Genomic DNA, 55,271 nt, shown 5'->3' with positions numbered 1-55,271 from the left:
TGGAGACGCGGACGTTTCCCGGCGGCGTGGTCCTGACCAGGTACGAGACGAGGCGTTGAGCTCGATCGCTGATGTGTTCGCCGCTGCTGCTGACCACGTCGACGAGAACCAGGACGACGGAGGCGACGGGCCGGCGCAGCTTGGCGTAGCAGGCTCGTAGCTCGCCGTTCTGCCGGATTCTGAACCCGGCAGAACGCACCGGTTCTCCCGCAACTACTCGCGCAGGCGAGGAAGGACCGCCGCGCGTCGGCCGAGCTGCTCGCTGCGGCCGCCGCGGCCGGCCATCGCGCCGGCATCAGCGTTGCCGGTGATACCTGGACTGTCCGACGGGCCCGGCCCACCGGACAGGTTCGCATCGACTGCGCAGACCACAAGTCGCGCAACCTCAGCTACGAAGAGGACGCAGCCTTCTGGTCATGGGCCCTGATCGAGACATTTCGACTCACCGGAATCCGCTGCGAGGAGCTACTCGAACTGACCCATGTCTCGATCGTTCCCTACCGGATCCCTTCAACAGAAGAAGAAATCCCCCCTCCTGCACATCGCACCCAGCAAGACCGACGAAGAACGCCTCCTCGTCGCAGGCCCCGAACTCGTGCACGTCCTGTCCGAAGTCATCCACCGCGTTCGTGGCGGCCACCAAGACATTCCGCTGACGCCACGCTGGGACCCGCACGACCACGATGGGGTCCTGCACTGCCGCACCTGTTCGCCAAGTACTGGGGCCCCGACTCCGGCCAATCTCAGCTGGCACCGTCTGGACATTGCTACGCAGGTGCGCGGAACGCGCCAACATCATCATCGACGGAGAACAAGTCCACTTCACCACCCACGACTTCCGCCGCGTCTTTGCGACCGACGCCCTGGCCAGCGGCCTGCCACCCCACATCGTGCAGGTCCTGCTCGGTCACAAGAGCATCGCCACCACGCAGGGATACGCGGCGGTCTATCCCCAAGACGTGATCGGCCATCACCGCACCTGGATCGGCCAGCGACGGCTCACGCGGCCCAGCGAGGAATACCGTCGCCCGACCCCCGCGGAGTGGGAAGAGTTCGAAGGCCACTTCGTGAAGCGCAAGGTCAGCCTCGGCAGCTGCGGCCGCGCCTACGGCACCAACTGCCACCACGAACACGCCTGCCTGCGCTGCACGTTGCTCAGGCCCGACCCGGACCAGATCGACCGGCTTCGCGAGATCATCAACAACCTCCACGCCCGCATCACCGAAGCCGAACAGAACAACTGGCTAGGCGAGGTCGAAGGACTAAAGGTCAGCCTCGCCGGTGCGGAGGAAAAGCTCGAGGAAATGGAACGCCTGACCGCCGACGACAGCCCAGTGCTGCTCGGCCTCCCCACGATCAAGAATGACTGACATGTCCGGCTTCAGTCGGGATCGTAGCGGCTGACGGCATGGCGAAGGCTGAGTCCGCACGGGACCGGCCTTGGCCGTGCTCAGGCGAGGAGCAGGAGGACGGCGATGACGGCCATGACCGCTGCGGTGGCGAAGTGGACGCCGTAAGCGGCCGCGCGGGGTCCGTTGGAGCGCAGGACGATCAGGCCGTCGAAGACGGGCATCACGGTGGCGGCGAGCATGACCCAGCCGGCGAGCGAGGTGGTGCCGAGCGCGGTCACGACCAGGAGCATGAGTCCGGTGCCGACGTCGCGTCCACCTTTCACCGTGAGCCAGTTGTCGAGGACCGGGCCCGGGGCGGTGCCGGGGATGCCGAAGGTGGCGAAGAACTGGGGCTTGAGCATGCCGGTGGTGCCCATGGCGACGACGGCGAGTCCGATGAGCGCGGCGAGGGCGGTGGCGATGATGGCGAGCATGGGGGTGGTTCCTTTCGGAGGGACGTGCTATGAAGTCTAGCAATGCTAGGGTCACGTTCAACGATAGGTTATCGGCGACCAGAAATCTATCAGTGCTAGAATCATGTGGTGACTGCCACTGAACGCCGTGAACGGCAACGCGCCGAACGACGCCGGCTGATCATCACCGCCGCCCGCGAACTCGCCGAAGCCGAAGGCTGGGAGACCGTGACCACCCGCAGGCTCGCCGACAAGGTCGAGTACAGCCAACCGGTCCTCTACGGCCACTTCGCGAACATGGAGGCCATCCGCGACGCCGTCGCCATCGAGGGCATCGGCGAGATGGCCGAGCTCCTTCGGGAGGCGCGCCTCGCCGCCCCCGAGCACGAGGCCATCCGCGCGGTCTGCACCGCGTACCTGGAGTTCGCCGCCGCGCACCCGGCCGCGTATCAGGCCATGTTCTCCTTGCCGACCAACGTGAAATGGGCCAGAGCCGAGACCCCGGCCCCGCTGCGCGCCGCGTTCAACGAGATCGTGAGCGCGTTCGGCCCGGTCAACGACAGGAACGCGGCCCTCGCCGAGCTGGTCTGGGGTTCGCTCCACGGCATGGCGGTGCTGCTGCGCAGCGGCCGGATCCCGCAGTCCGCGCAGGAGCAGCGCCTCGACCTGCTCGTCGCGCTCTTCGCCAACGCCCCCGCGTAGGGCCGTTCGTATACTGGCGGGCAGGGCATCCCGCATCAGCGAACTGGTCCTCGACTGCGAAGACCCCGAACGGCTCGCCGCGTTCTGGAGCGCCGTCCTCGACTACATCGAACTCGGCCGAGAACCCGCCGGCGGCATCGAGATCGGCCCCGCTTCCGGGTTCGGCGGGCTCCAGCCGACGCTCCCCCTCAGCCCCAGCACCGATCCGAAGCCCGGGACGCTCCCGCTCCACATCGACGTCAACGCGACCGACCGCGACCAGGACGCCGAACTGGAGCGGCTGCTCGCCCTGGGCGCCAGGCCCGCCGACGTCGGCCAGACCGGCGACGAGAACTGGCACGTCCTTCAAGACCCGGAGGGCATCACCCGACCAGCGCCTCCTGAATCAACCAAGTCGAACGCGCGTTCGGACTCCTCACCGAGAAGCTCCTCAAGCGCGGCGTCCACATCAGCGTCCAAGCACTCGAACGCGACCTGCGGGCCTGGGCCAAGACCTGGAACGCCGACCCGAAGCCGTTCGCCTGGACCAAAACCGCCGAGGAGATCCTCGACTCCCTCAAACGCTTTTGCGAACGAACTTCAGGGACACGACACTAGTCGATGGATGCTAACGCCCATTGTCATGGAGCCGATGAGCAACAGGACCTCTGCCCGTCGAGACGTCGCCACTGCAAACTGCTTAGTCCGGATAAGGGCGCCAGTTCTGTGCCAGCGACTCCAACCGGCGACGCCGGATCGACCATCGCAAATTGCGGATATCGACGCCGTCGACCGCCAGCACACCGAACGCCACGAAGGAGCCGGCTCTTTCACAACCAGGCGCCGACGCACCGTCGCCGCCGTGTTCACCATCCGGCGCTGGAGCGCATCGAAATCCACCCGCTCACCAGTCCACACCACCAACTCACCGTCCAGCACACAATCCACCCGCAACTGGGCCTCAAGAGCGCCAACGCCATCGGGGAACTTGTCGGTGAACTCCTTGCCGTTCCGAGACCACAATCGAACCTTGCCGTCCCTCGCCACCGCGCCCGCGCGGGCTAGCCATCCCACTTCACTTCGTAACGTGACCCGCGCCCGGCAGAGCGTTCGGTGCCGGGATCTGGTCGACCGAGCGGGCCAGCGCAACCTCGACCGGCCCGGCCAGCTCAGCCGGGACCCGCACCCCAGCGGGCTGGATACGCCGCGGCGCCGGCATCACCCGCTACCCCCCCGCGCGTTCGACCGAACGGCGGCCACACCACGACCTCGCCACGGCACCAGCATGCGCCCGCTTGTCCGCTCATGTCGCCGTACGGCGACCGGTTCGGCGGCGCCAGCGAGATCCCCTCAGAGCGCGCCTTCGACCGGATCGAGTCCTGGCTCCGCCCGAGCTTGATGCTCGTCACGCCGACCGGCGTGTTGCCGCGCGAGACCTGCTGAACCTCTTCGGCGGTCCAGGCCCGGCGATTGTTGCGTTTGGTTGGTGCCTCGGGCAGCTCAGATTCCCCCCGTCGTCGCTGGTCGCCCGAGCGTTACCCAATCGGCGGGCCAAGTCACCTGGGTTGCCCCGCCGAATCGCTAGCACGGTCGGTCACCGATGCTGTGAGGGCCGCGACTGTCATTGTGGTCTGGCAGGCTGGCGGTATGTGCGGACGCTATGCACCCAGTCGAAGCCGCGAGAACCTGCTTGAGACGTTCAAGATCGAGGAGGCGCTGGCCGACGAAGAGAGGGCGCCGGGCTACAACGTCGCACCGACCAAGACCAGCCCAACCGTGCTGGCCCGGCCGCCGCGCGGCGGAGACGAGGACACCGAGCCGGTCCGGCAACTGCGGAACCTGAAATGAGGTCTGGTGCCGTCCTGGGCCAAGGACCCCAAGATCGGCAACCGGATTCTCTGCAATAGTCAAGCTGTCGCAGGAGAGGTCAGGTTTCGGTCACTGCGTAGTGCAGGCGAACGGAGCCGCCGGTGTCGGTGTGCACCGAGAGCAACTGCAATCGAGTCGACCGAGCGGCCCGCCGTCGGCCCGCGGCCGTACGGTCAGGGCACCGGCACCGCAGGCGAGCCGCTCCGTGAGAGCGAGCAACTACGTGTGGTCAGAGCCGCGGAGCAACGGTCTAGAGAGTAGGTTGCAGGCGGCGAGAGGAGAGGATCAGGTGACCAGGATGAGGACGTCGACCGCTTTCGGGATCGACATCGGCGGCAGCGGGATCAAAGGCGCCGTCGTCGACCTGGAGACGGGCGACCTAGCCGCGGAGCGGGTGAAGTACCTGACGCCCAACCCGTCCACCCCGGAGCCCGTCGCCGCGGTCGTGGCCCGGCTGGTCAAGGAGGCCGAGTGGACCGGTGAGCTGGGCGCGACGTTCCCGGCCGTGATCAAGAACGGCGTGGCCAAGACCGCCGCGAACGTCGACAAGAGCTGGATCGGGACCGACGTCGAGACGCTCTTCACCGATATCACCCACTGCGACGTGACCGTGCTCAACGACGCCGACGCGGCCGGCATCGCCGAGGCCCGGTTCGGCGCGGCCAAAGGCGTCGACGGCGTGGTCATCCTGCTCACCTTCGGCACCGGTATCGGCAGCGCGCTGCTGCTCGACGGCCAGCTCGTGCCCAACACCGAGCTCGGTCACCTCGAGCTGGACGGGTACGACGCGGAGGAGAAGGCCTCCTCGGCAGCGAAGGACAACGAGGACCTGTCGTACAAACAGTGGGCCAAGCGAGTGCAGCGATACCTTCGGCACGTGGAGAACCTATTCACCCCCGACCTGTTCGTGGTCGGCGGCGGGGTCAGCAAGCACGCCGACAAGTGGGTGCCGCTGCTCGAGATCTCCACCCCGGTGAAGCCGGCTCAGCTGCTCAACAACGCCGGCATCGTCGGCGCGGCGATGGCCGCGCACGAGAAGTTCACCGACTAGGCCGGGCTACAACCTGAGCTCGGCGACGACGGGCAGCAGGTGCGGGAGCTTAGGGCGTTCCGCCGAGCACGCCGCGACCGGGCCGTGTTTCGGTGGCCCCCGCAGCGCGCGGCAGCACACCGCCTTGAGCTGCACGGCCACAACTGGCAGGGACGGGACTTCATGGGCCGGGAGTAGCAGCACGCAACCTGGCTGGAAGTGATTTCCGGCCGGGTCAGCGCCAGTTCAGGTACCGGTCTCGAGTACGGCGAGGTCGCGCACCGCATAACGGTGATGCTCGGTCTCACGTCAAGTAGCGGGGCGGAAAATGTCGTGACGCGGTTTCACGACACCAGCTGCAGACAACTCGAACTGCTGAGAGCTCCAACTCGGCTGTCAACGTACGCGCCTGTGTCCGCAGCCAGGGACACAGGCCGGACGGTCGTCCCGCGGTCAGCCGTCGGCGGGAATCTGCGGGCGGAAGTCGACCTCGCAGGTGTAGTAGCGCATCGACAGGGCGGCGCGCTGGACGTCGATGGATCCCTCGCCGATGGCGAGGACATGGTTGAGCCACTGGTGGGGTTCGTGGTCGGTCAGGAAGGTCAGGACGTGCAGGCCCGAGCCGTCGGTGAGGTTCGATAGGCCGGTCAGCCGGAACAGCACGAAGCCGCCGGCGCCGACATCGACCGTCCCGCGGGCGTTGGGGTGGGCATACCCTCCCTGGACCCTGGGGTTGTTGGACCACTTGGCGGTGCCGGTGAGCCGCCCCGTGAAGGCCGCGGTCCCCTGCCCGTACAGCAGGCCGTCACCTGCCGCTGACGGCTCGACCGTCTGGACTAGGTCGTAGCGCCACTCGACATCACAGAGATGCTCGAGCTTCATGGTCCACCTCCCGGCCAGGCCTCCTGACGACGTTCCTCCTTCGATGCACGGTGTGCAACCACCAGTGCCCGCGTGCGCCGCGTCGCTATCCTCCTCGCAAAGGGATGCCCTGGAGGCGGCCATGAGGGTCCTGGTGGTCGTGAGGGTCCCCCCTGGCCGGGGCCGGTGACTCGTCCCGGTTCGCCCACATCGCGAGGTACGCGCCGATGTCATCCACTGCTGCGCGGTGAGTTGGCGGCCGGCGCCGGGCTCTTCGACGGGTCGGGGGCCCGATGGCGCCCTAGCAGTAGTCGGCGGTGAGCGTCGGCCATCGGTCGACGGCCCACGCCAGCCAGGTCGTCCAACGTTCGGGCGGACAAGGACTGTCCGCGTCGGCGAGCTCGGCGGCGTCGGGTGCCTGGAACTGGGTACGCCAGCCGGCAACGTCGGCCTCGGGCATCGGGAAGGTCTGCGGCGTGGTGGCCTGGCGATACGCGATACGGGCGAGTTGGACGTCCAGGTCGACGGGCAGATAGACCACCTGGCACGGCATTCCGGCTTGGCTGGCCAGCCAGCGCAGTGCCGACCGCTCGTCTCGGCTCCAGAGCCCGAAGTCGAGGACCACGCTGGTCCCCAGCCGCAGTGACCGCAGCGCCATCGTAATCAGCCAGCCTTCCAAGAGGTCACGCTTGCCGTCGGCCCTCAGCGAGGTGCCGAGCAAGGAAAGGTGCCACTCATCCGGAGTCAACCGCAGCGCATCGTGTGACCTTGCCAGCTCTTGAGCCCGGGTGGTCTTGCCGGCGCCGGGAAGCCCGACCATCAAGAACAGCGTGGCGCCAGACATCGTTAGGTCTCCTCCAACATGACGGCGTCAGAAATCCGGCGGATTGCCATGCAGGCGCAGCATGGCCCTTCCGGACGATGTGAGCGTAGTGCCTGGCGTTCGCGGCCAACCAACGTCGGCTGAGGCCGAAGGCGCCCCTGACACTGACCGGCGACGACCTGCCCTCGATCCACCTGACCAGCTGACGCCGCAGGCTTCCTCCGAGGCCAGCCGGACTGGCCCGGGACCTGGATCGACCGCGCCGGCCGCGACCGCACGCCAAGTGTCCTCGGCCACGAACTGTCCGGTGTAGTCGTCGAGCTCGGCTACGGCACCACGGGTCTCACGGTCGGTCAGCGGGTCTTCGGGCTGACTGCCTGGCAAGCGCTGTTCAACCACGCCCAGCTGCGAGCAGGCCAAACCGTCCTCATCCACGGCGCCGGCGGCTCCGTCGCTCGGTCGCCGTACAACTGGCCCGCGAGGCCGGTACCCACATCATCGGCACCGGCCGGGCCTCCGACCGGGACCTGGCCGGCGCCCAGGGCGCCCACGAGTTCCTCGACCTGGACAGCGACCAACTCGAGGACGCCGGCGAGGTCGACGTGGTGTTCGACGTCATCGGCGGCGAGATCCGCGACCGCTCCACCACGCTGGTGCGCCCGGCGGCATTCTGGTCACTGTCGCCGATCCGCCGACCATCCAGCCCCGCGGCGGCCGGGCAGTCTTCTTCGTCGTCGAGCCCAACCGCGAACAGTCGGCTCAGTTGGCCGCTCGCCTCCGCGATGGGCGGCTCACACCGCTTGTCACGGCCGTCCGCGACCTGGCTGCCGCCCCCGCCGCGTTCGTAGAGCACACGCGCGGCAGGATCATCATCACGATGAAATGACCGGGTTTGTCGGGACGCCCGGGATAGAGGACCGAGCACCCATCCGGTACGCCCGCACGCTTCAGCGAATCCGCGGACGTGATCCACGGCATCCGCAGCATCCCGCGCCGCCACTACTCCGAGCAGCAGGCTCGTACCGTCGCTCAAGCTCGTGGCCTGTTCGCAGAGACCGCGTGTCGTGCCCGGTCAAGATTGAAGAGCCACATTATTGGCGTGCGATCAGTCAGATGCATCGATAGGGTTCTGTGCTGGTATGGACCTACAGGAGATCGGTGCGCAGGTGATTGGGCCACGGCCGACTGGGCGCACGCGACGCACGACATATGGTTATTCGGGCGGTGACACCTACCCATGGGCATGAGAAACTACCTGATTGACGGCGGTTCCGGCACCGGCAAAACCACGGTCTGCGACGAATTGCAGCGACGGGGCTATCAGGCTATTCATGGTGACAGGGAACTCCGCAGCGACCCGAAGCCGGGCGAATCCGCCAGTGGCAGTGCACCCGACTGCCACCTACCGCCCATTTGGGACGTAGCGAAGGTCAAGGCCTTGCTCGCCAACCAGGACGAGGCGGTAACGTTTTTCTGCGGAGGCTCTAGGAATTCTTCGGAGTTCATCGACCTTCTTGATGGCGTTTTTGTCCTTGAAGTCGCCGACCTTGACACTGTGATGCGCCGGATTGATGAGCGCGTACTCGTTGACCCCAGCGACTGGGGCGGCAGGCAAGAGGAGCGAGAAATCATCATGCACTTGCACCACACGAAGCAAGGCATTGCTCAGGGATGGGCAATCGACGCCACCGCACCGCTCGAATTCGTCGTTGACGAAATCCTTCGCAGCATTCACTGACACACGGGCCAGCATCGATCACATCGCTGGCAAGGCTCCGGGTGTTACCGGAATTGCAGGAAATTGCAACTTTCGCGCTGAGCCGTTGATATCTGCCGTACTCCGGCGCCGCCCGGCGAGGCACGCCTGTGACTACCGGCCTCGAGGCGGGCTGCCCCTACATGCCGGGCTCGCCGCGCGGCTGCCAGCGCCATGAGGGCAATGGCCAGGCCCATCCGTGCATCCCCGAGTCCATACAGGAAGTCCTCCAAGGAGTTCCGGAGGCGGTGTCGGATCCGGCCGAAGGTGTTCGTAGAAGGGGTGAGCGGCCGCCCACGAGGGCGCCACAAATCGCAGGAGATGAAACCATGTTCGGGACACCGTTGACGCCAGACTTGATCAAGGCAGAGACGGCGTACCGGCTGGAGCGGACCAAGCGTGCGTTCCGGCCCGCGCGCCGCCGGGAGCGCCCGGAGCAGGCCGGCCCCGCCCGGCCCCAACCGCAACGGTCAGGAGTGGGTGGCGGCGCTAAAGGGTGGCCAGCACGCTTCTTGCCTCGTTGACACGGTCCAATTCGCGCTGCAGGAGAACGCGGCGATCACCGGCTGCCTCCCTCTGCTCGGTCACTGCCCGCGCGGCCAGGACAGCCAGTTCCAGCGTCATCCAGTCGGCGCACGCGTCGAGGACCGCCTGGCCGTCTCGCCGCCATACGTCGGCTTCGGCCTCGAGTTCGGCCAGGTGGGACCGGCTGGTGGCCAGGCTGCTCCGGTATTCCGCCGACAGGATGGCGTAGACCCGTTCGGGGACCTCGCCGGCGTTGTGGGCGCAGTCGAGTCGATCCAGGTAGGTCTGGTGGGCGAGCGCGCGCTGCTGGGCAGTGGCGAGCCGGCGGCCGAGTTCCGGCAAGGTCACACCGGCCGCCACCCTCAGGCCGACGATCCTGACCTCGGTGGGCGGGATCTCGCCGAGGCAGGCACGGATCTCGGCGACCTCGAGCTCGAGCAGGACCTCGAGCAACGCGACCTCCTGTGCGAGCCGCTCGGTCTGGCTGGGCAGCCGCTTGACGCTGTCGCGGATGTCGACGAAGGGCTGCAGCACCCACTCGCGCAGATCACTCGACTTCTCGACTGTCCGGCTCTGCACGTCCTTGATCCGCTTCTGCAGGGAACCGGACAAACTGGACGACCTGTCCGAACGGTCGGCGTCAGGTAGTCCTTGCTCGCCAGTGAGGTTCATCTTCAGGATCGTGTCCACGAGCCGGCCCAGCTGCGCCACACGGCCCAGGACCTGCTTCCAGGCCTGCGTCCGCCAGCGGGTCTCCCGAAGGATCGTCTGGTCCTCGCGGGCTTCGTCCGGATCCAGCTGGCTCGCCGCTGCGGTGTGGTACCGCTGCGAAAGCGCGGCCACGGTTTCCAGCTGGGACAGGTAGGCGTCGAACTGCGCTGACGAGCTGGCGACGAGATCGGTCCAGGTCGTGAGCGAGACCCCGGTTTGCTGTTTGACGTACTGACTGGTGATGCCCTGGGCGGCGCGCATCGCGCCGACGATGGGCAAGCCGATGATGCCGAATCCACCCCATTGCTGGGTCGTTCCGCCGCTCTGGGTGACCACTTGGAGTGCGCTGCCCAAGGCGTCCAGGGTCTGGGAGATGCTCCGGCACTCCGCGCCGACCGAGGCGACCGTGCGATCCAGCGCGGTGAAGGTCGTGCGAACGTCCTGGAGCGTTGGTGCGGTGAGGGCCTCGATGCGCTCTATGCCCTCGGCGAGCGCGTGGTCGTCGATCATTGTCGTTCTCCCTGCGGGGGCTACCACGTGTAACTGCCCATCTATCGGAGCAACACAGGACGCCCGCTGATACACAACCGCCCGCAAGGATCCAGGGGTCTGGGGGCTCAGGAATCGAGCTGGTCGAGATCGTCGGGAGTGAGGTCGGGTCGCAAGCGGACGAGTGGCGGACCTGGCCGCCTACGTGGCGGCGATCGGCCCGAGCCCGCCACCGATCAAAAGCTCCCGGGTGGCTGGCTGAGCAGGGTGTTCAGACCCGTCGGTTGCGCATGCGAACGTTCGGACATCGTGCTTTGGTGATGCAACCGGATCCTTCCGCCAGGACTCGTGCAGGAAAAGGGTCCGATCTGGGGAGTGGTGATGGCTGACGGCGACACGGTGCGCGAGCTGTACGAGGGGTGTTACCGGCGGCTGGTCGGGCAACTGTTCGCGATCTGCGGCAACCTGGGCGAGGCCGAGGATGCCGTTCAGGAGGCGTTCGTCCGGGCGGTCGAGAAACCCCGACGGTTCGCCCAGCTCGACAACCCGGAGGCGTGGCTGCGCGCAGTCGCGCTGAACGCCGTACGCCGGCGCTACCGCCGCGCGACCCGATTCCACGGGTTGCTCTCCCGCGCAGGTGTCCCCGAGACCACGACGACCGGGCTGTCCGCGGACCGGGTCGCTCTGGTCGGGGCCTTGCGGCAGCTCCCCTACGAACAGCGCGAGGCGATTGTGCTGCACCACATCGTCGATCTGCCGGTACGTGAGATCGCCGTACAGCTGGGTGTTCCGGAGGGGACGATCAAGGCTCGCCTCTCCCGGGGCAGGGCCGGCCTGGCCCCGCTGGTCCACGAGTTCGCCGACGACGCCGAGGAGGTCAACCATGTCTGAGCTGAAAGAACTGTCCTGGGAGGTCCAGAAGACCGTCCAGCCGTTGCCCTTCGAGGCTCTGGAGCGCCGTGGCGTTCGCCGCCGGCACCGTCGGCAGGCGCTGACCGGCGCGGGAGTCGTTGCGACGGTGACGATCGCAGTACTGGCTGCCGTTCTGCCGCTCGGGAACGCGACCGGTACCGAGAAGCCGCCGACCGCCGGCACCCCGGCGTCGGCTCCGGTCGACCAGGCGGCCGAGAAGCTGATCCACGACAAGAAGTCGGGCGCTGTCGGCATCGCGTTCGCCACGCCGACCCGGTGGGCCTCGGTCTGGATGTCACCTCAGCCGGGATACACCTGGAACTACGCCGCGGTGCTGAGCCGTGACGGCGTGCGGACCACCGCGCCGGTGCGCAAGAACCAGTACGACGTGCTGCGGGTCGGTGACGAGGTGCTGGCACTGTCGATGCCGACGAGCATGAAGGGCAGCGATCCGACCTGGGCCCAGGCGGTGATGGTCGGCCTGACGGATCAGGGCCGGATCGAGAAGAAGCTGCGCTGGGCTCCGCCGACCACCGAGTTCGGCGACGGCGACGTGCTGCTGGCGTCCGGCACCCTACGGGCGCTGAATCCGGAGACCGGCACTCTGCGGGAGGTGAAGATCCCCGGGATCGACAACGCCTACCAGCCCCAACGCGACACCACCGGACGGTGGTGGCTGGTCGGCGCCAAGAACAGCGGCGTCGGCAACATCTACTGGACCGATGACCGCGGCAAGACCTGGGACCATTCCGTCATCAGCCCGGGCCGGATGGGCGGCCGGCTGGGAGTCAGCCCCGACGGCAAGACGATCGTGGCGATCCCAGGCAGCAAGCCCGGCACGACAGGTGACCTGGTGCCGCTGCAGTTGTCCACCGACCGGGGCGAACACTGGACGACAGTGGCCACCCGGAACCCGACGTACCTGTCGTCTCCCGTTGCTTTCGACAACGGGACGGGGCTCGCGCTCTATCAGGGCAAGAAGCGCGAACTCCTCCGACCCGGTGCCGGTGCGGCGTTCACACCGCCGGCCGACCTGGGCGGGCTGACAAGTATCGGCGGGTTCGTCTACGGGATGCAGTACAACGGCAACCACGCCATCACCAGCACCGATCACGGCAAGACCTGGAAGTACTTCGAGCCTCGCTAGTGCCACGGCCACCCTTCTGGGTCGGCAACGCATCACCAGTTGCGCTGCGTCGCGCCGCACGGGCCGCCGATGGGTGGTTCCCTTCGCTGATTCCGGCCGCCGAGGTGGCGGCCGGTGCGGCCCGCCTGGCGGACCTGGCCGACACCCCACGAGTGATCGCCGTGGGCGCGACGGGTGCCCTCGGCAACGAGGTCGCCTCGCAGCGGCAGATCGAGGAATCCATTCGTGCGAACTACGGCTACCCAGCGACCGGCGTACCGATCACTGGCGGTCCGCGCCAGGCCGCCGAGCGCCTGGCAGAGTTCCACCAGGCCGGCGCCGATCATCTTGTGATGGGCTTCAGCGACAGCGACTGGAGAACCCAATGCGACCTGCTCGCCGACGCGGCAACACTCCTCTGAACCAGACGAGACCACATTGTGGCTCAGCTCAGCTCAGCTCCGGGAGTTCCGGGCCGGCTACAACCGGCGATATCCAACGCGGTGGGCCAACAGCCGCCTGTCGACGCCGTCATACCCCACCTGACTGAACTCTTCAGTGCGCCGGTCGTTTGGTTACGCCGTACACTGTGGTTACGATGTAACCATCCGACTGAGAGAGAGTCATGAACATGAGCACCACCCACCGCCGATTCGCAACAGTGGCCCACGCTTTCGCTGACCTGATGAACGGCCATGACCCGGATGCGGTCGACGGCTTCGTCGCGGCTGACTACATCAACCACAACGCGTTCGTCGACGATGGACGCGAAGCGAACCGGGCGTTCTGGACGCTGTGGTTCGCGGCATTCCCGGACACGGAGGTCAGCCTCGACGATGTCCTGGTCGACGGGGACCGCGTTGCCGGTCGATTCACCTACCACGCCACGTTCCAGGGGTCCTTCATGGGCATACCCCCGACGGGACGCCGTGTGGTGATGCACTCCATCGACATCTGGCGCGTCGTCGACGGCATGGCCGTGGAGCACTGGGACCAGCTGGACGGACAGGCATTCTTCGCCCAACTCAGCGGTACCGCCGACAAGGCCGGCGTCCAGTGACGGTCGACGCGTCAGGTGATCCCACGCCGACACCGGCGCGACAGCGCCGGGAGCGGGAACGCGCCGCAGCCCGTGAGTCGATCCTGTCCGCCGCCCGCGAGCTGGCACGGCGCGAGGGCTGGGACGCGGTCACCATGCGACGCCTGGCCGAGGAGATCGAGTACTCGGCGAACTTCGCCTACCGCTACTTCACCGGCCGCGACGACATCCTGCTCGCTCTGGTCCGCGACGGATTCGTTCGTCTGCGCGACGCGATGGACGCCGCGGGCCGGCTGCCGACCTCCGCGTCCACCGACCGCGCATCCGACCCGGAGGCGTCCGCCGTTCGGCGGGCCGGACATGCCTACCTCGACTTCGCCCTGACCGAACCCGACTTGTACCAGCTCATGTACGGCCTGGGCGGCGTACGGGTGCCCGTCACCGACACGTGGACCGACGGACAGGCCGTCGGTGATGTCCTGACCGGACTGCTCACCGACGCCGGAGACCCGCAGCCCGAGCGGCACGTCCTGCAGCTGTGGGCAACAGCCCACGGGCTGATCGCGCTGCGGGTCGTCGGCCGCGTCGACGTCGACCCCGATGCACTACACGCCCTGCTGGACGACGCGCTGACCGACTGCCTCACCCGTGCCCTCCCCGCACCAACGCCGCGTCGGCGCGCCGCACGATCGACCAGAAAGAACCAGCCGTGAGCACCCTAGCCACCGCCGCCGCGCTCGTCGCCATCGCGACCACCGGCATCATCTACGGCACGGACATCTTCGCCGCGCTCGTCCTGCGCCCCGCTGCCGTCGGTGCCGCCGACGCCTCCGTGGCCGACCTGCTCGGCCGGGTCCACGAGTACGGCGACCGCCGTCTGCCGGCCCCCGGCGCGATCGCACTCATCGCCACCGCGCTCGTCACCGCAACCAGCCACAACGCCGCACGCATAGGCAGCGCGATCGCACTGGCCGCGCTGCTGGCCTGGCTCGCGATCTACAGCCGCATCAGCGCGCCGATCAACAAGCAGCTCCGCGCGGCCGCGGCCAACCACACCGTTCCACCCGACACCCGGGCCCTGCAACAACGCTGGGACAGCGTCATCTGGACCCGGGCCGCCCTCCAATCCCTCGCCCTGGCCGGATTGCTCACGGCCGTCCTCACTCGATAGCCGTACATCACACTGCGCAGCTTCGGCGGCCGTGGACGATCGCGGGTCGGCTTCGTTGTCCGCGAGCGGCACGCAAAACATGTGGCCTGCACGCGCGGCGACATGCCCGGCAGGTATCCGGGCTGGTGGGTGTACACGGTTCGTCGCGATGCTCGTCGCAGGCATGCCCCGGCTCGGACCGGCACAGGCGATTCTGCCGCTGGCAGAAGTCTGAGGTCGGCGCCCCGGTCATTCCGTTAGATTCGGTGATAACAAATCACTCAATCGTGTTAGGAATGATGCATCCATGACGTCGCTGTCGAGGAAGTTCAGTGCGGTCGCGACCGCGCTGATGACATGTGTCGCAATGTTCGCTGTCGCGCCCACAGCGTCTGCTGCGCCTGCTGCGTCGTCATCGGCGACGGCGACCACCTACTGCAAGGGCGCCGGGACGTGGGACCACGTCTGGACCACCACAGACTCCGCAAACGGGGGCACGGTGTGCATCGAGGAATACCGCGACATTGTCTATCTGTGCGACACGGCAGCCGATGGACTGGCACCCAGGATGAACGTCGCCACCCAGAGCTCGTCCGGTCAATACAACACCCGCTACACCCTGACCGCCTCGGGCGGGAACGGAACATGCGTCCATGCCCAGGAGTCGGATGGCGGCTCCCACGACCTCCCATACGATGCCTGGATCTATATCGACATCTGGCTGGGCCCGCTCCCGGGGTCTTACCACTACGGGAAAGAGTTCTACATCAACGGCTGACCCGCACACCGACGACCGTGATCCTGGCGCGGTGATTCGTTTCGCGCCGGCCGGTGACTACGTCGAGGTCTGCGATCTCGAGCAACGTGGCTGGGGTGCGCAGGTCATCGTCGCGCCAGGGTGTTGTCGGTTACTCGATGCGGGCGAACGGGAGCGGCAACTCGGTCACGACCACCGCCTCGGACGCGCATAACCTGTACGAGGAGACCCAGGGAGGGCAATGGCGGAGCGCGAGGTGCAGGCGGTCGTCTTCGACCTTGACGGTGTTCTGGTGGACTCCGAACAGCAGTGGGACGAGGTTCGGCGCGGGGTCGCCGTCGAAGCCGGCCGGGCTTGGCCGGACGGCGCGACCCGTGCATTGCAGGGTATGAGCACGCCAGAGTGGGCGGCCTACCTCACCGACGTGATCGGAGTACCTGGCCGGCCGCAAGACGTGGCGGCCCAAGTCATCGACCGCATGGCGAGCCGATACCGGTCACGGCTGCCGCTGCTGCCAGGCGCCGTACAGGTCGTGCAGCGACTGGCGCTCCACTGGCCGTTAGGACTGGCGTCGTCGTCACCGCGGCAGCTGATCGACGCGGTCCTCGAGTCTGCGAACTTGGCCAGCAAGTTCCGTGTCACCGTGTCCACCGAGGAGGTCCGGGCCGGCAAGCCGTCGCCTGCGGTCTACGAGGAGGTGGTACGGCGGTTGGGCGTGGACGCACAGCAGGCGGTCGCAATCGAGGACTCGAGCAACGGACTGCGGTCGGCTGCCCAGGCGGGGTTGCGCGTCATCGCAGTTCCCACCAAGGCCTTTCCGCCCGACAAGGATGCCCTCAGCCTCGCATCCGTGGTCGTGCACGCACTTGACGACATCACCCCGCCACTGGTGACGTCGCTGTCCGATCGAAGCTAGCTGCCCACCAATGCGACGTCGCCCAGTCCCGCGGCCTCGTCCGCGCGCAGGAGAGGCGCGGTACTGCCGGCCGAATATCGGCACCGGTAGTCCGCGCGCCCGCTGCGCGACAAGGGCATGCCGTAGTTCACTGGAGTGACACAGAATCTGGGTTCATTCATCGTTCACGTCGCGTTCCCGGGAGCCGAGGGTGACGGCTGAGTTCGTGGTCGACGAGGCGGTCGCGCCGTCGTGCGTCGACGTGCTGACCGACGCGTTGCCGGTGCGCGTCGACGTCCACTACACCGAGCGCAGAGTCTGGTTCGACACACATGACTGGCGGCTGTTCCGGGCAGGGCTGCTGCTCGAGCAGCACGCGCGGAACCGCGAGTCGTGGCTGGTGCTGAGCGACCTCGAAGGGCAGCGGATCTCCCGACAGCCGACCGGCCGTACAGCGGTCACCGCGCACTCCCTTCCGGACGGTTCGACGCGAGACCGCGTCCTCGAACTGATCGGTGTGCGCGCGCTGCTGCCGCGCGTCGTCGCGAGCGGTCCTGTTCAGGTGCTCTCGGTGCTCGGCCCCGAGGAGAAGACCGTCGCCCGGATCGTCGTCGAAGGTCCGACAACGGTCCGGGACGGCGCCCCCGTCGGCGTGCGGGCCACGGTCGAGTCTCTCCGCGGCTACGACAAGGACGCGGCAAAGGTGTGCCGGACGCTGGACGCCATCCCCGGGTTCGGGCCGGCCAAGGAGCCGCTCTTCGAGTCGGTCCTCCGGGCCGCCGGTCTCCATCCGCGCAGCTTCCGGTCGAAGCCCGACCTGGAGTTCACCTCGCGGATCCCGGCCACCCAGGCGTTCGCCGGCACGCTCACGCAACTACGAGAGATCGTCCTCGACAACGTCGAGGGCACGCTTCGCCAACTGGACACCGAGTTCCTCCACAATCTGCGTGTCACGGTGCGCCGTGCCCGAGCCGTGCTGAAGTTCGCGCACGGAACGATCGACGAGGACATCCGGGCGAGGTACGTCGTGGAGCTCAAGTGGCTCGCCGACCAGACCTCGTTGAGCCGTGATCTCGACGTGTACCTGCTCGGCTTCGACGAGCTGATCAACCACGTGTCCGCATCGAGCGAGCTCGAACCGTTCCGCGAGCAGCTCACGCGGCACTGCACGAGGGCGCACGCCGTACTCAACCGCGCACTGCGGTCCGAACGATTCGCCGCGCTGCTCGATGGATGGCGACGTGAGCTGACGGTCCCGGGGTCTGTCGAGCGCCCGGTGATCGAGGTCGCCGACGAGCTGCTGAGCCGCGCCTGGAAGCGCGTCGCCAAGCGCGGCGACGCCATCACCGACGCCTCTCCGGCCGAAGCCGTGCACGACCTCCGCAAGCGCTGCAAGGAGCTGCGCTACCTGCTCGAGTTCTTCGGCAGCTTGTACGGCGCCGACGTCCGAAGCGAGGCCGTGAGTGAGCTCAAGCTCCTGCAGGACATCCTCGGCGAGTTCCAGGACGCGGAGGCCCAACGCATCAGCGTCCACCAGTACGCCGTCGAACTCGCCGAGGCCGGGACGCCCCCGGCGACGCTGATGGCGATGGGTCGCCTCGAGCACCACCTGCGCCTTCGTCAGGACGCCGCGCGTGCCGAGGTGGCGGACAGCTGGCATCGGTTCAACCGGAAACACAACCAGCGTCTCTACGCAAGGATGGTGACCAGCCGATGAGGATCGTCGCGTCGTACAGCATCAAGGGCGGTGTCGGGAAGACGACCGCGGCGGCGAACGTGGCCTGGCTGGCGGCCGAGAGCGGACACCGGGTCCTGTTGTGGGACCTGGATCCGCAGGGCGGTGCGACGTACCTGTTCCGGATCCGGCCCAAGGTCAAGGGCGGCGGCGAGGCGCTCGTCTCCGGCAAGCGTGACCTCCGCGACGCCGTCAAAGCGAGTGACTTCGACAACCTCGACCTGCTGCCGTCCGACTTCTCCTACCGCAACCTCGACCTGCTGCTGGACGCGCAGAAGAAGCCGACCCGCCGCCTCGGCCGGCTCCTCGACAGCATGGCCGACGAGTACGACGCCGTCGTACTGGACTGTGCGCCGAGCGTGTCGCTCGTGTCCGAGGGCATCGTGCGCGCCGCGGACCTGGTCCTCGCTCCGCTGGTGCCCGCTCCCCTGTCGGTGCGCACGCTCGACCAGTTGCGGTCGTTCATCGCCGAGGCCAAGGGGCCTGCGCCCGACCTGCTCGCGTTCCTGTCCATGGTCGACCGCCGTCGCCGGCTGCACCGCGACCTGTCCGAGCAACTCCCGAAGGAACACCAGGACGTTGCGAGCACCGTGATTCCGATGGCCTCGGTCGTCGAGCAGATGGGCGTACGCCGCGCCCCGGTGGTGGCCTGGGCCCGCACCTCCCCGGCGTCGGTCGCCTACCGCAGCCTGTGGGACGAAGCCCGGCTCCATGCGAAGTTATGAGCCCCTTTGAAGTCGAGCACGCTCTCCCTCGGTGAATCCCAGCTTCGCCGCGAGGCGCATCGAGCCAACGTTGGGTGGGCGGGCCTTCTCACGCCGGCGCCTCGTCGAAGGCTGGCCGAGCGCCGTCCGGACCCCAACGACCGGCGCGCGTCGCTCGTCGTACTCACCGAGGCCGGGCTCGTGATCCGGCCGATGTCCCGCAAAGCCGGAGGCAGTGTCGAGCGCACCTGGGCCGACCAGCTCGGCGAGGACCGACTGGAGGTTCTCCGGGCGGCGCTGATCGAACTGGTCGGGTACGACGCAGAGATCTAACTGAGTAAGCCAGCACCTCGGGCTCCGACTACTCCGCTCCGGGTGGGCTATCCATGGTGCGGCGAGCGGCGCCGGGTGGCGGCAGCGGGCTCCGGTGCAGGGCTTCGTCGCCGACGAGACGCGCAGTGGCGGTACCAGCCGTATGCGAGCAGGGCGCAGATGGCGCCGTTGATCATCCCCGCGCTGACGTCTGTGACGTGATGCATCCCGCGGTAGAGCCGCGAGAACCCGACGAGCAATGGCATCGCGAGGCAGAGAATCACCGTCGTCCATCGCAGCCACGCGCGTTCGATGCGCAGCGCGAGCAGCGCGAAGGCGAAGTACAGGCCGGTCGACGCACCTTCGTGCCCACTGGGGTAACTCGCGGTCGGTGGTGACGCGTCGAGCTTCTCCACCTGCGGACGATCGCGATCCACGACTTTGGCCGCGATCAGGAAGTTCAGTCCCTGCATGGCGATCGCGACCGGTGCGACGAGCGCCAGGGGCAGGTCCCGGGTCCGCCACAGCAACAGGGACGACACCACGATGCAGACCGCGATCACCCCCGCGGTGTTGCCGATCTGCGACCACACCGCGGTGATCGTGTTCCAGGTTCCGGTCCGGTCGGCGGCAAGATCCTTGTTGACCGCCTCCTCGGCGTGGGAGATCCCGTCGAGTGGTCCCTTCAGTGCGAGCCCGAAGCCGATGATGATGCCACCGAGGGCTACGCCGGGTGCGACGGTCCTGGTGAGGAGGTCGACGCCGTCTTGCCGATGAATCCGATCCATGAAGCGAACATAATGCCCAGACCGAGTACGTGCCCGGCGAAAATGTCGGACGGGAAATGCGCGCCGATGAAGAGCCGGTCCAGACCGACGATCACAGGCACCACGATCGCGAGCGCGACGGCGATGCGGCGCTGGGTGGCGGACAGCAGCGGCCAGAGCAGGAAGACCAGGACGCCGGCCGCCAAGGTGATGTTCAGGGCGTGGCCGGAGGGGAACGAGTAGCCCTGCGCATGCGGCACCGAATCGCTGACGACCGGCCGGGCGCGTTGGGCGATGGGCTTGGCTATGCCGCCGATTCCCCAGCCGACCATCATCGTGACGAAGGCCCACAACGCCCGCCCCTTGAGCTTCTTGGACCTCCAGGTCCAGACCACCACCACGGTCGCCACGAGGTAGACGAAGATCGGCTGGCTGACGGCCTGGATCACGGTCAGCGCCGGTATCAGCCCATGTCGAACGCTGAACCCGGTGGCCGCCCGGATGGCCGCCTCGTCGGCTTTGATCAGCGGATCGAACTGCTGTCGCACCGCCAGCCCGAGGAGCACCACAGGCAGCGCGAACACCAGCATCGCCAAGACACCACGGAGCAACCGCCAACTCCGCGTCCGGACGACCGCAATCGCACCTGCCCGCCGCGTCGTCATAACCAACCTGTACCCACCAAGTTCGCACTCTGACTGCAAGTCGACTCGCGCAGGTCCCAGGGTTCGGGGCCACTCAGTCGAGACAGAACTCGTTGCCCTCGATGTCCTGCATGTTCTGGCACGACTCGTTGACGCCATCGGCAAGCAGCAGTTGCCCGCGTACTGCGCCGAGCGCGACCAGTCGTACGCATTCGGCCTCGAGAACGGCCAGGCGCTCGTCACCCACGAGCCCGGTGCCCACCCGCACGTCCAGATGCACCCGGTTCTTGACGACCTTGCCTTCGGGAACGCGCTGGAAGAACAGTCGCGGGCCCACACCGGTGGGATCAATGCATGCGAATGCGGAACCCTGCCGCTCCAGCGGCTGCGCGCGATCGAAATCGTCCCACGTCGCAAACCCCTCGGGTGGCGGCGGTACGACGTACCCCAGCACCTCGCACCAGAAACGAGCGACCCGCTCAGGTTCTGCACAGTCGAACGTGACTTGGAACTGCTTGACCGACACCATCGGTCCACCATAGAGGCGGGGGTCTTTCGTCGTCTCCACGGGACCGGGGATATTTCGTCGCGCCGGCTGCCGGTGGCTCGTAGCATGCGGCGGGCGGTTCGGCGCGAGACGGCGACGATGAATGGACATCAAGCTGACGGAGTGGCAGGACGGCTGGGACGGCGACCCGTCCGCGTGGGACAAGCGCGTCTTCCGTCCCCCCGGCGGGCACTCGGCCGGGCAACGTGCACGTCCTTATCACCGGCCGCCCGAACGAGCGGTACGCGCTGCTCTTCGGAGTCCCCCAACGCGGACCGAGGCTGCCGCGAGGCGTGGGCGCGCTTCAAGCACCGGCTGTCGCTGGCGGTGAACGACTTCAACTCGTACGGCCAGATCAAGGACCCGGCGAGCGACGTACTGATGGCAGCCGCCGAGCGGTGGGCCGCCGAAACCGGTTGGCATCCTCCGCACGCCGGCTAGCGCCGTTCAGCTCGCCTTCACATCCGTTGGTCGCAGGTTCGAGCGCTGCCGGGCGCCTTTGTCAGGCGGCTGGGGTGGCGTGGGCCGGGTCGCTCGGGTGGGTGGTGAGGGGGACCAGGTCGGTCTGCAGCCACTCAGCCAGTGGGAGGGTGTCGAGGACCTTCTGGAGCTCCTCGGCGTCGTCGGACTGCCAGAGGCCGAGGGCTTGTCCGGATGGAAGACGCCAGAGGCGAACGAGATTGCCCTCGGCAGCGAGTCTGCGCGTACTGCTCGCCTCGGCCTCCAGCCTGGCCTGGGAGTCCGCGCCCTCCGGGATCGTCAGGGTGAAGGCTGTGAAGTACTCGGTCCAGTCCAGGTGGAGCGGAGTCGGGGACGCCGGGTCGTTCGAGTGCGGTGTGAGCGGTGTGACCTCGTCGTGGCGCCAGATCCGCAATGGCATGGACGCCAGCACTTCCTCCAACTGGACCTCGTCCGCCGCCTCGAAGAGGCCGAGAGTGCGCCACTCGCCAGGCTGGAGCGGTGGACGCCACAGACGGAGCAGGTGACCAGCGGCGATCAGCTCGCCGGACCGGACGGACTCACGGGCGCGGACCTCGTCGACCTCTGCTTCCGAGACTCCGGCGGGGACCTGCGTGGTCATCGTGACCAGGTACTGCATGTCGGCCTCCTGAGCGTTCGCCGCGACGGATCGATTCTCCACCTCTCAGCAAATTCCTAGGCAGTTCTCAGCCGTTCTGCGACTCGTTCGCGGAACGGTGTGCGTCTCACGTGCGTTGACGAACGAAAGTACCGACGAGAGGACGCTGATGCTGGGGATCGCTCACAGGGTGCAGGAGCTGCAGTACCCCGCGCAGGCTTTGGTGGTGCTGGCCGGGATCCCGGGAGCTGGCAAGACCACTCTGCTCCGGCGCCTCTACCCGGTGGGCGGTGAGTACGACGGCGTGCGCGTCGTCGACTCCGAGCGGCTCCGGGCCCGCTGGATGCCGGTGCTCGGTGTCCTCCCCTATGCGTGGTGGAGGCCACTGCTCCATCTCACGTACTACGTGCTCGTCCTGACGGCGATGGGTCGACACAAGGGCCCCATGGTGGTGCACGACTGCGCCACGCGGCCGTGGGTTCGGCAGGTGATCGGATGGCGGGCCAAACGGGCCGGACTGCCTGTGCACCTCGTGCTGCTCGACGTACCGGGTGACGTGGCGCGCGACGGCCAGTGGACCCGTGGCCGGGTGGTACGCGCAGGGAGTATGGCCACCCACTGCCGCCGGTGGCCCGACCTGCTCGAGCAGGCGACGGCGAACCCCGGCCGGGTCGTCCCTGGTGCCGCGTCCGCCACGATCCTCACCCGGGGCCAGGCCAACCAGTTGACGAGGATCGCCTTCGACGACTGACCAGCGGTTGCTCGTAACTCTGCCCGGGCAAATACTCCTGAGTGTCAGCTGGTGGCGGCACGTCACCGGCCTGACGGTTCGAGGGACCCCGCCCAAAGGTCCCGTTCACTCCTCAGGAGGAACCTGTGAGGAACGAACGCACGTCCGTCCGCCGCCGCCTGGCCCGGACCGCCCAGCTCCTGACCGCCGTCGGCGTGGTCGCCGCGTCGCTGTACGCCGTACCGGCCGCCGATGCGAAGCAGCCCTCTCCGGCAGCCAGGCTCGCCGCCGCGAGTGCCGCAGTGGAGCGATCAGCTGTGAAAGGCATTGCCTGGTACACCGACTCGGCGTCCGGCAAAGTCGTAGTCACCGCGGATAGCACAGTCTCCGCATCCGACGTCGCTGCGCTGAAGCACGATGCCGTTCAGGTCAACCGCACGAGGGGCGTCTTCACGCCACTACTCGCGGCGGGTGATGCGATCTACGGCGGTCAGTACCGCTGCTCGCTCGGCTTCAACGTGTCGAAGGGCGGTACCTACTACTTCCTCACCGCCGGCCACTGCGGGAAGGTGGCGAACACCTGGTACACCAACTCGAACCACTCCACGCTGATCGGCCCGACGATCAACTACAGCTTCCCCGGCAACGACTATGCGCTGGTGCGGTACGACAACGCGTCGCTGAGCCACCCGGGCGGCTACACCGCGGCCAACGCGGTCGTCGGTGAGACCGTCACTCGCAAGGGCTCGACTACTGGAACCCACAGCGGCAAGGTCACCGCGCTCAACGTCACCGTCCGGTACTCCGGCGGCGGCAGGGTCGGCGGACTGATACAGACGACCGTCTGCGCGGAGCCCGGCGATTCCGGCGGCCCGCTGTACGACGGCACGAAGGCGCTCGGCCTCACGTCCGGCGGCAGCGGCGACTGCAGCAGCGGAGGTACGACGTTCTTCCAGCCCGTGACCGAAGCAGCGAGCGCGTACGGCGTGACCGTCTACTGATCCGGCCGATGATCCGGCCGTGCCCACTGAGGCGCGGCCGGGTCAGTCGCTCTCCGCGTCCGCCTTCGTCTTGTGCACAGTGCCGTGCGGGTGCTCGGGCGGAGCGTAGATCGTGAACAGCTTGAGCTCGCCGTCACCTGTGTTCACGACGTTGTGCCAGACGTCGGCCGGGACGACCACGCCGGAGCCGCGCTCGAGATCACGCGTCTCGGTGATCTTGTCCTTGGCGGGACCCATCGCGACCCGGGCGTGTCCCTGCTCGACGCGGACGAACTGCTCGACCCGGTCGTGACTCTCGATGCCGATCTCCTCGCCAGGTCGAAGGCTAATCACCACCAGTTGCATGTCCTTCCCCGTGTACAGCACCTCGCGGAAGTAGGTGTTGCCCTCCGCCGTCCCGCCGACGTCGCCGACCCATCCGGTCATGATCCGCCCCCTTCGTTGTCCTCCGATCGTGCGCCGCGGCGAGCGGCTCGGGCAGGGACTTTCGGCCCGTTCTCCCAGTGCGAACCGAAACTGTCCGTCGCGGGTGATTGAGTCGGGGGACGAGATGGGGAGGAGTGCGGATGAAGGTTCGGGTTGGGCGTGAGGTGCTGGCCGAGGCGGTCGGGTGGGTGGCCAAGGGGCTGCCGAGCCGGCCGAGTGTGCCGATTCTGGCCGGGATGGTCGTCGAGGCGGCGGACGGTCAGGTGACGTTGTCCGGGTTCGACTACGAGAGCTCCGGGCAGGTCACTGTGCCGGCGGAGGTGGCCGACGAGGGGCGAGTGCTGGTGTCTGGCCGGCTGCTGTCGGACATCTGCCGGAGCATGCCCAGGGACACGGTGGATCTGAGCGGGGAAGCGGCCCAGGTCGAGGTCAGCAGCGGGACCTCCCGCTTCGTGCTGCACACCTTGCCGCTGGACGAGTATCCGGCGCTGCCTGAGCTGCCCGCGGCGAGCGGCGTGGTCGATGGGGACGTGTTCGCCCGGGCCGTGGCGCAGGTGGTCAGTGCGGCCGGCCGGGATGACACGCTGCCGGTGTTCACCGGGATCCGGCTGGAGATCCGCGGGGCGACCATCTCCCTGCTCGCGACCGACCGCTATCGCCTCGCCGTACGGACGTTCCCGTGGGAGCCGGTCGATCCGGACCGCGAGGCCAACGCGCTGGTCCCGGCGAAGCTGCTCTCCGACGTGGCCAAGGGGATGGCCGGTCACGACCTCACGCTCGCGCTCGGTTCGACCCGCACAGGGGACGGGTTGATCGGGTTCGCGGGCGGCGGCCGGCGGGCGACGAGCCGGCTGATCGACGGCGACTTCCCGAAGGTCCGCAGTCTGATCCCCGCGGAGGGTGCGATCGCCAGCACGGTGACCGTGGACACGGCGGCGCTCCTCGAAGCAGTCAAACGGGTCGCACTGGTGGCTGAACGGACAGCGCCGGTGCGGATCACGTTCGCGGATGGCATGGCGGCACTGGACGCGGGCAGCGGCGAGGAGGCGCAGGCCTCGGAGTCGGTCGAGGCGACGCTCACCGGTGAGCCGGTGGTGGCCGGATTCAACGCGGGCTACCTGCTCGACGGGCTCGCGTCGCTCGGCGCGCCGATCGCGCACTTTGCCTTCACCCAGCCGACCAAACCGGCGAACCTCACCGGCCTCCGCTCCCCCGACGAGACTCCGTCCGCGGACTCGGCGTACATCCTGATGCCCATGCGACTACCAAGCTGACGTCAAACTGCCCCGGGCTCCGACCAAGATCACGTAGGCAGGAAGTAGTCCGTCAGAGCCCTCGCGATCGTTTCCGGCGAGAGTGTGTGGAAGGTTCCGTCGTACCCCTCCGCCTTGCCGTGCGGCAGCGCGGCCGCGGTCTGCTTGGCGGACTCCTGCATCCACGCCGGGCTGGCGTTGCTGTACAGCGCCAGCGTCGGCACGTCGATCGACGCCAGCAGCTCGAGCGGTACGGCGCTGTCCCGCAACTGCAGGGCGTCGTACACGAGCGTGTGCGCGATGGCCTCCATCCCGGCCCACATCGGCGTCTCCCGGATCTGGTCGACCACCTGCTTCGGCTGTCCGACCGCCTCGACCATGAACAGCTCGGCCGCGCCACCGGGGTTCCCTGCCGCGACGAACTCCTGCAACCGCTCGACGTACCGCTCCGGCGGCTCCGGTGCTCCTTCGACCCGGAACGGCGGCTCCATCACCGCCAGCTTCTCGAACGGCAGTCCGGCCTGGAACAGCACCATCGACCCGGACGAGTACGCGGAGGCGAACCGGGCCCCGGTCGCCGAGCGCACCGCATCGAGGTCCTCCCACTCACGCTCGACCGCGTACGGCAGCGTGTCGCCGGAGTCGCCGCGACCACGCCGGTCGTAGTTCACCACGGTGAACGCCGACGCCAGCGCCTCGGCATCGGCCGCGTACCGCGAGCGCTCGGTGAAACCGCCGGCCACGAGCACGAGGCCCGGCCCGCTCCCATAGGTGTCGTACGCGATCTCGGTGCCGTCCTTCGAGGTGACCTTCTCCATCACCACACACCCTTCTCTCGGGATTCCTGCCTATCCGTCGAACGGGATTCACGGGAAACAGACATCCTGTGATCCACATCACACGACACTACCGACACGGTCGAGCACAATCGGCACCCCGTCCGGCTCACCACAGCTGGATTAGGTATACAGCCGACTGCACACCGCCGCGGCAGCCTGGCCGGCAGCACACCTGGCACTCGGTAGACTGTCTACCAAGTGCCGTGCTGTTCTCCAGTTGTGTCGGGAAGGACCTCATGACCACCACCAGCCCGGGCCCAGGGGCGGGGCCGGAACCGGCCGGTGTGCGGCACGTCAAGCGGCCGACGCCGTTGCGCGAGTCCGTGTACGAGGCCCTGACCGAGATGATCATCGACGGTACGCTCGAGCGCGGCCGGCACCTGGTCGAGGTCGAGCTGGCCGGCATGCTGGGCGTCTCCCGGCAGCCGGTGCGCGAGGCCCTGCAGCGGCTCAGCAACGAGGGCTGGGTGGATCTGCGGCCGGGCTTCGGCGCGATGGTGCACGTGCCCGCCGAGGACGAGGTCGACCAGCTGCTCGCGGCCCGCGCGGCGCTGGAGTCGGAGTCGGCGCGGCTCGCGGCCCGGCACGCGACCAAGGACGACGTGGCGAAGCTCCGTGAGCTCTGCAAGGTCGGCACGGCGTACCAGGAGGCCGGCGACATCGACGCCACAGTGCGGACGAACGGCGAACTGCACAGCCTGATCACGCAGATGTCCGGCAACCGTTTCCTGGTCGACTTCGCGGCCCAGGTGGATCGCCGCGTCCGCTGGTACTACACGCCGGTCGCACCCGTCCGCGGCGCCGCCTCCTGGCGCGAACACAACCGCCTGGTGAAGGCGATCAGCGAGGGCGACGAGGACAAGTCGGCCCAGATCATGCGCGAGCACACCGAACACACCCGCAAGGCCTACCACGACCTCCAGACGGCGTCCGAGCCGATCGAAACACCCGACGAGGCCGCTCCCCGCAAACGCCGCCGTACGGCGAACTGACCCATCCGACGCCGTACCTCACGCCACCTTCACGACAACCGTTGAATCGGGAACGGCCGCAGGACGCCGAATCACCCGTCTGGGAGGATGCCGCTCGCCCGGACGGCGGATGAGGATGACCTGTGACCGCAGGTTGATCTCCCGGGCATCGAAGGAGGCCGGCATGACACTGACGCCGACGGGTTCGCAGGCGCCGGCCGCGGACGTGCTGGTGATCTTCGGGATCACCGGTGATCTGGCCAAGGTGATGACGTTCCGCTCGCTGTACCAACTGGAGGCGCGCGGTCTGCTCGACTGCCCGATCGTCGGAGTGGCGGCCGACGACTGGACCCTCGACCAACTGGTCGACCGGGCCAGGACGTCGATCGAGGGCACCGGCGTCATCGTCGACAAGGCCATCTTCGACCGCTTCGCGGACCGGCTGTCGTACGTCGGTGGCGACTTCACCGACGCGTCCGTCTACGAGCGGGTCGGCCAGGCGATCAAGGGCGCCAAGACACCGGTCTTCTATCTCGAGATCCCGCCCTTCCTGTTCGGCCGGGTGGTGCAGGGACTGTCCGAGGCCGGGCTGACAACGGGGGCCCGGGTGGTGGTCGAGAAGCCGTTCGGCCACGACCAGCAGTCGGCTCACGACCTGGCCGACCAACTGCACCAGTACATCGATGAATCGCAGCTGTACCGGATCGACCACTACCTCGGGAAGATGGGGCTGGAGGAGATCCTGTACCTGCGGTTCGCGAACGCCGTGCTCGAGCCGCTGTGGAGCCGCAACTACCTGGACTGTGTCCAGATCACCATGGCGGAGAGCTTCGGTGTCGAGGATCGCGGCCACTTCTACGACCCCGTCGGGGCGGTGCGCGATGTGGTCGTCAATCACCTGATGCAGGTGGTCGCAGCGGCCGCGATGGAACCACCGTCGCGCGGCGATCCGATCACACTGAAGGACTCGCAGGTCGCCTTGTTCCGCGCGATCGAGGAGGCCGATCCGGCCAACTACGTCCGCGGCCAGTACGACGGCTACCTCGCCATCGACGGGGTCGCGAAGGGTTCCACCACTGAGACGTACGCCGCGCTGCGGCTCGACATCGAGAACTGGCGCTGGGCCGGTGTGCCGTTCTTCATCCGCACCGGGAAACGGCTGCCGGTGACCCAGACCGAGCTCCGGCTGGTCTTCAAACGGCCGCCGCGGCTGGGCTTCGGACCCCGCGGGCACATCGCCGAGCCGAACCAGCTGGTGATCAAGCTCGACCCGACGACCGGGGTCCGGATCCGGGTGGACGCGCACCGTGCGGACACGAGCCGGATCGCGCCGATCGAGCTGGACATGGAGTTCGCGCAGGAGGGCGGCGAGGGCCCCACGCCGTACGAGGTGCTGCTGCATGCGGCGATGACCGGGCAGAGTACCCGGTTCACGCGCCAGGACGCCGTCGAGGAGCAGTGGCGGGTGATGCAACCGTTGGCCGACGCACCGACGCCGATCCACACCTATCAGCCCGGGACCTGGGGGCCGGCCGCGGCCGACGAAGTACCGGCCGGGTTTGGCGGTTGGCGGAAGCCCTGGATTCCGAGCTGACGCCGGGGTCCGAGCGGGACCCCTGGCGCGTTCAGCCTGCTGGCGTATTGTCGGCCGTGTGCAGGGGCCGGACACTGGTTCGGGTGCAGCCTCCGTTCCCGTTGCACCACCGACAGTGACCTCCGGGTTTGACGGCGTGGGGTCAGGAGTCCGTGGTGGGCGTGAGCGCCTGGTCGCGCGGACCGCAGTTATCAGTCGCTTGATGGAATCGCACGAGCCGGTGGTCGCCGTGGTGGCGCCACCCGGCTACGGCAAGACGACCGTGCTGGCCCAATGGATCGAGCGGTTCGGGTCGCGGGTGGCCCGGGTGTCGTGCGAACGCTCCGACAACGACCCGGTCACCTTGTGGACGGGCATCCTCGACGCCCTCGACCAGATCGAGCCGGTCGGCGGGGACGCGCGCGCTGTACTCGCTGCATCCGGTGGCGGCGTGGACGTCGTACCCCGGCTGGTCGAGTCGATCAGCGCGTTGCGCTCGCCCGTGCTGGTCGTGCTCGACCACGTCGAGGAGATCACCAGCCCCGACTGCTCGACGTCGATCGCCGAGTTCGCGTTCCGGGTACCGGCCGGCTGGCGGCTCGCCGTCGCGTCGCGGGATGCCGTGCCGCTCCCCCTGTCCCGGTTGCGGGTCGACCGCCGGATCGTCGAGATCGGCGTCGACAACCTCGCGATGGACAACGCCGAAGCGGCCGCGCTACTGCGCCTGGCCGACGCCGAGGTGTCCCCCGCCGAGGTCGACGAACTGGTACGGCGTACCGAGGGCTGGCCGGCTGGTCTGTACCTGGCCGCCCTGGCGATCCAGTCCGGCTCGCCGGCGGCCGGCTTCAGCTTCAGCGGCGACGACCGCCTGGTCGACGACTACCTTCGGTCCGAGCTGCTGGCCCGGCTCTCTCCCGCCCAGGCGGACTTCCTCGTCCGTACGTCGATTCTCGACCGGATGAGCGGGCCGCTGTGCGACGCCGTCGTGGGTGGGAAGCAGTCGGCCCGGATGCTCGAGGATCTCGAACGCCATAACCTGCTGGTCGTCCCCCTCGACCGACGCGGCGAGTGGTACCGGTATCACCATCTACTGCGCGAGTTCCTGCAGGCCGAGCTCCGGCGCGGCGATCCCGACCTCGGCAGCGAGCTCCATACCCGCGCCGCCGACTGGTACGAGGCGAACGGGATGGCCGAAGCCGCCATCGATCACGCCGACGCGGCCGGTGACGCCGAACGGGTCGCGCGGCTCGTCCTCGAGCTGATGCAACCGGTCTGGGCAAGCGGCCGGGTCGACACCGTGCGCGGCTGGATGGAACTCCTCGACGGCCGCCCACGGGCACCGCACCACGCCGCGATCGCAGCGCACGGCGCGTTGATCTTCGCCCTGCTCGGCCGGCCGCACGAGGCTGAGCGCTGGGCCGGTGTCGCCGAGAGTCTCCCCGTCGGCGGCACGTTGCCGGACGGCACCACCGTCGCGGCGACCCTGGCGTACCTGCGGGCCAACCTGTGCCGGCAGGGACCCGCGGCGATGCGTGCGGACAGCGTCCTCGCCCTCGACGGACTCAGTCCGGCCAGCCCGTTCCGCGCGACGATGCTGCAGTCGGAGGCGATGTCCTGGTTGCTCGAGGGAGACCTCGAGCGCGCCGACGCCGGGTTCAACCACGCGTACGACGTGGCGACCGGCTTCGGCATCACCCCACTGGCGGCCCTGGTCCTGGCCGAGCAATCCCTGATCGCGGCCGAACGGGGCGAGCGAGCCGCCGCCGACGCGATGATCAAGCGTGCCGTCGAACTCGTCGACACCGGACACTTCGAGGCGTACTGGACCAGTGCCCTGGTCTACGCGGTCGCCGCGCACGCTGCCGCCCACCGCGGGGAGATGCGCGAGTCCCGCCAGTTCGTCCTCCGTGCCGCCGAGCTACGACCGCTGCTGACCTACGCCCTGCCGAGCGTGTCGGTCCAGACCCTGCTCGAACTCGCCCGGACATATATGGCCCTCGTCGACCCCTCCGGCGCGCGTGCCGTCCTCGAACAGGCCCACAACATCCTGCGCCGCCGGCCCGACCTCGGCACCCTGCCGGCGGCCGTCGGGCAACTGCACACCCGTGTCGACCAGATCACCGTGTCCGCGGCCGCCGGGATCTCCTCGCTGACGACGGCCGAACTGCGACTGGTCCGATTGCTGCCGACCCACCTGTCGTTCCCGCAGATCGCCGAGCGGCTGTACGTCTCCCGGCACACCGTCAAGTCGCAGGTGCAGTCGGTCTATCGCAAGCTCGGTGCCTCCTCTCGCGGACAGGCGGTCGAGATCATGGCCGGGATCGGCATGCCTCGCTGAGGTCTAGCCAAGGCGCTCCAGCAGGTGGTCACCGACCCGCAGCGCGTTCGCCATCGCGGTCAGCGCCGGGTTCACCGCGCCGATGCTCGGGAAGAAGCTGGTGTCGACGACGTAGAGGTTGTCGAGCTCGTGCGCCTTGCAGTCGCTGTCCAGCACCGAGGTCGCCGCGTCGTGCCCGAACCGGACAGTGCCGGCCTGGTGTGCGCACCCGGCGACCGGGATGTCGTTCTTCATGTAGATGCTGCGCGGGATCAGGTGGTGCGGGTGCATGCCCAGCTTGCTCAGGTTCTTCTTGACCCGCTTGTACAACTGCTCCATGGGCTCGCCGTTGTTCGGCGTGTGCGCCAGCACCACGTTGCCGTCGCGGTCGAGCGTCACCCGGTTCTCCGGATCCGGCAGGTCCTCGGCCGACAGCCAGAAGTCGACGGCATGCTCGGCGACGTCGCGCAGCGCGAACGTCGGCGCCAGCAGGGTCTCGACCGGCTTCTCACCGCGGTACATCGGTGCCGACGACTTGCCCACCATCTGCAGGTTGCCCATGGGGTAGTCGAAGTCGGCGTCGCCGAAGTAGTAGTCGTTCATCCCGAGCGTCTTCTGGAACCGGGTGTCGTTCTTCTCGGTCGAGATCGCCAGGAAGGCACGGCTGTTGTGGAAGATGAAGTTGCGCCCGACCTGGTCGGACCCGTTCGCTAGCCCGTGCGGATGCCGGTCATCGGCACTCGCGAGCAGGATCTTGGCCGAGTTCACCGCACCGGCCGACAGTACGACGATGTCGCCGGCGAACCGTTGCTCCTCGCCGTCCACCTCGGCGACGACCGCCGTCACGGTACGGCCGGTCGCGTCGGTCTCGAGGCGCCGTACGAGGGTATTCCGCAGCAGCGTCACGTTGTCGTGCTCGATTGCGGGCCGGACGGCGATGACGTCCGCGTCCGCCTTCGCGTGGACCAGGCACGGGAACCCGTCGCAGGTCGCGCACCGGATGCACGCGCTGAACGCGGGCCGGCTCTCGTCGAGCATCACCCCGCACGGTGCGTGGAAGGGGTGCAGCCCGACCGCGGCCATGTCGTCGAACAGCTTCTGGATCCGCGGCTCGTGCGAGACCGGTGGATACGGGTACGGCGCCGACGCGGGCGGGTCTGTCGGATCCTCGCCCCGGGCACCGTGGACCTGGTAGAGCTGTTCGGCCTGGGTGTAGTACGGCTCCATCACGTCGTACGCGATCGGCCAGGCCGGCGAGATTCCCCCGTGGTGCTTGAGCTCGGCGAAGTCGCGCTCGCGCAGCCGGTACAGCGCGGCGCCGTAGAACTTGGTCGCGCCACCGACGAAGTAGTGCACCTGCGGCTGGAACGGTTTGCCTTCGCGGTCGTACCACTGGTCCGGCGAGACGTAACGGTTGTCGACGAACACGGCCTCGGCGTCCCAGTTCTCGGCCTCGCGCGGGAGCCAGTCACCCCGCTCCAGCATCAGGATCCGCCGTCCCGACGGCGCGAGCCTGTGCAGGAGGGTGCCGCCACCCGCTCCCGATCCGACGATGACGACGTCGTACTGCTCGGCCATGCTGTCCTCCTCAGTTGCCGTCGCCCGGCCTCGCCGAGTCGACGCGGATGTGCGGGACGTCGGCGGAGTCGTCACCCCAGGCGATCCGATGCGCCGTCGCGGACCACTCGACGGTTGCCGCGTGGTCGCGGTCGAAGTAGTCCCAGCCCCAGGCCAGGAACGCGTCGGTCTTGCTGTGCGCACCGCTCAGGAGTAGCGCGTGCACCCCGAGCCAGGCCGCGAAGGCGACCGGGCCCTCCACCTGGTGCCGATGCTTGCCGACCTCGGCGACGGCCGCGTTCCGGCCGATCATCGCCATGATCCCCTTGTCCTTGTAGCGGAACGGCTCGGCCTTCTCGCCGTGGAGCTCACGCAGGATGTTGGCGGCGGCCCACGCACCGGACTGCTGCGCGACCGAGCCCAGCTGCGGCAGGATCGTGCCGTCCTTCGCCGGGATGTTCGCAACGTCACCGACCGCGTAGACGTGCGGCAGCCCGTCCACCGTCAGGTCCGGCAGTACGTCGATCCGGCCGCCACGACCGGTGGTCAGCCCCGCCACGTTCCCCACCACCGAAGCGGCCGACTCGCCGCCGCCCCAGATGACCGTCCGAGTCCGGATCGATGAACCGTCGTCCAACTCGACCCGGTCCGCGTGCACAGCGGCGACTCCCGTCCCCAGTCGCGGCTCGGCGCCCTGTTTGGTGAGCCGCTTGTGCGCGTACTTGTGCGACTTGCGGGAGAACGGTGCGAGCAGTGCGCTGCCGCGGTCGACCAGAGTGATCGTCCCAGGCTTGGGTATCCGTTCCGTGGCGACCAGCGCGGTCATCAGCTCGGTGAGCGCGCCGGCGATTTCGACCCCGGTCGGACCGCCGCCGACCACGACGACATCGAGGGCGCCCTCGTCCTCCGGCTCCGCTGCGGAACCCGCGTGGAGCGTGGACTGCAAGTGCCGCCGCAACCGCTCCGCGTCGGCGACGGAATACAGGGGAAACGCGTGCTCGGCAGCGCCTGGAACCCCGAAGAACTCCGGTCGCGCGCCGGCCGCGACAACCAGGTGCGTGCCTGTGATCCGATCGCCGTCGGACAGCGTCACAGTGAGGTTCCCGGCGTCGATCTCCGCGACATCGGCGGTGCGGATCTGGACCGTCGGGTAGTCGCGGAAGATGGTCCGGTGCGGCCGGGCGATGTCCTCGGCCGGCAGCTGCGACGTGGCGACCTGGTAGAGCAGCGGCTGGAACTGGTGGTAGTCGTTGCGGTCGACCAGTGTGACCCGGACCCCTCCGTCCCCGAGGCCGTGTGCGCACGCGACCCCGGCCAGCCCGCCACCGAGTACGACGACGTGCGGGCTCTCCATCTGCGTGGTCACAGCGACAACTCCTCCCGGAAGTCGGCCAGGATGATGCGGCCGGCCGCCCCGATCAGGGCGAGGTGTGAGAACGCCTGCGGGAAGTTGCCCAGGTGCCGGGCCCGGTCCACCTCGTACTCCTCGGCGTACAGCCCGAGCTTCGACTCGATCCGTAGCAGCCGCTCCAACTGACTCCGGGCCCGGTCGATCTCACCGACCATCGCGAGCGCCGAGACCAGCCAGAACGAGCAGATCAGGAACGTGCCCTCCTTACCGGACAGACCGTCGTCGGTCTCGTCGGTCTTGTAGCGCAGCACGAACCCGTTCTCGGTGAGCTCCTTGTCGATCGCCTCGACGGTCGCCCGCATCCGTTCGTCGCCGGCCGGCAGGAAGCCGAACAACGGAGCCAGCAGGGTCGACGCGTCCAGCGCGTCGGTCTCGTAGTGCTGTCGCAGCACGCCGCGGTCGCTCACCCCGTGCTCGAGGATGTCGTCGCGGATCTCCTCGGCCGTCTTCGTCCACAGGTCGGCGAGGTCCTCCTCGTCGCGAATCCGGGCCAGTCTGGCCGCGCGGTCCAGGGCCACCCAGCCCATCAGCTTCGAGGAGACGTAGTGCTGGGGATTGCCGCGCGCCTCCCAGATTCCCTGGTCCGGATCGCGCCAGTTCGCGATCGCGCACTCTGCCTGCGATTGGACCAGCGGCCAGAGCCGGCGCGGCAGTCGCTTGCTCCGGACGGTGTGCAGCAGCACCGAGTCCAGCACCGCCCCAAACACGTCGTTCTGCCGTTGGTTGTAGGCGCCGTTGCCGATCCGCACCGGCTTGGCGCCCTCGTAGCCGGTGAGGTCGTCGCGGGTCGACTCGGCCAGGTCGCGGCGGCCGTCGACGCCGTACATGATCTGCAGCCCACCGTCCGAGTTCGGCTCCAGGTCGGCGACGAATTGCATGAACTCGTTGGCCTCCCAGTCCAGGTTCAGGTAGTGCAGCGCCTGCAGGGTGAACGTGCTGTCCCGCATCCAGGTGTAGCGGTAGTCCCAGTTGCGTTCGCCACCCGGCGTCTCCGGCAACGACGTGGTGAGCGCGGCGATCGTCGCTCCGGTCGGCATGTAGGTCAGGCCCTTGATGGTCAGTGCCGAGCGTTCCAGCGGATGCCGGTACCGGTGGTCGGGGATCCGGGCCCTCGCCAGCCAGTTGCGCCAGAACCTGATGGTCGCGTCGATCCGTGCCTGCGCGTCGGCCAGGTCCGCCGGCGATGCGAGGCCCTCGGCCCACGAGAGCGCGCAGTACGCCTTCTCTCCCTTGGAGACGACGTGCCGGGCGCGGGCGGAGCCACCCTCGATACCGATCAGCATGTCGGTGCTGAGCCGGAAGGTCTGGCCGGCCCCGGTCGCGTCCGCGGCGTGCGCGTCCTCGCCGACCATCGTCCATTCGGCCGGGACCCGGCCGTAGTCGAAGGCGGGCTCACAGACGAGTTCGACCTCGACCGAGCCCTCGAGGCACTCGATGGTCCGGATCAGCATGTGGTCGGCGTCGTCGTCGGCCGGCGGCCGGGTGTGCGGGGTGACAGTGTCGGGGCCTTTCGACGGACCCATCGTCAGCGCGTCGTGGACGAGCAGCCAGCCGGCCGGGGTGTGCCAGGTGGTCGTCATGACGTTGGTGCCCGGAACATACACCCGGGCGGTCGGCTGGTTGATCCCGTACGGACCGAACCGGAACGACCCGGCACCGCGGTCCAGCAGGTTGCCGAACGCGCTCGGCGCGTCGAACGCGGGCACGCAGAGCCAGTCGACCGATCCGTCCGGGGCGACCAGGGCACCGGTGTGGCAGTTCGACAGGAACGCGTAGTCCGCGATCGGCGGGAACGGTGAGGTCGAGGGCATGGCGGGGGCTCCTTCACAGTGGCGGGCCTACCTCCACCATCGGCCGGTCGCCCCTGACGGCAATCACCCGCCAGTGATGATTGTGCGGTCACCGGCGTCCTCGGTCTCCTCCTCGCGGAGCAGCGCACGCTGCTCGAGCACGTAGAGCAGGACGAAACCAGGCACCACGATCGCCAGTGCCAGTCCGACCGCCACGAGCAACGTCACCAAGGTGCCCTCGGGTGCGGCGGCCGCCGAGACGGTCAAGCTCTCCGGCAGGATGTACGGCCACTGGGCAATGCCCCAACTGACGATGATCAAGGCAACCGCCAGGATGGCGAGAACCCGCGCACCGCGAGCGGCGTACCGCATCAACAACACCAGGGCACCGAATCCGCAGACCACACTGAGGATCGCGGTCGGGAGTGCTCTCGACGTCAGGCCGTCGAAGACGTGCGGTGCATCGGCGTTCAGGACGAACAGGCCGGCCACCGCGACCACTGCCGCGGCGACGGCGCTCACCACGGCCCGCCGGCGGAAGTACTCGGCCATCGAGAACTGGCGGAAATGCCTCGCGTCCCACACGAGGTACACCGCCGCCAGGTACGCCGCCACCACCACCCCGAGCACCCCGGTCACCACCGACGTCGGATTCAGCCAGCTGTCGACCGGGTCGCCGGCCTTCCCACCCGACGGCACGTGCCCCGATGCGATGCCACCCGCGATCGCACCCATGCAGAACGGGACGAGGACCGACGACAACGCGAACGCCCCGCCGAAGACCCGCCGGAACCGCAGCGTCACCACCACCTTGCGGAAAGCGAAACTCGCACCGCGCAGGACGATCCCGAGCGCGGCCAGGGTGAGCGGGACGAACAAGGTCAGCGCGATCGACTCGTACGCCGCCGGGAACGCGGTCCAGGTGACGACGAAGATGAAGATCAGCCAGACGTGGTTCGCCTCCCACACCGGACCGATCGACCGCTCGATCACCGCGCGCGGTTCCGCGCCGCGCTCGGGTCCGCCCGCGGTCAGGTCCCAGAACCCGGCGCCGAAGTCGGCTCCGCCGAACACGGCGTACGCCACCAGGGCGAGCATCAGCACGACTGCGATCGCCGTACTCACGGTGCCCGCTCCTCGACCGCCTCGGTCTCCTTCCCGACCTGCTCCCGGCCCTCCTCCACGGCAGCCGCCGGCGCGGGCCCGTACGGCGTGTCGCTGTCGATGAAACCGCCCGACCGGCGGAAGCGCCGGCTCATTCCCCGCAGCACCAGGATCGTCGTGACGCCGAGCGCGGCGTAGAGCATGAAGACGGCGATGAACGTGATCCAGACGCCGGTGTTGGCGGTGGCCGCCTCCTCCACCTTCATCTGGTTGTAGACGATCCACGGTTGCCGGCCGACCTCGGTGACGATCCAGCCCGCCTCCATCGCGATCACCGCGAGCACGCCGGTGCACGCAGCGGCGCGCAGGAACCACCTGCTCTTGGGCATCCGCCGGCGGAAGAGCCACGTCAGCCCGTACCAGACCGACAGGAGGAACAGAACTGTGCCCAGTCCGACCATGACGTCCCACGCCAAGTGGACGACGTCCGTGTCCGAGATCGTCGGCCGATCCCCGACCGGAACACTGTCCAGGCCTTGGACGACGGTCGCCGTGCCGGTGCTCGGATCGGACAGCCAGGACGCCAGTCCCGGGATCGGGATCCCACCGGAGATGGTGCCGTCCGAGTTCAGCTTGCCCAGCAGGATCTCGGGTACGTCGGAACCCGTCGTCGGCACGAGCTCGATCGCGGCGAACTTCTCCGGCTGGTGGTTGTACACCCACCGGGCCAGCGCATCGCCGACTCCCATCTGGATCGGCGTCATGATCGCGGCGACCGTGAACGCGATGGTGAACCCGATCCGGTGGTACCGGTCGTTGCGGCCCCGCAGCATCCCGGTCGCGTAGACCGACGCGACCAGGAACCCGCCGACCAGGTACGCCGCGATGACCATGTGCGCGGCCTGCAACGGCATCGCGTCGTTGAAGATCACCTCGAGCGGTTCGACCTTGGTGATCTCACCGTTCGCGTTCATCGTGAAGCCGGCCGGCGCGTTCATCCACGCGTTCGCCGCAACCACCGAGATCGAGCCGAAGACGCCGGCCAGCACGATCGGTACGCCGGTCCAGAAGTGCGTCCACGGTTTCAGCCGGCGCCAGCCGAAGATGTAGATCGCGACGAAGATCGCCTCGGTGAAGAAGAACAGCCCCTCGAACGCGAACGGGATCCCGAACGCGTCGCCATAGATGCCCATGAACCGCGGCCAGAGCAGGCCGAACTCGAAACTCAGCACGGTCCCGGTCACCGCTCCGACGGCGAACGTCACAGCCATGTACTTCGACCACCGTTGCGCCAGCACCAGCGCGTCGTGGTCATCACGCTTGATCCCGCGGTAGTTGGCGATCAGCGTCATGAACGCCCACGACACCCCGAGCGGCACCAGGATGATGTGGAAGGCGAGTGTGAACGCCATCTGCGCCCGCGCCCACGGAACCGGGTTCACGGCGGCCGCGACGGCCACACTGCTGACGGTCTCCCCCACGATCATTTCGTCAGACCAGGTCGAGGTCCCACGCCCGGCGGACTGCCTCGTTGCGGCTCGACACGGAGAGTTTCCGCAGGATGTTCCGGACGTGCGACTTCACGGTGTTGGCCGAGATGAACAGCTCGGCGGCGATCTCGCTGGTGGTGCGCAACTGCGCGAGCCATCGCAGGACGTCGAGCTCCCGCTCCGAAAGTTCCTCGACGATCGGAGCCGGGGCGTCCGCCGGACCCGCGGCCGTTGTCAGGTCCGGGCGCAGCCAGCCGGCCAGCGAACGCAGCGCCGCATCGTCGCGGATGATCGCCCGCAGCCGCGCGGGCGTGTGCGTGAACGGGCGGCGGATCCGTTCACCGCGAGCGAGCAACAGCGCCTCGACGATGCCTGACCGGCCACTACCGGCGTTGCCGTCGAGCCATTCGGCCCGCGCGAGATCCAGGAGGTCCTGCACCCGCTGCGATGCGGTCATCGTCCGGCGGTAGGTCACGTCGTCCCGCCCGGCCTGGTCCAGACCGACTCCCGCCGCCTCGGCCTCGACGTACCCGCGCAGCCAGCCGTCCGGCGGTGCCGAGTTCCTCAGCGCACACCGCGCACCGACCCGGTCGCCCCGGTCCCGCATCAGCCGTACGCGCAACAGCGAGGACACCGAGCTCAGCAGGTTGTCGTCCTGCGTCTCGCGGAGCCGGCGAGCGCGATCGAGGGAGTGCTGGGCCCGGGTGAGCTCCTGACGTTCGAGCGCCACCCACGCGTGCGCCAGATGTGTTGCGGCGGGACGCTCCGCCGCGGCGACGGACTCCGTGGCGAGTCGCTCGGCCGTGTCCGCGAGCACTTGTCCGCGGGACAGATGCCCACGGCAGGCCTCGGCGAGCGCCAGCGTGGCTAGGCATCGCAGCCGGAGATCCTCGCAGTCACCCGTAGCAGCCGTCCGGACCGCGTCGGCGAGCACAGTGCATGCGACATCGAGGTCGCCGCCGCGGAGGTACGCCGTACCCTCCGCACTCAGGACCAGCGCCTTCAGTACTGCGTTCCCGTGCGCGGCCAGTTCGTCCCGCCCTGCGCGAGCGGCGAGCAAGGTCTGGTCGATGCTGCCTGACTTGTCGTGCAGCAGGGTGGTCACGACAGCGGACGACACGGCCCAGCCGCTGCTGACAGGCGGGTCCACCGCGCAGCGCGCAAGGCTTGCCCTGGCCGCGGCGACATCGTCGTCGGCGACGGCGATCGCGGCGCGAACGAGCTGGACGTCAGCGGAGTCCGCGTCGGGCATGGCCGACAGACTGCGGGCCAGCTCCGAGCCCACCCGGGTCGGCAGCAGCAGGTCACCAACGCCCAGGCCGTTGACGACGAAGCCGGCGGCGCGTGCCCAGTCACCCCTCTCGGCGGAATGCCTGACTGCCTCGAGCGTTCGGCCGTTCGCGCCGTACCAGTCCGCGGCCCGCCGCTGCAGGTCGCCGATCGCGGAGGGCAGCGTGCGGTCCAGCCTGGCGCGGAGGAACTCACGGAAGAGCGGGTGGATCCGGTAGTGATCGGCGCGGCCGTGCGCCGGTTGGACGAAGGTGTTGCCGATCGCCATCCGGTGCAGCACCTCGTCGGCGTCCGGGCGATCCGCGAGCGCGGCACCGAGCTCCGGGGTGACGTCGTCGACCAGGCTGATCCTGAGCAGGAAGTCTCGATCGTCCCCGCCGAGATCACCGAACACCTCCGCGGCCAGGTAGTCGGTCGCGAACCCCAGCGGCAGGGTCCGGTGGTCGCCGGCGCGGAGTGCGAGCGCTGCCAACCGTACGCCGGCCGCCCAGCCCTCGGTCCGGTCGAGCACGTCCCAGGTCGCTGCCTCCGGCTCCGTGATGTCATGGGCGCCGAGCAACTCCTCGACTTCCGCGCCGGTGAAGGCGAGGTCGTCGTACCGGATCTCTGCGAGCGTCCCGTCCAGTCTGTAGCGGTGCAACGGCAGCGGCGGATCCACCCGGGTCGTCATCACTACCCGGAGCCGGTCCCCGGTCGTGTCGAGCAGCCGGACCAACTGCTCCAAGACCGACTGGCGCCATACCCGTTCGGCGCCATCGAGAACGAGGACAATCGGTTCGGCCTCTGCGGTCCCGGCGGCGAGCGCGCTGCGCACATCCGGGATGAATGTGTCGTCACAGCCGGCCAACGAGAGCCAGGCCACCGGTGTCTCTGGGTGACTCCTCGCCCACGCCGCGAGGAGTACCGTCTTGCCGGACCCGGCCGGTGCGCTCACCAGTGTCAGCGGAACCTCCTGGACGGCCTGCGAGATGCGGTCGAGCAACCGCGACCGCTGGACGACGCGGAAGGGAGGCGCCGGCGGCTCGTTCCAGCTAGGCGGGATGGCCGGCTCGATCACAGATCTCAGCGCGGGTCTGACCGGCGTGTGCTGTCCGATGCGCTCCGCCCACGAATCCACCCTCATGCCCCCGGCCCCCTCCGCACAGCCTGCTTCGCACCGTCCGGCCAGGCCGGACCGTGCGACTGGTCCCTTCTTTTCGACTGTGTGCTTCGCAGCCGACACCCGGCATCGCCCTAATAGGGTGAAACAGGCAGACGAGCGCCGCGGTGACGCGGGGGCGTGCTCCGTCAACGAACTCGGGCGGCTACGGCTGAGGTCAGATCGCCTCGACGACGGCGTCGAGGAACTGCATCGGGCGCACCAGGTCGTCGTACTCGATCGGTGGCCGGCGGGTCTCGGCCATCTCCAGGAATACACGCAGGCCGGGTTCGACGTACGACTTGCCGAGGGTGAGCTCGCGGGCCGCGAGACCGTGCCGACCGACGACCATGCCGTGGAACGGGACCTGGCCGTCCGGTCCCGGCCGCACCAACTGGACCGCGACCCGGACCCCACCGACGTCGGCGGTGGCGATGATCGTGTCGGCGACCTTTTCCACGCGTACGTCGCCAATCGCACCGGGCGCGAGCCTGAGGGCGACGTCGACCGGGTGGATGCCATAGAAGTAGATGCCGCCGTACTGACTGTCCGGATCCGCCGGTCCGGTGGTGATCACCGTCTGCGGAGCGCCGAGCGTCGCCGCCTGCCCGGCGAGCGCGTCCGTGTCCGGCACCCAGCGGACGGCAGACGACGAGGTCAACGGCGCGTCGTGTTCGCGCGCCGCGGCAACGATCGCCCGGGCGTCGGCCTCTGTGCACGCAAGCGGCTTGTCCACGAACACCGGCAGGCCTTCGGCGAGGAACGGTACGGCGTGCTCCCGGTGCAGACCGCCGTGCCGGTCGGTGATGATCACCGCGTCGACCAGGCCGAGCAGGTCCGCGGGCGCGTCGACGAGCCGCTCGAGCTGCCCGGTGGCGCGGAGCTTCTCGTTCCGTGCGCTCGCACCGCCGCTGATGGCAACGACGCGGGTGTCCCCGGCTCGGCGCTCCACGTTCAGGTACTCGATGATGTGGTCGACGTGGGAGTTCTCCGTACCGATGATGCCGATGCGCACGTCACTCTCTCCCGGTGAGCCGGACCGGGGCACCGGTCCGGGCGGATTCGTAGATTCCGAGCACCAGTTCGAGCGCACGCCGGGCGTCCCGGGTGCCGATCGCCGGCGGGCGGCCGTCGCGCACCGCCGCGATGAAATCGAGGTACTGGTCGCGATGGGCGTCGGCGACCGACCGCGAGACGCTCGCCTCGCCCGCTGGCTCCTCGGCGAGGTTCGGCTGGCGCCCGCTCGCCTGGTCCGTGGGTTCATCGTCGGCGGTGTCGAAGGCAACGAGGTCGTCCTGCTCGATCACGGCGCTGCCGCGGTCGCCGTACACGGACAGCCGAACCGGCCGGCCCGGGTACGCCGCAGTCGTCGCCAGGATCGATCCGATCGCCCCACTGCGGAACCGCACGGTCGCGGCCACGGTGTCCTCGACGTCGATCCGCTCATGCGCGAGCAGCTCGCTGTACGCCTGCACCTCGACGGGCTCGCCCAGCATCCACAGCAGCAGGTCGACCACATGGATGCCCTGGTTCATCAGGGCTCCGCCGCCGTCGAGCTCGACCGTGCCGCGCCAGCCGCCGGAGTCGTAGTACTCCTGCGAGCGCCAGAAGGGCGACTCGGCGATGCCCGCGGTGATCCGGCCCAGCCGGCCCGCGGCGACCGCCTGGTGGACGAAGGCGGGCGCGGGCTGGAACCGGCGCTGGCTGATCACCGCCACGGTCAGCCCGGTCCGCTGCTCCACGTCGATCAGCCGGTCGGCCGCTGCCAGCGTCACGTCGATCGGTTTCTCCACGATGACGTGTTTGCCGGCCTCGAGCGCGGTGATGGCGGCATCGGCGTGCAGCCCGCTGGGCAAGCAGATGCTGACCGCGTCGATGTCCGGCCGGGCGCAGGCCTGCTTCAGGTCGCTCATCGGCTCGCCGCCGTACTTGCCGCTCAGCGCGACGGCCCGGTCCGCCTCCACGTCGACCAGCGCGACCAGCTCCGCCTCTCCGGGCAGAGACGTGATCAGGCGGGCGTGGGTCTCACCGATGACTCCGGCACCGACCACTGCGAACTTCATCCGGCCTGTCCTCTCAGTTGTCCGTTGGTCCACGGCACCACGACTCCGCCCGCGTCGGCGCTCTCCTGGGCGAGCAGCGCGACCCGCGTCGCGCCGAAGCCGGCCGCCGTACTGATCTCGGGCTCGAGGCCCGCCGCGAACGCATCGAACGCGTCGGCCGCCGGTCGCCGGCGGGGCGGCAGTTCCAGCTGCCAGGGCGGACGTTCAGTGGTTGCCGCGATCAACTTGTTCTGCGCCCAGAACAACTCGGCCGTGCCCTCGGTTCCGGTCAGCCGCATCCGGTAGTCACCGTGGTACGGCGATGCTGCGGGCGTCAGCCAGTTGACTTCGATCGTCGCGGCAACCGGCCCGGCTCTGAGCAGCAGGGAGCCGGACAGCGCGAACTCACTGCCATCCACCAGCCCGGTGACCGTTCCTTCGGTTGCTCCCGACAACAACAGGACGAGGTCGATGTCGTGGACCGCGAGATCGCCGAGGATCCCGCCGTACCCCCTCCTGGTGAGGAACCAGTCCGGCCGCGTCGGCCGGTTGAGTTTGTGCGGCCCGGTCGATGCGACCTGGACGAGCTCTCCCAGCGAACCGTCGGCCAGCAGCGCACGAGCCGCGACGGTTTCCGGATAGTTCCGCTTCTCCAGCAGCAAGGTGACGATGCGCCCGGTCTCACGCTGAGCGGCCTCGATCGCGTCGAGCTCGGCGAGCGTCGTACAGAGTGGTTTGTCCGCGAGCACATGGGCTCCGGCACGGAGTGAGTCGACGATCGCCTCGGCGCGGTCGGCGTAGACCCCGGCGACCATGACGACGTCGGGTCGCAGTTCGGCGAGCAGTCGGCGGTGGTCGTCGTACGCCGGTACGTCGAACTCCGCGGCGTACCGGCCTGCCGTGGCCGGATCCGGATCCGCGACGGCGACGAGGTCCAGGTCCGCGCGCACGGGCACCTCGTCCAGCGCGTACCTGACATGGGCGTGGGCGGCGCCGATCACGGCCAGCCGGAGGGATGCGGGCATGGATCGAGTCAACCCCGCAACCAGACCGCCAGCAACTCGAAGTCCGGCCCGGACGGTGATGGACACGGCTTCGGCGGCCTGCTCGGTGGCGACGAAGTTCCGGTAGAACGGCGGTCTAGGTCTTCCGTGGTGGCGCGGTGCTGCGGCGGACGATGAGTTCGGTCGGGACGGCGACCGGGGCGTGGTGATGTTCGCCGGCCCGGATCTCGGCGATCAACGCATCCACGCTTTGGCGGCCGACCTCCGCGAACGTCTGCCGGACGGTGGTGAGCGGCGGCCAGAAGTGGGCCGCCTCCTCCATGTCGTCGAAGCCGACCACGCTGACGTCGTCGGGCACTGCGCGACCTCGCTCGTACAGCGCTCGCAGTAGGCCGAGCGCCATCTGGTCGTTGGCCACGAAGACCGCGGTCACCTTGTCATTGACGGCGAGCCGGCGGCCGGCCTCATACCCGGAGCTGGATGTCCAGTCACCATCGAGCACCGGCGGCACATCCCGGCCGTGGTCGATCAGAGTCTGCTCCCAGGACCGCCGGCGTCGATCCGCCGCGAACGACGTGGGTGGTCCACCGAGGTGCCACACCGTCTCGTGCCCCAACTCCAGCAGGTGCTCGGTGGCCAGCCGTGCGCCTTGCGCCTGGTCGGTGTCGACGATCGGGTAGTCGTAATGCGCGCTGGAGTCGACGACCACGACGGGCAGCCCGTCGGGTAGCAGTACGCCGGCCTCGTCCAGGGTGTGCGCCTCGATCAGGATGATCACGCCATCCACCGCCTGCTCGTCGAGCCGGCTGAACGCGTTCGTCACCGCGTTCTGGGTGACGTCCAGCACCGGCAGCAGGTTGATCGCGTACCCGCTGATGGTGGCTGCGGTCGCGATCGCGTCGAGGGTGCGCGTCGTACCGAAGCTGGACAGCTCGAAGACGATCACGCCGATACTGCGGAACTCGCCGTTGCGCAGCGCGCGGGCTGCACTGTTCGGCCGGTAGCCGAGCTCGCGCATCGCGGCCCGGACCCGGTCCCGGGTGGTCGCGTCGACGTTGTGCCGGTCGTTCGCGACCCGGGACACCGTCTGCCCGGACACACCGGCGAGTCTGGCGACGTCCGCCATCGACGGCCGCCGCCGTACCGATGATTCGTCCGCTGACATCGGTCCCCTCCCTCAGTTGTGCCCGCAGTGTAGACATGTTGACGTAAACACGTTACCTTCACCGCATCGATGTTGACGTAAACATTGCGCGCGTCGCGGACGCGGAAAGCGAGAGGAGGTCGACGGACATGGCGGAGTCCGTGGCCCAGGACCACATCAGGCCGGTGCGCGCGGCAGGTCGCCGGCGCCGGAGAGCGGCCCAGGACGGCAAGGGGTGGCTGTTCGTCGGCCCATTCCTGGCCGTCTTCGCGCTCACCTTCCTGGCCCCGATCGGGTACGCGATCTACCTGAGTCTGTACCGCGATCAGGCGTTCTTCGGCGGCACCGTGTTCGTCGGGCTGGACAACTACACCGAGGCGCTGCGGGACCCGAAGTTCTGGGAGGCATTCGGCCGGGTCGCGGTTTTCCTGGTCGTCCAGGTGCCGGTGATGCTGATCCTGGCCCTGCTCGCAGCGCTCGCGATCGACAGTGCCCGGCTGCACGCGGCCGGCTTCTTCCGGATCGTGATCTTCCTGCCGTACGCCGTGCCCGGCGTGGTCGCCGTGCTCATGTGGGGCTACATCTACGGCGACAACTTCGGCCTGGCCGCGAACCTCAACGACCTGTTCGGCACGACCGCGATCCAGCCGCTCAGCGGCAGTTGGATGCTGCCCTCGATCGCCAACATCGTCACCTGGGAGTTCGTCGGCTACAACATGCTGATCTTCTACTCGGCGCTGCGCACGGTGCCCGGCGAGCTCTACGAGGCGGCCGCGATCGACGGCGCCGGGACGTTCCGGACGATCCGGGCGGTCAAGCTGCCGGCACTGCGCGGCGCGATCGTGATCGCGACGATCTTCTCGATCATCGGCAGCTTCCAGCTCTTCAACGAGCCGAACATCCTGCGCACGCTGGCGCCGAACGTGATCACCACGTACTACACGCCCAACATGTACGCCTACAACCTGTCCTTCGCCGGGCAGCAGTTCAACTACTCCGCCACGATCGCGATCGTGATGGGCGTCATCACCGCGATCATCGCGTACGTCGTCCAGCTCCGCGGCTCCCGGGAGACACTATGACGACCACCGTGGACAGACCACGCGTCGCCCGTACGGCGCGCGCCGCCAAGAAGACCGGGACCTCGCCGTTGCGGCCGAAGCGGTCGCCACTGCTGACCGGCGTGATGGTGCTCTACCTGCTCTACACGCTCGTCCCACTCGTATGGTTGTTGCTTAGCGCAACCAAGACGCAGGACGACCTGCTGTCCACTCCTGGTCTGTGGTTCGGGAAGAGCTTCGCGTTCTTCAGCAATATCAAGGACACGCTGACCTACAACGACGGCATCTTCCTGCGCTGGCTCGGCAACACGGTGCTCTACGTGGTCGTCGGCGCGGGCGGGGCGACCCTGCTCGCGACCGCGGCCGGTTACGGGCTGGCGAAGTACAAGTTCGCCGGGCGGCGGGCCGTGTTCGCGATCCTGCTGGGTGCGGTCGCCGTCCCCGGGACGGCGCTGGCGGTGCCGACGTTCCTGATGTTCTCGAACCTCGGGCTGACCAACACCGTGTGGGCGATCATCATCCCGTCGCTGGTCAGCCCGTTCGGGTTGTACCTGATGTGGGTGTACGCGACCGACGCCGTACCGCACGAGCTGCTCGAGGCGGCCCGGATCGACGGCGCCGGCGAGGTCCGGACGTTCTTCACCGTGGCGCTGCGGTTGCTTGCCCCCGGCATCGTCACGACGCTGCTGTTCGCGGTGGTCTCGACCTGGAACAACTACTTCCTGCCGCTGATCATGCTCAGCAAACCCAACCTCTACCCGCTCACGGTCGGCCTCACCCAGTGGAGCAACCAAGCGACCGGCGTCGGTGCCCGCCCCATCTACAACCTGGTGATCACGGGGTCCTTGCTGACCATCGTGCCCCTCGTGGTCGCCTTCCTCCTCCTTCAGCGGTTCTGGCAGTCCGGCCTGAGCGCTGGCAGCGTGAAATGAAAGGAACACCCATGAAGTCACACTGGCGTGGCATCCGGCAGCTGGTGGTTGCCGGAGCCGCCCTCACGGCCCTCGCGGTCGTGGCCGCCTGCGGCGGCTCCAAGTCCGACAGCAGCAGCGGCGGGCAGGCCACCGGCTCTCCCGATGCCGTCAACGCCGCACTGCAGAAGGGCGGCACGATCACCTACTGGAGCTGGACGCCGTCGGCGGAGGCCCAGGTGAAGGCGTTCATGGCGCAGTACCCGAACGTCAAGGTGAACTACGTCAACGCCGGGACCGGCAACGACCACTACACCAAGCTGCAGAACGCGATCAAGGCCGGCTCGGGTGCGCCGGACGTGGCGCAGATCGAGTACCAGGCCCTCCCCCAGTTCGCGCTGCCCGGCTCGCTCGTCGATCTGAACAAGTACGGCTTCAGCCAGTACGAGTCGGCGTACACGGCCTCGACGTGGGCCGCCGTCCACGCCGGCAGCGGCCTTTTCGGTCTGCCACAGGACTCAGGTCCGATGGCGCTGTTCTACAACAAGCAGGTCTTCGACAAGTACGGCATCGCAGTGCCGAAGACCTGGGACGAGTACGTCGCGGCCGCCAAGAAGCTGCACGCGGCCAACCCGAAGAGCTACATCACCAACGACTCCGGTGACGCGGGCTTCACCACCAGCATGATCTGGCAGGCCGGCGGCACGCCGTTCAAGACCGACGGCAAGAACGTCACCATCAACCTGCAGGACGACGGCTCGAAGAAGTGGACGAACACCTGGAACGAGCTCGTCACGAGCGGCCTGGTGTCGAACATCCCGGGCTGGACCGACGAGTGGTTCAAGGCGCTCGGCGACGGCACGATCGCGACGCTCCCGACCGGCGCCTGGATGCCTGGCGTGATGGAGGCGTCGGTCAAGGCCGGCGCCGGCAAGTGGGCGGTCGCCCCGATGCCGACGTACGACGGTCAGCCGGCTACCGCGGAGAACGGCGGCAGCACCGAGTCCGTGCTGAAGCAGAGCGCCAACCCGGCGCTGGCGGCCGCGTTCGTCAAGTGGCTGAACCACGACGAGGGCGTGAAGCCGTTCCTCGCCAGCGGTGGCTTCCCGGCGACCACGGCCGACCTCAAGGACCCGGCGTTCGTCGACAAGGCGAGCACGTACTTCGGCGGCCAGAAGATCAACCATGTCCTCACCAGCGCGGCCGGCTCGGTGGTCAAGGGCTGGAGCTACCTGCCGTACGAGCTCTACGCGAACAGCATCTACGGTGACACCGTCGGCAAGGCGTACCAGTCGAAGTCCGACCTGAACCCCGGCCTGAAGTCCTGGCAGGACGCGCTTGTTGCATACGGCAACCAGCAGGGCTTCCAGGTAAACGGCTGACCCGGTGACCCATTTCGCGATCGGTGAGTCCGACTTCCTTCTCGACGGCCGGCCTTTCCGGATCCTGTCCGGGGCACTGCACTACTTCCGCGTGCACCCGGACAGCTGGGCCGACCGGATCGAGAAGGCCCGCCTGATGGGACTCAACACCATCGAGACGTACGTGCCGTGGAACGCGCACAGCCCGCGGCCGGGCACCTTCGACACCTCCGGGATGCTCGACCTCGAGCGGTTCCTGCGGGAGGTGGCCGCCGCCGGCCTGTACGCGATCGTCCGCCCCGGCCCGTACATCTGCGCGGAGTGGGACAACGGCGGACTCCCCGCCTGGCTCTTCCGGGAGCCGGACATGGGAGTCCGCCGGTGCGAACCCGGGTTCATGGCGGCTGTGCAGGAGTACCTGTTCGATGTCCTGCGGCTCGTGGAGCCGCTGCAGGTCGATCAGGGCGGCCCGGTGCTGCTGGTCCAGGTCGAGAACGAGTACGGCGCCTTCGGTGACGACCAGACGTACCTGAAGTCTGTCGCGGAGATCATCCGGAGCGCCGGGATCACGGTGCCGCTGGTGACCGTCGACCAGCCGGTCGACGCCATGCTCGCGGCCGGCGGCCTGGACGGCGTACTGCGGACCGGGTCGTTCGGGTCGCGGGCCGGGGAGCGGCTGGCGACCCTGCGGAAGCATCAGCCGACCGGGCCGTTGATGTGCATGGAGTTCTGGGTCGGGTGGTTCGACTATTGGGGTGGACCGCACCACACGACCAGCGTGGCCGACGCAGCGGCCGAGTTGGACGCGCTGCTGGCGGCCGGCGCGTCGGTCAACATCTACATGCTCCACGGCGGCACGAACTTCGGGCTGACGAGTGGGGCGAACGACAAGGGCGTCTACCGTCCGACGATCACGTCGTACGACTATGACGCCCCGCTGGACGAGGCGGGGAACCCGACGGCGAAGTTCCACGCCTTCCGGGAGGTGATCTCCCGGTACGCGCCCGTCCCCGACGTTGTCCCGGCGTCGGGGCCGCGCGCACCGGGAACCTCCGCGGCGCTGGGCTCGCCGGTCCGGTTGTTGTCCGGTCCGAGCCGCTGGGGAGCCTGGAGCGAACACCCGGAGATGCCGACACTGGACGAGTTGGACACTCGGTTGGCGCTCTTCCGCACGGAGGTGTCGACGGACGGCCCGGCTCTTCTCACCGTTGGCGAGGTGCGGGACCGCGCGCAGTTGTTCCTGGACGGCGCGCCGATCGGGGTGCTGGACCGCGAGCGGCACGACCGGGCGCTGATGCTGCCGCACGGCGGACGACTGGAGATCGTCGTCGAGGACCAGGGGCGAGTGAACTACGGCCAACGGATCGGCGAGCCAAAGGGCCTGATCGGCCCGATCCGCCTCGGTGCCGACGAGCTCACCGACTGGTCGGCCTGTGCGATCGACCTGGACAGCGTGCCGCACCTGTGGAGCCAACCTGACGGTGCTCAGCCGACGGAAGCGCCTGGTGTCGGCCCGACCGCCTGGCGGGGTTCGTTCGACGTCGGCGCTCCGGTGGACCACTTCCTGTCGACCGTTGCTTGGGGCAAAGGAATTGCCTGGGTGAACGGCTTCTGCCTGGGCCGGTACTGGCGCCGGGGACCGCAGGAGACCCTCTACGTGCCGGGCCCGGTACTGCGCTCCGGCCCCAACGAGCTCGTCGTACTGGAGCTGGATGCGATGGTCGATCCGGTGGCGCACTTCGTCGCCGGACCGTCGTTGGGACCGCTCGAACTCTAAGTGGAACAGGTGGGTCCGACGTCGCTGTGGCCGGACCCACCTGGCTCAGGAGCCCGCGGTTGCCGGCCTGCCGGCCGGTGTCGTCGCGGGGACGGCGGCGCCGACCTTCGTCGCGAGGAGGTCTGCGACCGCGTGCACAGCGCGCAGCGTGGGGCCTTGGTGCCGGTGAGGTCGGCGAGTTCGACGACCGCGGCGAGGATGACGTCGAGCTCGAGCGGCTTGTCCTTCTCCAGGTCCTGGAGCATCGAGGTCTTGTGCTCGCCAACGCGTTGCCGAGCAGCTTGATCCAGATGTCCGTCCGGATGTCCGCCTCGACCGGGCACTTCAGCCCACCGGCGATCATCGCCGCACTGAACCGCTCGCATCGCTCGGACCGCCCGCCCACGGGTTGCCGATGGAGAAGCGAGTGCCCTCCAGGTGGCGTACGACGCCTGGCCCTTCGAGCTCCGTGGAGCAATAGACGACACAGCCCACGGCTCGCTCGAGTGACAGCACCCGGGTCACCGAGCCGTCGGGGTCGACCGTCTCGATCCGACGGCCCTCGTACAGGCCCTTCAGGCCATGGAAGTACCACCACGGGATGCCGTTCTGCGCGGCCACGACGACGGTGCGGTCGTGGAGGAGCGGCTCGATCAACGGGCCGGCCGCTCGCGTACGAGTTCGCCTTGAGCCCGAGGAAGACATAGTCGACCGGCCCGACCTCGGCCGGGTCGTCGGTGGCCGGCGTTCGGGCCTCGAAATCTCCGCGTGGACTGAGCACCTTCACACCGTTCGACCGGATCGCTTCCAGATGGGCGCCGCGGGCGATCAGTGCACCTCGGTCCCACCGCGGTGCAGCGCGGCGCCGACGTAGGCGCCGAACGCTCCGGCGCCGAGAACAGCAATCCTCATCAGTCCCTCATCGATCCGGGCATGGTCGGGTCGACCTTTCGGAGAGACTTGGTATACGGGATATAGCAGGCGGGAACCTGAATGCGGTCAAGATCACACTCCCGGCAAGCGCTCGCCAGAAAAGTCCGGCGAGCAGCGATGAATCGGCGCCGGGCCGGCGGTATGTATCCGTGACAGTTCGTTCGGACAGAGCAGGAGCGCATCATGGGCCGCGTCATCGTCAGCCAGTTCATCAGCCTCGACGGCATCGTCACCGACCCGGACGGATCGGACCGCACCCCGGCCGGCGGCTGGGCCTTCCGGCACGGTCGGGGCCCGGTCGCGGGCGACAAGTTCCGGCTCGGTTCGATCCTGGACACCGGCGTCACGGTGTTCGGCCGAACCACCTGGGAACTGCTCGGCCGGTTGCTGTCGCCCCGCACCGACGACTTCTCGGTCCGAATGACCAAGATGGCGAAGCTCGTCGCCTCGCACTCGCTGACCGACGTCTCGGGCTGGGCCAACTCGGCCTTGATCGAGGGAGACGTCGTCGACGCGGTCCGGGCCGAACGCGAGTCCCGCGATGTCAGCGTGGTCGGCAGCCTCAGCGTCGTCCGGGTCCTGCAGGCCGCCGACCTGATCGACGAGTACCGGCTGATGACCTTCCCGACCGTCCTCGGCGCGGGCGAGCGGCTGTTCCCGGCCGCGGAGGCCCCGATCCACCTGCAGTTGGCGTCGACGGTCCAGAACGGCCCCGCCGTACTGACGACGTACGAGCGGTCAGCGGGTCAGGGGTAGTCCGAAGGCGGCGAAGATCGCGTCGTCCTGGAAGGTGCGGTTGTGGGTGATGCCGGCCGCGGTGATGGTGAACACGTGCAGGGTGTGCAACCGGTGCACGTCGCCGTCACCGCGGTAGACCGCGATCCCGGCCTGCCCGTTCGCCGCGATCGGCACCACCCGCCAGTCGGTGCCGCGCAGGGCGAAGACCCGCGCCACGAACCGCAGGTGGTCTTCGCGCCCGGCGTACCAGTTGTAGAACGGCGGCATCTCCAGTACGACGTCCGCCGCGAGCAGCTCGGCGAACGCGGCCACATCCGCCTTCTCGAAGGCGACGATGTACTTGTCGACAATCTCCCGGCTGCGCGGATCGTCCGGCTCGAGAACGTCCTCCTCGACGAGACCGGTCTCGGCCAGTTTGGCCCGGGCCCGTTGCAGCGCACTGTTGACCGCGGCCGGGGTCATCTCGAGCTCGGCGGCGATCTCCGCGGCCGACCAGTCCAGCACCTCGCGCAGAATCAGGACGGCCCGCTGCTTGGCGGGGAGGAACTGCAGTGCCGCGATCAAGGCAAGCCGGAGACTTCCGCGCGCGCCGACGACAGCCGCGGGGTCAATGGGGAACGGCTGCAGCCACAGGACGTCCTCACCGCGGACAAGTGGTGCTTGTGGATCCTCACCGCGGGCGACCAGGCCCGAGGGCAGTGGACGACGGCTGCGACTCTCCAGCTCGTTCAGGCAGGTGTTCGTGGCGATCCGGTACAGCCACGTGCGCAGGGACGCGCGCCTCTCGTCGTACCGATCGAAGGCACGCCAGGCGCGCACCAGCGTCTCCTGGAGCAGATCCTCCGCATCCTGGATCGACCCGGACATGCGGTAGCAGTGCTGGAGAAGCTCCCGCCGGTACGGCGCTGTCCTCGTCTCGAAGGTCACGCCCCATTGTGTTGGCAAGATGGGGCAAATGAGCTGGCCCGCGATGGTGTGGATCGGTGGAGCTCCGGGTGCGGGCAAGTCGACGATCGCCCGCGACCTCGCGCGGCGCAGCGATCTGCCGCTGCACCCGATCGACCTGTGGACCTACGACCACGTCGGGCGGATGCCGCCGCTGCGGCCGTTGGCCGAAGATCTCGCCGAGGGACCGCAGTTCGCCGCCGAGGCGTTCGTGAAGATCGCGCGGGATCGGCTGGGGCGGGTGACCGCCGATGTCGAGGCACGCGGGCTGGGCGACGTACCGGCGCTGGTGGAGGGACCACAGCTGCTCCCGTCGATGGCTGACGAGGTCGCGGCTGCGGTGTGGTTGGTGCCGGACGTGGAGCAGACCCGGCAGGCCCGGGAGCAGCGGCTGGCCCGAGCGGAGGACCCGGCGGGCCGGGCTCGGTTGGACGGCCTGCTGGCACGGGACGCCGTACTGGCCGACCTCGTACGGCGTGAGGCGGCGGAGTGCGGGCGGATCGTCATCGACGTGCCCGCGGATCCGGATTGGGCGGCGATCACGTGTGCTGTCGAGGACGCGCTAGGGCCGTTGCCGAGGCTCGAGGCCGGAGCGGCGCTGCGCCTGCAGCGGGAGTACGAGAACCAGGCGGCCTGCCGGCAGGGGCGGCTGTGGCAGGCGGACATCGGGCTGGCCGAGCTGCCGCCGTACCCGTTCGCGTGTGAGTGCGGGCGGTCGGGATGCTCCGCGACCTGGCCGGGGAGGCCGGACGAGTACGACGTACTACGGCGAGCCGATGGGGCGGTCATGGTCTGCTGACCGTGCTAGGGTTGTCGCTTGGTTGCAGTTTTGCAGTTCCACGTTCGTTTCGAAGCGCCCGCGGAGATGTAATCCGCCGGGCGTTTTTCTCATTTCAGGCCACTGGTCTGTGTGGGTGGGCTCGTGCCGCAACCCGGGATCCGGCACCTGCCGGGTCCCATCCCCCACTGAAGGAGCAGATCATGGCCAGCGGAACAGTGAAGTGGTTCAACGGCGAAAAGGGCTTCGGCTTCATCACCCAGGACGGCGGCGGCGCCGACGTGTTCGTGCACTACTCGGCGATCGCGACGGACGGCTTCCGGTCCCTGGATGAGAACCAGAAGGTCGAGTTCGACGTAGCCCAGGGCCCGAAGGGCCTGCAGGCGGAGAACGTTCGCCCGGTCTGAACCACCGCGCACAGCAGGCCCGGCCGATCACGGCCGGGCCTCCTGTCATGTGGTCCAGAGATATTCGCCGTCGTCCAGCTGCTCGGTGCGGGTCAGGCCGGCGGCCACGGTGACCGCGGCTGACGCGGCGTGGTCCGGGTGGACGTGGGCGATGATTCGCTCGTGGCCCTGGGCGCGCAGCCAGGTGACGAGACCCTGCGCGGCTTCCTTCGCGTAGCCGTGGCCCTGCCAGTCAGTCCCGACCACCCACGCGATCTCCGCCGTACTGCCGGTGACTGTGGTCTGCACATAGCCGACCAGCTCGTCGTCGTACCGGATCACCCAGTTGAACCATTGCTCGTCAGTCCGGCCCGGACCGGCGAGCTGACGGCGGTAGCGAGCTTCCAGGACGTCCACACTCGGCGGCTCACCGCCGGTGAAGGTATAGAGGTCTGGATCGGACAAGACCTTCGCCATCTCACCGGCGTGCTCGACCTGCAGCGGCTGCATACTCAGGCGGGCTGTGGCAAAGGGCGTGATCGACCGCGGGGGTGGGGTGGCAGGTGTTCTCAACACTGTTCGACAGTAGCGCCGGACGGCTCGACCGCTCCCTCCTCGAGTGGCCCGTCCGGGACCACGACTCGTCCGGCCTCACTCTGGACCACCAGGCCGGCCAGGGAACAGTGCTACCCCTGATCTCCCGCTTGATCGTGAAATCTCCCGTCCGCCCGGGACCATCTCCCGACTGTCCAGGAAGAGACGTACCGAAGGACGGGTGGTAGTCGCCTCCGCGTCCGGTCGCACCGACGCTTCCCGCGGGGACCACCGTAGTGGCAGGCACTACCACCCGTCCTTAGGTACGCCCGAGCCGGAATTGCTGGATCAGCAACAAGATGCGGGGGTCGGCCGTGGGCGGGCGGAAACTGGCGCCATGATCGAGATCGATTGGGCGGGAGAGGCCGGGCGGCTCCGGACCGCGGCCGAGAGCGAGAGCGACTGGAACAGGACGGTTGCCACCAGCCTGGTCCGCGACAGCGACAAGGTGGCAGTGGACGTCGGCTGTGGCGGCGGCGGGATGGCCAAGGCGCTCGCCGAGGCCCTGCCGGC

The 55,271-nt window shown here is 68.4% G+C and carries 58 protein-coding genes and 3 pseudogenes (2 of these 61 running past the window's edge); 34 read left to right on the top strand and 27 right to left on the bottom strand.

Annotated features, from left to right (window positions below):
- Window positions 1–59: the end of a dihydrofolate reductase family protein gene (locus tag OG558_RS25040; RefSeq protein WP_405065202.1), read on the top strand. Its footprint begins 505 nt before the window's first position; the window shows 59 of its 564 coding nt (coding positions 506–564); the start codon falls outside the window, past its left edge; the stop codon is at window positions 57–59.
- A 624-nt stretch (window positions 60–683) separates the two neighbouring features.
- Complete coding sequence (locus OG558_RS25035; RefSeq protein WP_405065201.1) at window positions 684–1,370, top strand: tyrosine-type recombinase/integrase; 687 nt, start codon at window positions 684–686, stop codon at window positions 1,368–1,370.
- Between the two features lie 80 nt (window positions 1,371–1,450).
- On the opposite strand, the gene OG558_RS25030 is transcribed toward OG558_RS25035, so the two are convergent.
- Entirely contained in the window at window positions 1,451–1,825 is a 375-nt protein-coding gene (locus tag OG558_RS25030) for a DUF4267 domain-containing protein (RefSeq protein WP_405065200.1), read from the bottom strand.
- A 108-nt stretch (window positions 1,826–1,933) separates the two neighbouring features.
- On the opposite strand from OG558_RS25030, the gene OG558_RS25025 reads away from it, so the two are divergent.
- Window positions 1,934–2,506: a helix-turn-helix domain-containing protein gene (locus OG558_RS25025; RefSeq protein WP_329475052.1), complete on the top strand. Its 573-nt coding sequence runs from the start codon at window positions 1,934–1,936 to the stop codon at window positions 2,504–2,506.
- A 10-nt stretch (window positions 2,507–2,516) separates the two neighbouring features.
- Window positions 2,517–2,855: pseudogene (locus OG558_RS25020) on the top strand (VOC family protein); the annotation flags it as partial.
- Window positions 2,856–3,085: 230 nt separating this feature from the next.
- Here OG558_RS25020 and OG558_RS25015 read toward each other — a convergent pair.
- Window positions 3,086–3,532, bottom strand: coding sequence for a hypothetical protein (locus OG558_RS25015; RefSeq protein ID WP_405065199.1), 447 nt, complete (start codon window positions 3,530–3,532; stop codon window positions 3,086–3,088).
- Between the two features lie 258 nt (window positions 3,533–3,790).
- Between OG558_RS25015 and OG558_RS25010 the strand changes: the two genes are divergently transcribed.
- From OG558_RS25010 to ppgK, 3 genes are all read left to right on the top strand, one after another.
- Window positions 3,791–3,928: a hypothetical protein gene (locus OG558_RS25010; protein WP_405065198.1), complete on the top strand. Its 138-nt coding sequence runs from the start codon at window positions 3,791–3,793 to the stop codon at window positions 3,926–3,928.
- Window positions 3,929–4,132: 204 nt separating this feature from the next.
- A complete protein-coding gene (locus tag OG558_RS25005) occupies window positions 4,133–4,333 on the top strand; it encodes an SOS response-associated peptidase family protein (protein WP_405065197.1) in 201 nt (66 codons plus the stop codon).
- A 319-nt stretch (window positions 4,334–4,652) separates the two neighbouring features.
- Window positions 4,653–5,405, top strand: a complete 753-nt coding sequence (gene ppgK, locus OG558_RS25000; RefSeq protein ID WP_405065196.1) for a polyphosphate--glucose phosphotransferase — start codon at window positions 4,653–4,655, stop codon at window positions 5,403–5,405.
- A gap of 432 nt (window positions 5,406–5,837) precedes the next feature.
- On the opposite strand, the gene OG558_RS24995 is transcribed toward ppgK, so the two are convergent.
- A complete protein-coding gene (locus tag OG558_RS24995; protein ID WP_405065195.1) occupies window positions 5,838–6,266 on the bottom strand; it encodes a hypothetical protein in 429 nt (142 codons plus the stop codon).
- A gap of 280 nt (window positions 6,267–6,546) precedes the next feature.
- Entirely contained in the window at window positions 6,547–7,089 is a 543-nt protein-coding gene (locus OG558_RS24990) for an AAA family ATPase (protein ID WP_405065194.1), read from the bottom strand.
- 231 nt (window positions 7,090–7,320) lie between these two features.
- Between OG558_RS24990 and OG558_RS24985 the strand changes: the two are divergent.
- Window positions 7,321–7,392 (top strand): annotated as a pseudogene (locus OG558_RS24985) (hypothetical protein); the annotation flags it as partial.
- A gap of 103 nt (window positions 7,393–7,495) precedes the next feature.
- Here OG558_RS24985 and OG558_RS24980 read toward each other — a convergent pair.
- Window positions 7,496–7,921: a hypothetical protein gene (locus tag OG558_RS24980; protein WP_405065193.1), complete on the bottom strand. Its 426-nt coding sequence runs from the start codon at window positions 7,919–7,921 to the stop codon at window positions 7,496–7,498.
- Between the two features lie 390 nt (window positions 7,922–8,311).
- Between OG558_RS24980 and OG558_RS24975 the strand changes: the two genes are divergently transcribed.
- Window positions 8,312–8,806 carry an AAA family ATPase gene (locus OG558_RS24975; RefSeq protein ID WP_405065192.1) on the top strand — a complete coding sequence of 165 codons (495 nt, stop codon included), beginning with the start codon at window positions 8,312–8,314 and terminating at the stop codon, window positions 8,804–8,806.
- Window positions 8,807–9,313: 507 nt separating this feature from the next.
- On the opposite strand, the gene OG558_RS24970 is transcribed toward OG558_RS24975, so the two are convergent.
- Window positions 9,314–10,570: a hypothetical protein gene (locus tag OG558_RS24970; RefSeq protein WP_405065191.1), complete on the bottom strand. Its 1,257-nt coding sequence runs from the start codon at window positions 10,568–10,570 to the stop codon at window positions 9,314–9,316.
- Window positions 10,571–10,930: 360 nt separating this feature from the next.
- Between OG558_RS24970 and OG558_RS24965 the strand changes: the two genes are divergently transcribed.
- The 11 genes from OG558_RS24965 to OG558_RS24915 all read left to right on the top strand — a co-directional run bounded on the left by OG558_RS24965 (window position 10,931) and on the right by OG558_RS24915 (window position 19,200).
- A complete protein-coding gene (locus OG558_RS24965) occupies window positions 10,931–11,440 on the top strand; it encodes an RNA polymerase sigma factor (protein WP_405065190.1) in 510 nt (169 codons plus the stop codon).
- Window positions 11,433–12,608 (top strand): WD40/YVTN/BNR-like repeat-containing protein, encoded by a 1,176-nt coding sequence (locus tag OG558_RS24960; protein ID WP_405065189.1) that lies wholly within the window; start codon window positions 11,433–11,435, stop codon window positions 12,606–12,608. Before OG558_RS24965 ends, OG558_RS24960 begins: the two co-directional genes overlap by 8 nt.
- Window positions 12,608–13,009: a hypothetical protein gene (locus OG558_RS24955; protein ID WP_405065188.1), complete on the top strand. Its 402-nt coding sequence runs from the start codon at window positions 12,608–12,610 to the stop codon at window positions 13,007–13,009. The genes OG558_RS24960 and OG558_RS24955 overlap by 1 nt, the downstream gene beginning before the upstream one ends.
- A 209-nt stretch (window positions 13,010–13,218) precedes the next feature.
- Window positions 13,219–13,647, top strand: coding sequence for an ester cyclase (locus OG558_RS24950; protein WP_405065187.1), 429 nt, complete (start codon window positions 13,219–13,221; stop codon window positions 13,645–13,647).
- Window positions 13,644–14,339: a TetR/AcrR family transcriptional regulator gene (locus OG558_RS24945; protein WP_329475038.1), complete on the top strand. Its 696-nt coding sequence runs from the start codon at window positions 13,644–13,646 to the stop codon at window positions 14,337–14,339. The genes OG558_RS24950 and OG558_RS24945 overlap by 4 nt, the downstream gene beginning before the upstream one ends.
- Window positions 14,336–14,797: a hypothetical protein gene (locus tag OG558_RS24940; protein ID WP_405065186.1), complete on the top strand. Its 462-nt coding sequence runs from the start codon at window positions 14,336–14,338 to the stop codon at window positions 14,795–14,797. The genes OG558_RS24945 and OG558_RS24940 overlap by 4 nt, the downstream gene beginning before the upstream one ends.
- Window positions 14,798–15,083: 286 nt before the next feature.
- Window positions 15,084–15,554: a hypothetical protein gene (locus OG558_RS24935; RefSeq protein ID WP_405065185.1), complete on the top strand. Its 471-nt coding sequence runs from the start codon at window positions 15,084–15,086 to the stop codon at window positions 15,552–15,554.
- 220 nt (window positions 15,555–15,774) lie between these two features.
- The gene (locus OG558_RS24930) at window positions 15,775–16,449 is read left to right on the top strand and encodes an HAD family hydrolase (protein ID WP_405065184.1); all 675 of its coding nucleotides are present in this window, start codon (window positions 15,775–15,777) and stop codon (window positions 16,447–16,449) included.
- A gap of 190 nt (window positions 16,450–16,639) precedes the next feature.
- Window positions 16,640–18,145 (top strand): CHAD domain-containing protein, encoded by a 1,506-nt coding sequence (locus tag OG558_RS24925; protein WP_405065183.1) that lies wholly within the window; start codon window positions 16,640–16,642, stop codon window positions 18,143–18,145.
- Complete coding sequence (locus OG558_RS24920; protein WP_405065182.1) at window positions 18,142–18,888, top strand: ParA family protein; 747 nt, start codon at window positions 18,142–18,144, stop codon at window positions 18,886–18,888. Before OG558_RS24925 ends, OG558_RS24920 begins: the two co-directional genes overlap by 4 nt.
- Before the next feature lie 6 nt (window positions 18,889–18,894).
- Complete coding sequence (locus OG558_RS24915; RefSeq protein WP_405065181.1) at window positions 18,895–19,200, top strand: hypothetical protein; 306 nt, start codon at window positions 18,895–18,897, stop codon at window positions 19,198–19,200.
- 47 nt (window positions 19,201–19,247) lie between these two features.
- Here the strand turns inward: OG558_RS24915 and OG558_RS24910 are convergent, their stop codons facing one another.
- From OG558_RS24910 to OG558_RS24895, 4 genes are all read right to left on the bottom strand, one after another.
- Window positions 19,248–19,967 (bottom strand): phosphatase PAP2 family protein, encoded by a 720-nt coding sequence (locus OG558_RS24910; RefSeq protein ID WP_405065180.1) that lies wholly within the window; start codon window positions 19,965–19,967, stop codon window positions 19,248–19,250.
- Window positions 19,904–20,611 carry a phosphatase PAP2 family protein gene (locus OG558_RS24905; RefSeq protein WP_405065179.1) on the bottom strand — a complete coding sequence of 236 codons (708 nt, stop codon included), beginning with the start codon at window positions 20,609–20,611 and terminating at the stop codon, window positions 19,904–19,906. The genes OG558_RS24910 and OG558_RS24905 overlap by 64 nt, the downstream gene beginning before the upstream one ends.
- Before the next feature lie 73 nt (window positions 20,612–20,684).
- The gene (locus OG558_RS24900) at window positions 20,685–21,248 is read right to left on the bottom strand and encodes a VOC family protein (RefSeq protein WP_405065178.1); all 564 of its coding nucleotides are present in this window, start codon (window positions 21,246–21,248) and stop codon (window positions 20,685–20,687) included.
- Window positions 21,249–21,639: 391 nt separating this feature from the next.
- Window positions 21,640–22,236 (bottom strand): muconolactone Delta-isomerase family protein, encoded by a 597-nt coding sequence (locus OG558_RS24895; RefSeq protein ID WP_405065177.1) that lies wholly within the window; start codon window positions 22,234–22,236, stop codon window positions 21,640–21,642.
- Window positions 22,237–22,384: 148 nt separating this feature from the next.
- Here OG558_RS24895 and OG558_RS24890 point away from each other — a divergent pair, with 148 nt between their 5' ends.
- Entirely contained in the window at window positions 22,385–22,966 is a 582-nt protein-coding gene (locus OG558_RS24890; protein ID WP_405065176.1) for an AAA family ATPase, read from the top strand.
- Window positions 22,967–23,091: 125 nt separating this feature from the next.
- Window positions 23,092–23,946 carry a S1 family peptidase gene (locus OG558_RS24885; RefSeq protein ID WP_405065175.1) on the top strand — a complete coding sequence of 285 codons (855 nt, stop codon included), beginning with the start codon at window positions 23,092–23,094 and terminating at the stop codon, window positions 23,944–23,946.
- A gap of 42 nt (window positions 23,947–23,988) precedes the next feature.
- Here OG558_RS24885 and OG558_RS24880 read toward each other — a convergent pair whose 3' ends face one another.
- Window positions 23,989–24,372, bottom strand: coding sequence for a cupin domain-containing protein (locus OG558_RS24880; protein WP_405065174.1), 384 nt, complete (start codon window positions 24,370–24,372; stop codon window positions 23,989–23,991).
- Between the two features lie 140 nt (window positions 24,373–24,512).
- On the opposite strand from OG558_RS24880, the gene dnaN reads away from it, so the two are divergent.
- A complete protein-coding gene (dnaN, locus tag OG558_RS24875) occupies window positions 24,513–25,646 on the top strand; it encodes a DNA polymerase III subunit beta (protein WP_405065173.1) in 1,134 nt (377 codons plus the stop codon).
- Window positions 25,647–25,675: 29 nt separating this feature from the next.
- Here the strand turns inward: dnaN and OG558_RS24870 are convergent, their stop codons facing one another.
- The gene (locus tag OG558_RS24870; protein ID WP_405065172.1) at window positions 25,676–26,443 is read right to left on the bottom strand and encodes an alpha/beta fold hydrolase; all 768 of its coding nucleotides are present in this window, start codon (window positions 26,441–26,443) and stop codon (window positions 25,676–25,678) included.
- Window positions 26,444–26,700: 257 nt separating this feature from the next.
- On the opposite strand from OG558_RS24870, the gene OG558_RS24865 reads away from it, so the two are divergent.
- From OG558_RS24865 to OG558_RS24855, 3 genes are all read left to right on the top strand, one after another.
- Complete coding sequence (locus tag OG558_RS24865) at window positions 26,701–27,456, top strand: GntR family transcriptional regulator (protein WP_405065171.1); 756 nt, start codon at window positions 26,701–26,703, stop codon at window positions 27,454–27,456.
- 163 nt (window positions 27,457–27,619) lie between these two features.
- Window positions 27,620–29,029 carry a glucose-6-phosphate dehydrogenase gene (gene zwf / locus OG558_RS24860; RefSeq protein ID WP_405065170.1) on the top strand — a complete coding sequence of 470 codons (1,410 nt, stop codon included), beginning with the start codon at window positions 27,620–27,622 and terminating at the stop codon, window positions 29,027–29,029.
- A gap of 202 nt (window positions 29,030–29,231) precedes the next feature.
- Window positions 29,232–31,346 carry an AAA family ATPase gene (locus tag OG558_RS24855; protein ID WP_405065169.1) on the top strand — a complete coding sequence of 705 codons (2,115 nt, stop codon included), beginning with the start codon at window positions 29,232–29,234 and terminating at the stop codon, window positions 31,344–31,346.
- Between the two features lie 3 nt (window positions 31,347–31,349).
- On the opposite strand, the gene OG558_RS24850 is transcribed toward OG558_RS24855, so the two are convergent.
- The 10 genes from OG558_RS24850 to OG558_RS24805 all read right to left on the bottom strand — a co-directional run bounded on the left by OG558_RS24850 (window position 31,350) and on the right by OG558_RS24805 (window position 45,316).
- Window positions 31,350–32,903, bottom strand: coding sequence for a GMC family oxidoreductase (locus OG558_RS24850; RefSeq protein ID WP_329475020.1), 1,554 nt, complete (start codon window positions 32,901–32,903; stop codon window positions 31,350–31,352).
- Window positions 32,904–32,913: 10 nt separating this feature from the next.
- Window positions 32,914–34,248 carry an NAD(P)/FAD-dependent oxidoreductase gene (locus tag OG558_RS24845; RefSeq protein WP_405065168.1) on the bottom strand — a complete coding sequence of 445 codons (1,335 nt, stop codon included), beginning with the start codon at window positions 34,246–34,248 and terminating at the stop codon, window positions 32,914–32,916.
- Window positions 34,245–36,104 (bottom strand): glycoside hydrolase family 15 protein, encoded by a 1,860-nt coding sequence (locus OG558_RS24840; RefSeq protein ID WP_405065167.1) that lies wholly within the window; start codon window positions 36,102–36,104, stop codon window positions 34,245–34,247. Before OG558_RS24840 ends, OG558_RS24845 begins: the two co-directional genes overlap by 4 nt.
- Window positions 36,105–36,167: 63 nt before the next feature.
- Complete coding sequence (locus tag OG558_RS24835; RefSeq protein ID WP_405065166.1) at window positions 36,168–37,208, bottom strand: cytochrome d ubiquinol oxidase subunit II; 1,041 nt, start codon at window positions 37,206–37,208, stop codon at window positions 36,168–36,170.
- Window positions 37,205–38,674 carry a cytochrome ubiquinol oxidase subunit I gene (locus OG558_RS24830; protein ID WP_405065165.1) on the bottom strand — a complete coding sequence of 490 codons (1,470 nt, stop codon included), beginning with the start codon at window positions 38,672–38,674 and terminating at the stop codon, window positions 37,205–37,207. Before OG558_RS24830 ends, OG558_RS24835 begins: the two co-directional genes overlap by 4 nt.
- 4 nt (window positions 38,675–38,678) lie before the next feature.
- Complete coding sequence (locus OG558_RS24825; protein WP_405065164.1) at window positions 38,679–41,090, bottom strand: LuxR C-terminal-related transcriptional regulator; 2,412 nt, start codon at window positions 41,088–41,090, stop codon at window positions 38,679–38,681.
- A gap of 193 nt (window positions 41,091–41,283) precedes the next feature.
- Window positions 41,284–42,120, bottom strand: a complete 837-nt coding sequence (locus tag OG558_RS24820; protein ID WP_405065163.1) for a Gfo/Idh/MocA family oxidoreductase — start codon at window positions 42,118–42,120, stop codon at window positions 41,284–41,286.
- Window position 42,121: 1 nt separating this feature from the next.
- Entirely contained in the window at window positions 42,122–43,168 is a 1,047-nt protein-coding gene (locus OG558_RS24815; protein ID WP_405065162.1) for a Gfo/Idh/MocA family protein, read from the bottom strand.
- Window positions 43,165–44,172, bottom strand: a complete 1,008-nt coding sequence (locus OG558_RS24810; RefSeq protein ID WP_405065161.1) for a Gfo/Idh/MocA family protein — start codon at window positions 44,170–44,172, stop codon at window positions 43,165–43,167. The genes OG558_RS24815 and OG558_RS24810 overlap by 4 nt, the downstream gene beginning before the upstream one ends.
- Before the next feature lie 115 nt (window positions 44,173–44,287).
- On the bottom strand, window positions 44,288–45,316 hold the full coding sequence (locus tag OG558_RS24805) for a LacI family DNA-binding transcriptional regulator (RefSeq protein ID WP_405065160.1): 1,029 nt from the start codon (window positions 45,314–45,316) through the stop codon (window positions 44,288–44,290).
- A 128-nt stretch (window positions 45,317–45,444) separates the two neighbouring features.
- Here OG558_RS24805 and OG558_RS24800 point away from each other — a divergent pair, with 128 nt between their 5' ends.
- From OG558_RS24800 to OG558_RS24785, 4 genes are read left to right on the top strand one after another with little or no spacing between them, the layout of a single operon-like run.
- Window positions 45,445–46,377, top strand: coding sequence for a carbohydrate ABC transporter permease (locus tag OG558_RS24800; protein WP_405065159.1), 933 nt, complete (start codon window positions 45,445–45,447; stop codon window positions 46,375–46,377).
- Window positions 46,374–47,288, top strand: coding sequence for a carbohydrate ABC transporter permease (locus OG558_RS24795; RefSeq protein WP_405065158.1), 915 nt, complete (start codon window positions 46,374–46,376; stop codon window positions 47,286–47,288). The genes OG558_RS24800 and OG558_RS24795 overlap by 4 nt, the downstream gene beginning before the upstream one ends.
- 11 nt (window positions 47,289–47,299) lie before the next feature.
- A complete protein-coding gene (locus OG558_RS24790; protein WP_405065157.1) occupies window positions 47,300–48,649 on the top strand; it encodes an ABC transporter substrate-binding protein in 1,350 nt (449 codons plus the stop codon).
- Between the two features lie 4 nt (window positions 48,650–48,653).
- Window positions 48,654–50,405 (top strand): glycoside hydrolase family 35 protein, encoded by a 1,752-nt coding sequence (locus OG558_RS24785; protein ID WP_405065156.1) that lies wholly within the window; start codon window positions 48,654–48,656, stop codon window positions 50,403–50,405.
- On the opposite strand, the gene OG558_RS24780 is transcribed toward OG558_RS24785, so the two are convergent.
- The 3 genes and pseudogenes from OG558_RS24780 to OG558_RS24770 form a co-directional block, all read right to left on the bottom strand.
- Entirely contained in the window at window positions 50,402–50,650 is a 249-nt protein-coding gene (locus OG558_RS24780; protein ID WP_405065155.1) for a ketopantoate reductase C-terminal domain-containing protein, read from the bottom strand. The genes OG558_RS24785 and OG558_RS24780 overlap by 4 nt on opposite strands.
- Before the next feature lie 94 nt (window positions 50,651–50,744).
- Entirely contained in the window at window positions 50,745–51,041 is a 297-nt protein-coding gene (locus tag OG558_RS24775) for a hypothetical protein (protein ID WP_405065154.1), read from the bottom strand.
- 79 nt (window positions 51,042–51,120) lie between these two features.
- Window positions 51,121–51,165: pseudogene (locus OG558_RS24770) on the bottom strand (hypothetical protein); the annotation flags it as partial.
- A gap of 335 nt (window positions 51,166–51,500) precedes the next feature.
- Here OG558_RS24770 and OG558_RS24765 point away from each other — a divergent pair.
- Entirely contained in the window at window positions 51,501–52,073 is a 573-nt protein-coding gene (locus tag OG558_RS24765) for a dihydrofolate reductase family protein (protein WP_405065153.1), read from the top strand.
- Here OG558_RS24765 and OG558_RS24760 read toward each other — a convergent pair.
- Window positions 52,056–52,982, bottom strand: a complete 927-nt coding sequence (locus OG558_RS24760) for a sigma-70 family RNA polymerase sigma factor (RefSeq protein ID WP_405065152.1) — start codon at window positions 52,980–52,982, stop codon at window positions 52,056–52,058. The two genes, OG558_RS24765 and OG558_RS24760, sit on opposite strands and share 18 nt — an antisense overlap.
- A gap of 28 nt (window positions 52,983–53,010) precedes the next feature.
- Here OG558_RS24760 and OG558_RS24755 point away from each other — a divergent pair, with 28 nt between their 5' ends.
- Together OG558_RS24755 and OG558_RS24750 are read left to right on the top strand one after the other, a co-directional pair.
- The gene (locus tag OG558_RS24755) at window positions 53,011–53,799 is read left to right on the top strand and encodes a hypothetical protein (RefSeq protein WP_405065151.1); all 789 of its coding nucleotides are present in this window, start codon (window positions 53,011–53,013) and stop codon (window positions 53,797–53,799) included.
- Window positions 53,800–53,981: 182 nt separating this feature from the next.
- Window positions 53,982–54,185, top strand: a complete 204-nt coding sequence (locus OG558_RS24750) for a cold-shock protein (RefSeq protein WP_132152442.1) — start codon at window positions 53,982–53,984, stop codon at window positions 54,183–54,185.
- A gap of 45 nt (window positions 54,186–54,230) precedes the next feature.
- Here OG558_RS24750 and OG558_RS24745 read toward each other — a convergent pair whose 3' ends face one another.
- Entirely contained in the window at window positions 54,231–54,740 is a 510-nt protein-coding gene (locus OG558_RS24745) for a GNAT family N-acetyltransferase (protein WP_405065150.1), read from the bottom strand.
- Between the two features lie 355 nt (window positions 54,741–55,095).
- Here OG558_RS24745 and OG558_RS24740 point away from each other — a divergent pair, with 355 nt between their 5' ends.
- Window positions 55,096–55,271, top strand: partial view of a class I SAM-dependent methyltransferase gene (locus OG558_RS24740; RefSeq protein ID WP_405065149.1) — the 5' end (the start) only. It continues 730 nt past the right edge of the window; the window shows 176 of its 906 coding nt (coding positions 1–176); it begins with the start codon at window positions 55,096–55,098; its stop codon lies off the right edge, out of view.

Source organism: Kribbella sp. NBC_01510, from assembly GCF_045040325.1.
GTDB lineage: Bacteria > Actinomycetota > Actinomycetes > Propionibacteriales > Kribbellaceae > Kribbella.
Note: the sequence above shows the minus strand (reverse complement) of the source record. Positions and strands in the feature narration are given on the sequence as shown.

Bases quoted from the DNA above. Each gene is read 5' to 3' on its own strand.
- OG558_RS25035 (WP_405065201.1), top strand. From the start codon at position 684: ATGGGGTCCTGCACTGCCGCACCTGTTCGCCAAGTACTGGGGCCCCGA.
- OG558_RS25030 (WP_405065200.1), bottom strand. From the start codon at position 1,825: ATGCTCGCCATCATCGCCACCGCCCTCGCCGCGCTCATCGGACTCGCC.
- OG558_RS25010 (WP_405065198.1), top strand. From the start codon at position 3,791: ATGTCGCCGTACGGCGACCGGTTCGGCGGCGCCAGCGAGATCCCCTCA.
- OG558_RS25005 (WP_405065197.1), top strand. From the start codon at position 4,133: ATGTGCGGACGCTATGCACCCAGTCGAAGCCGCGAGAACCTGCTTGAG.
- ppgK (WP_405065196.1), top strand. From the start codon at position 4,653: ATGAGGACGTCGACCGCTTTCGGGATCGACATCGGCGGCAGCGGGATC.
- OG558_RS24995 (WP_405065195.1), bottom strand. From the start codon at position 6,266: ATGAAGCTCGAGCATCTCTGTGATGTCGAGTGGCGCTACGACCTAGTC.
- OG558_RS24990 (WP_405065194.1), bottom strand. From the start codon at position 7,089: ATGTCTGGCGCCACGCTGTTCTTGATGGTCGGGCTTCCCGGCGCCGGC.
- OG558_RS24975 (WP_405065192.1), top strand. From the start codon at position 8,312: ATGAGAAACTACCTGATTGACGGCGGTTCCGGCACCGGCAAAACCACG.
- OG558_RS24970 (WP_405065191.1), bottom strand. From the start codon at position 10,570: ATGATCGACGACCACGCGCTCGCCGAGGGCATAGAGCGCATCGAGGCC.
- OG558_RS24965 (WP_405065190.1), top strand. From the start codon at position 10,931: ATGGCTGACGGCGACACGGTGCGCGAGCTGTACGAGGGGTGTTACCGG.
- OG558_RS24960 (WP_405065189.1), top strand. From the start codon at position 11,433: ATGTCTGAGCTGAAAGAACTGTCCTGGGAGGTCCAGAAGACCGTCCAG.
- OG558_RS24950 (WP_405065187.1), top strand. From the start codon at position 13,219: ATGAGCACCACCCACCGCCGATTCGCAACAGTGGCCCACGCTTTCGCT.
- OG558_RS24935 (WP_405065185.1), top strand. From the start codon at position 15,084: ATGACGTCGCTGTCGAGGAAGTTCAGTGCGGTCGCGACCGCGCTGATG.
- OG558_RS24930 (WP_405065184.1), top strand. From the start codon at position 15,775: ATGGCGGAGCGCGAGGTGCAGGCGGTCGTCTTCGACCTTGACGGTGTT.
- OG558_RS24920 (WP_405065182.1), top strand. From the start codon at position 18,142: ATGAGGATCGTCGCGTCGTACAGCATCAAGGGCGGTGTCGGGAAGACG.
- OG558_RS24910 (WP_405065180.1), bottom strand. From the start codon at position 19,967: ATGGATCGGATTCATCGGCAAGACGGCGTCGACCTCCTCACCAGGACC.
- OG558_RS24905 (WP_405065179.1), bottom strand. From the start codon at position 20,611: ATGACGACGCGGCGGGCAGGTGCGATTGCGGTCGTCCGGACGCGGAGT.
- OG558_RS24900 (WP_405065178.1), bottom strand. From the start codon at position 21,248: ATGTCCATTCATCGTCGCCGTCTCGCGCCGAACCGCCCGCCGCATGCT.
- OG558_RS24895 (WP_405065177.1), bottom strand. From the start codon at position 22,236: ATGCAGTACCTGGTCACGATGACCACGCAGGTCCCCGCCGGAGTCTCG.
- OG558_RS24890 (WP_405065176.1), top strand. From the start codon at position 22,385: ATGCTGGGGATCGCTCACAGGGTGCAGGAGCTGCAGTACCCCGCGCAG.
- OG558_RS24880 (WP_405065174.1), bottom strand. From the start codon at position 24,372: ATGACCGGATGGGTCGGCGACGTCGGCGGGACGGCGGAGGGCAACACC.
- dnaN (WP_405065173.1), top strand. From the start codon at position 24,513: ATGAAGGTTCGGGTTGGGCGTGAGGTGCTGGCCGAGGCGGTCGGGTGG.
- OG558_RS24870 (WP_405065172.1), bottom strand. From the start codon at position 26,443: ATGGAGAAGGTCACCTCGAAGGACGGCACCGAGATCGCGTACGACACC.
- OG558_RS24865 (WP_405065171.1), top strand. From the start codon at position 26,701: ATGACCACCACCAGCCCGGGCCCAGGGGCGGGGCCGGAACCGGCCGGT.
- zwf (WP_405065170.1), top strand. From the start codon at position 27,620: ATGACACTGACGCCGACGGGTTCGCAGGCGCCGGCCGCGGACGTGCTG.
- OG558_RS24855 (WP_405065169.1), top strand. From the start codon at position 29,232: ATGGAATCGCACGAGCCGGTGGTCGCCGTGGTGGCGCCACCCGGCTAC.
- OG558_RS24850 (WP_329475020.1), bottom strand. From the start codon at position 32,903: ATGGCCGAGCAGTACGACGTCGTCATCGTCGGATCGGGAGCGGGTGGC.
- OG558_RS24840 (WP_405065167.1), bottom strand. From the start codon at position 36,104: ATGCCCTCGACCTCACCGTTCCCGCCGATCGCGGACTACGCGTTCCTG.
- OG558_RS24830 (WP_405065165.1), bottom strand. From the start codon at position 38,674: ATGATCGTGGGGGAGACCGTCAGCAGTGTGGCCGTCGCGGCCGCCGTG.
- OG558_RS24825 (WP_405065164.1), bottom strand. From the start codon at position 41,090: ATGAGGGTGGATTCGTGGGCGGAGCGCATCGGACAGCACACGCCGGTC.
- OG558_RS24815 (WP_405065162.1), bottom strand. From the start codon at position 43,168: ATGAAGTTCGCAGTGGTCGGTGCCGGAGTCATCGGTGAGACCCACGCC.
- OG558_RS24810 (WP_405065161.1), bottom strand. From the start codon at position 44,172: ATGCCCGCATCCCTCCGGCTGGCCGTGATCGGCGCCGCCCACGCCCAT.
- OG558_RS24805 (WP_405065160.1), bottom strand. From the start codon at position 45,316: ATGTCAGCGGACGAATCATCGGTACGGCGGCGGCCGTCGATGGCGGAC.
- OG558_RS24800 (WP_405065159.1), top strand. From the start codon at position 45,445: ATGGCGGAGTCCGTGGCCCAGGACCACATCAGGCCGGTGCGCGCGGCA.
- OG558_RS24795 (WP_405065158.1), top strand. From the start codon at position 46,374: ATGACGACCACCGTGGACAGACCACGCGTCGCCCGTACGGCGCGCGCC.
- OG558_RS24790 (WP_405065157.1), top strand. From the start codon at position 47,300: ATGAAGTCACACTGGCGTGGCATCCGGCAGCTGGTGGTTGCCGGAGCC.
- OG558_RS24780 (WP_405065155.1), bottom strand. From the start codon at position 50,650: ATGCTCCAGGACCTGGAGAAGGACAAGCCGCTCGAGCTCGACGTCATC.
- OG558_RS24765 (WP_405065153.1), top strand. From the start codon at position 51,501: ATGGGCCGCGTCATCGTCAGCCAGTTCATCAGCCTCGACGGCATCGTC.
- OG558_RS24755 (WP_405065151.1), top strand. From the start codon at position 53,011: ATGAGCTGGCCCGCGATGGTGTGGATCGGTGGAGCTCCGGGTGCGGGC.
- OG558_RS24750 (WP_132152442.1), top strand. From the start codon at position 53,982: ATGGCCAGCGGAACAGTGAAGTGGTTCAACGGCGAAAAGGGCTTCGGC.